Origin of the sequence: Psychrobacillus sp. BL-248-WT-3, from assembly GCF_012843435.1 — a bacterium.
Taxonomy (GTDB): domain Bacteria; phylum Bacillota; class Bacilli; order Bacillales_A; family Planococcaceae; genus Psychrobacillus.
This window is the reverse complement of sequence record NZ_JABAFC010000034.1, coordinates 1-40,403: the sequence shown is the minus strand read 5'-3', so window position 1 is coordinate 40,403 and position 40,403 is coordinate 1. Positions and strand designations below refer to the sequence as shown.

The following is a 40,403-nucleotide window of genomic DNA, read 5'->3' as shown; positions in this document are numbered from 1 at the left end:
CCCCTTAACGGATAAAGTAAGTATGTGTTTAGAATAAAGATAGTAATACATTTACACAAAATATTTTACATTCCCCACTTTTTGGTGTTTACGGGCTCTTCCACTCTTTATGGGACACTCTCATCCTTTTATGGGATACTTCTAACCTATTTACGGGCGCCTCTCGCTCATTTATGGGACACTTTTTGGAGTTTACGGGCGCTTCCACTCTTTATGGGACACTCTCATCCTTTTATAGGACACTTCTAACCTATTTACGGGCGCATTCCGCATGTTTATGGGCGGTTCAACATTCCCCCCTAGCCCATTCCCCTATGACTTGCCCAGTCTTTTATTCCAGCTGCCACCTCACCGCACAAAAAAAGCTACCAAATCAATTGGTAGCGGTTATTCGTTCTTATTTAATTACGCCTAGTTCTTTTCCTACTTTTTCATAGGTAGCGATGGCTTCGTCTAGCATTTCTTTTGTATGGGCTGCTGTTGGCATGTTGCGCACTCTGCCGGTTCCTTTTGGTACTGTTGGGAACACGATAGATTTTGCGTAGACACCTTCTTCAAACAGTCGTTTAGAGAATTGTTGCGTTAGCTTTTCGTCTCCGATGATGCATGGAGTGATTGGTGTTTCAGAATCACCGATGTTAAATCCAAGCTTCGATAGGCCAGATTTAAGGTAGTCTCCATTTTCCCATAGCTTGTCATGAAGCTCTGTAGAATCGATAATCATTTGGACTGCTGCAGTGATTGCTGCTACATCGCCAGGTGGTAAGGCTGTAGAAAATAGGAATGGACGTGAACGAACTTTTAACCAGTCGATTAAGTCCTTCTTCCCTGCAACGTATCCGCCAACTACTCCGATTGCTTTAGAAAGAGTACCGATTTGGAAATCAATTTCTTTTTCTAGTCCAAAGTGCTTCACTGTACCTTTACCCTTACCTGTCACACCAGAGCCATGTGCATCATCCACATAGGTGATTAGGTCAAACTCTTTTGCTATTTCTACTATTTCTGGAAGCTTCGCGATGTCACCATCCATAGAGAACACACCATCTGTAATGACCATTACTTTATTGTACTGGCCTGATTCTGTTGCTTCCTTTGCTTTCTTGCGAAGATCCTCCATGTCGGAATGATTAAATGGAATGATTTTAGCTTTTGAAAGTCGACAACCATCGATAATGGATGCGTGGTTTAATTGGTCAGATAGAATCGCGTCATTTTTATCCATTACGGCAGATATAGCAGCCATATTACAGTTAAAACCAGATTGATAAGAGATTGCTGCTTCTGTTCCCTTGAATTCAGCAAGCTTTTCCTCCAGCTTTACGTGTAGATCTAGCGTTCCGTTAATCGTACGTACCGCTCCTGCTCCAACACCATATTTATCTATCGTTACTTTTGCAATACGCTTCAACTCATCATTTGTAGCTAGTCCCAGGTAATTGTTTGAGGATAGATTGATTAGCTCGTTACCGCCAACTATAATTGTTGGTCCGTTCGCTCCCTCTACTGGATCGATTTCGTTATATAGACCTTGACTCTTTAGTTGCTCTAGGTTTTCTGTCAGAAAACTATTTAATACTTTAGACAAGTTCATCTTCCTTTCACACAAATATTCCACTTTATTTTACCATTGTTGTAGAAGAAAGACTAAGATATGTCCCTTTGAAAAATCCGTACTCCCCGCAAATAAAGAAAAGCGAGTAGGAAACCCTACTCACTCAACTGTTTCTAGCATTCTATCGTGAATCTCTCTCCATTTTTCCTCATCTATTGCAGAGTCGTAAAGCGATTTAATAAGCTTCGCCTCGGCAAAATAAGTACTGATGTAGTCTGTAGCAAGCTCCATTTCACTCGTATAAGCCTCTCGAATTTTCGTCAATTCCTCTTCACTCCATTTTGTTTGGTCAATATATGGGAAGAAATCAACAATGTCATCACCCTCGCGTTCTGGATCGTAGACATGAGGACTTGTTGCATCAACAATGCTCAATTGAAGCTCTGGAACCACAACCCCGTCAATACTATTTGCATCGAGTCCGCACCAAATGTATTGAACATCTAGTCCGTGCGATTTCGCTTCTTCTCCAAACTTTTTCATAAAGGAGGACTTTCCGCTCCCTGGCAGTCCCTTTATATACAAGCGGGTTTTTAAATTTTTGGAAATGGAAGCAAACGTATCTTTTGCTCCTAAAGGTGTGAGCGAACCCATTAAACGATGAGTCAGCTTAGGGTTTTTTTGAAGCTTTACGAATCCTATATGCTTCTTTTGAAGTTCCTCTAATAAAGAATTAATGCCGTTCCAATCCATCCCCGGCTGGATGAGCTGCTCCCAATCATCATGGATGAGCTTAGCTCTGGATAGTGCTTGCAAGCCCTTCGCTAGCCAAGCCTCTCCCTCAAGGTGCTTATCACGGACAACTAGTCCCACATCACGAAGTCTGTCCGGTTGATAGGCGTCATAGTAAGTTACCCATTCATGACCAGTCCCATAGAAGAAGGGATCAATAGTATTTGTTTGAAGATAAAGTGTTTTTGTATCCACAATATAAACAGCCTCTACTGCGTCCTCATCTAGCGGATCTAAAAACCATTCCATATCATTGCCTCTCCGTATCGCTGCGTATCCAATTTCCTTTAACGTATCTGAGAGTCTAGAACTTGCTGGCCCTTTAAAAAAATATACCTTTTTTGCTTCCTGAATGATCTCCTTATAGAAGTTTTTAACACCTTGTCCTGTATAAGATTTGCCCATAAAGTGCGTAATTGTTCCGTTCAAATAGTCATCCTTTCTATGGTTCATTCAATAGATAATGTATGCTCCGCTAATTTAAAATATGAAAAAGCGCTGAGAATCATATATGCTTCTCAGCGCTTTTGTTCATGAAGGGTAGTGTATAGCCACTTATCTTTAGTAAATATTTTTGTGAGGCGGGTAATGTGTAATGCACGAGCTGGCCAAGACCAAACGCAATAAGGATAGTCCCAATCCCCACCGGTCCACCAAGCAGCCAACCGGCAATAGCTACGATAACTTCAATGCCTGTCCGCACCTTCTTTAAGCTCCAATCTGTTTTGTCCATTATAAAAAGCATTAAAGAATCCCTTGGTCCAGCGCCAAGATTCGGTGATACATAAATCCCGATCCCGATGCTCATAACTATTACCCCTAATATAAATATCACTGCCTGACCCAAGAATTCTGTCGGATTAGGCAAAAGCCAATTAAACATATCGATGAATGATCCTACAAACAAGATATTAAGCCATGTACCTAATGCAGGAATTTTTTTAGTGCTGATCATTGTAATGAAAACAATTATAATGCCTGTCAAAATAGCCCATGTACCAATGGATAACCCTAAATGATTAAAAAGACCAACGTGTAAAACATCCCAAGGTCCTATACCAAACAAGTAGCCTTTAATAGTCATCGAAATTCCTAATGACATAATCGTTATGCCCACTATAAAAAAGGCCCAACGCAAACCAAGTTCCTTCATAATTCAGTCCTACTTTCCTTTAACGAAAAAACCATTCTCAACTAAACAGTTGGAATGGAATCATTTCTAACTATATCTATTATAATCGCTTGAAGGAAGAATGCTAGTCCATTTTGGAATTGGTAATTAAAGCCGTTTTGCCATTCGTCATGTGAAGTAAGTCAGCTAGTGTCACCTTCACCTGAAGCCCTATCCTGCCTCCACTAACAATGATATAGTCATTATTTTCTGCGCTACTGTCCACAATGGTTGGAAATAACTTTTTCATTCCGATGGGAGAGCAGCCTCCTCTTATGTATCCAGTCGTCGGGAGGAGATCCTTTAGATGTAGCAGCTCCACCTTTTTCTCTCCAACCTCCTTTGCCACTCTTTTGAAATGTAACTCCTGGTCCACAGGGATAATGCAGACATAATATTTGTTTGGTCCAGCTGTCAAAAGTAGTGTTTTATACACGACAAAAACGGGGTAGCCTATTTTATTTGCTACAGTTACCCCATCCACTTGATCGCCAGTCAGCTCATATTCAATTAATTCAAATGGTATTTTTTGCTGCTCCAGCATGCGGACAGCATTGGTTTTTTGTTTTTTAGCCATTCTATTACTCCTATGCTATCTGGAAAAAGCTCGGTTGTTGATCAGAAAAGCCATACATTTTTAAATGAACCTGATAAGAATATTTGGCAATTGCCTGCTCCTTTAACCGCTTCGCTTGTAGATTTTGCAAATCATCCTCCAAAACCTTTGGTGTTTGAAAATCTACCTGCATAGAGCGATTAAACACTTCAGACTCTATATCCTTTTGTCGTTGAACCTCTATCTTGATTTGTCTATTCGCCATTTCATTTAACGTAAGCTGGGCTTGCTCTTGTCTAATTTTCGAGGTTGCACTTGCAGCGACCAATAAATGCTGTGGCGTTTCAGGTGTTTCTGCAAGAGCTTGACTGCGAACTTTTTCCAATAGTTCTATTGTCTTTTCAGGTGTCGGTCCTCCTATGCTTTGTATGGGAATACCCGGCCCCTTAATATCCATTATAGATTGCTTTTCCATTTGCTGAAACTCACGAATAGCAGCAGAAAGCTCTGGTGTGTCTTTCTCTTTTTCTTTATTCCCCAGTAAAAGTTCTTCTAAATCATTTAAAGAGGGAGTTTTTGGCAGGAAATACTCTGCGTGCCTTCTATATGCCTGACCTGCATCTTTACGTTGTACTGCCTTTATACTAGCCGTAAAGTTAGACATCCCATTGCCAGTCGCTTTAACTAAGCTCATCCTAATCACCATCCCTTCCGTACCTTATTGTTCTTTATAGTTTAACTAATTTGTCAAAATAATTAAATAACCTTTAGTCATAAGTTGATATGAGGCATAATAATCAATTAAAAATTTATGTATTTTTCTATCAATTAGTATAAAATACCTAATTTTACGAATAAAAATAAGACAGCTATAAAAAGATATAGCTGTCTGGTAATTTTCCCTTTTTTTACGCGACCATTTGACGACAAATTTCAGCACATTTACGACAAGATTCTGCACATTTCTGACAGTGTTCATGATCGTGTTTGGCACACTCTTCACCACACGCATCACAAATTTGAGCACAAAGCTTACAAATTTCCTGCACAAACGGGCTATTTCTTGTCATCGCCTGGACTGCATATGCACAAATATCTGCACATTCACGATCTAAACGTATGCAACCTGCCATCATTTTTACATGATCTTCCTTGAGACAAGCGTCATAACAATGATTGCAAGCCTCTAGGCATTCTAAACACGCCTTTATACATTCTTCATACTTCGTATTCATCATTAGTCCTCCTCAAGTTTTACGTAACTTTTATTATTTTTCCCTAACAGTTAAGATTTAAACAATAGAGCTTTCGGTCACTTAGCTTCTGATAGTTCATCCTCTGTAACCCATTTATGATTCTTAACCTCAGTATCATCGGTAGTCGAAATGTAATCAATCATGTAAACTGTCGTGTCCTCAGACGATTCAATGATAGCCTCTGCTCCGTCCATTCCCTCCATGTGTTTAGCATTTAGTATCACATTAGAGCCAACTATTCCCTTGCCATCCGTAGCTTCTAATTCCTCATGTATTACCCATTTATGGTTCTCTACTTTTTTCCCATCCGTTGTAGACTCGTAAGTAACCGCATATACAGTTGTATCGAAGGCACCAACAATAGTAGCCTCTGCACCGTTCATACCTTCCATATGATCTGCTTCTATTATGGCCTTGCTTCCTACTTCAAATTTAGGGTTCTCCGCCTCAGCCAAGCCCTCCGGAATTACTCCACCGTCGTCCATATGATCCATATGAGCATGCTCCTGCTCTGTATTTGTGTCTTTTGCAGCTTCCTTACTATCATCACCACAGCCTGCCAGTAAAAATAATGAGCATAACCCTGTTATAGCTATCTTCTTCATCTATCTCGCTCCTCTTCATGCATAGTCTATATTTAATAGTATTTTTCTTATGTAAAGAAAACGACCGCCACTCAGCAGCCGTATTCCTTATTACTCTATTTATCCAATTTAACGCGTTGTAAACGTAAAGCGTTCAAAACTACCGAAACAGAACTAAATGCCATGGCTGCTCCAGCAACCCATGGTGCGAGCAATCCAACTGCTGCGATTGGGATCCCTAATACGTTATAAGCAAATGCCCAGAAAAGGTTTTGCTTTATATTTCTCATTGTTTTGCGACTCATTATAATAGCATCCGCAATACTGTTTAAATCTCCGCGAATTAATGTAATATCAGCTGCCTCCATGGCTACATCTGTTCCTGTGCCGATTGCCATTCCTATATTGGCAACTGCTAATGCAGGTGCATCATTGATGCCGTCTCCAACCATCGCTACTTTTTTCCCCAAGGATTGCAGCTTTTTAATTTCCTCAGCCTTGCCTTCAGGAAGCACCTCCGCTATAACATGGTCAATTCCAGCCTGTTTTCCTATTGCAGCAGCTGTTAGCTGATTATCCCCTGTGATCATCATGACCTCAATGTTCATATCCTTCAATCGTTGAATTGCCTGAATGGAAGATTCCTTAATGGTGTCAGCAACAGCTATCATACCAGCGTACTTCCCATCTATACTTGCGAGCATAGCTGTCTTTCCTTGTGCCTCTAGTGCCTCCATTTGATTAAGAATGGCCACTATTTGGACATTGTTTTGATTCATTAATTTTTTAGTTCCAACCAGTACTTCCTGATCATTGATCATTGCTTTTACACCGTAACCAGGAATTGCCTCGAAGGATGTGACTTGCTGCAGCGTTATTTCACGTCCTTTAATGCCATCCACAATCGCCTCTGCCAGAGGATGTTCAGACTGTTTTTCAGCAGCCCCGATATATGAAAGAAAGTCGAGTTCTTTTATACCCTCTGCCACCATTACATCTGTTAGCTTTGGCTTTCCATAAGTGACTGTGCCGGTTTTATCTACAACTACCGTGTCAATATGGTGTGTCGTTTCTAAATGTTCGCCACCCTTAAACAATATTCCAAACTCTGCAGCACGACCAGAGCCAGCCATTATCGAAGTGGGTGTTGCAAGGCCTAACGCACATGGACAGGCTATGACGAGTACCGCTATTAACGCTTCCAGTGCTGGCGTAATCTCTCCGGGATCGACGAGGAGGAACCAAATGAGAAATGTAACAATTGCAATTCCTACTACAATGGGAACGAAAATCCCCGAGATTTTATCTGCCAAACGCTGAATAGGAGCTTTTGATCCTTGAGCGTCCTCTACTACTTTAATAATTTGAGCAAGCGCGGTGTCTCTTCCAATTTTTGTTGCCTGCATTTGAATGGATCCGTTCTTATTGATAGTTGACCCAAACAATGAAGCTCCAGGTACTTTATCAACAGGTATACTCTCTCCGGTTAGCATGGATTCATCCACTGCACTATTTCCATCTATTACTATTCCATCGACCGGAATTTTCTCCCCGGGCTTCACAAGGATCGTGTCACCTACTAGCACTTCCTCAATGGGAACCATTAACTCAGAACCATCTCTTAGAACCAATGCTGTTTTCGCTTGCAGACCCATTAATTTTTTGATGGCCTCTGAAGAACGCCCCTTTGCCTTTGCTTCGAATAATTTCCCTAATAAAATAAGCGTAATAAGGACTGCACTTGTTTCAAAGTAAAGCTGAGCGGAATGGTGTTCACCGACCGTTATAATAGCTTGATAAACACTATAAAAATAAGCCGCCGATGTACCTAACACGACAAGGACATCCATATTAGCACTACCATTTTTCAATGCTTTGTAAGCACTAATATAAAACTGTCCCCCAATGATAAATTGAACAGGTGTTGCTAGTGCCATTTGCACCCACGGATTCATCAAAAATTCAGGTACATAAAGAAATGTTGTAAAAGAAAAATGACCGACCATCGTCCATAGAAGTGGCAAAGAAAATATCGCTGCAATAATAAACTTTGTCTTTTGCTTCTTGATTGCTTCCTCTCGGTAGTCAACCGTCTCTTTATCCTCAGATTTTATAATTGCCCCATACCCTAGCTTTTCTACCTTTTCGATAATGTCATTTACCGTAAGAGTGGAAGGGTTAAATTCTACAGTTGCTCGCTCCAGCGCTAGGTTCACATTGGCAGAGCTTACACCTTCTAATCTATTTAAACCTTTTTCAATACGGGCTGAGCATGCTGCACAAGTCATGCCGGTAATAGCAAATTCTTTTTTCTCTTTCACCACGCCATAACCAAGTGCCTCAATTTTTTTCTCAAAATCTTCTTCTGTTACTTTCTCCGGGTCATATTTAATGACAGATTTCTCTAGTGCCAAATTAACATTAGCTTCTTCTACACCATCCATTTTGTTAATAACCTTTTCAATTCTCGCAGAGCATGCTGCACAGGTCATACCTGTTATCTTGTAGCTGGTCTGCTTTATGTTGTTATCCATTTTCATTACCTCTCCTCACATACGGCTGGGGGGTATATTCAGATTAAATAAAGAGAGTGCTAATTAGCACCCTATCTATTATTGAACATCGTAGCCTTGCTCATCGATCGCATCTTTAATTTTAGCTAGAGTAACTTTATCTTCTTCATAGGAAACATCTACTTTACCTGATTCCAAATAGACTTTTACTTGCTCTACGCCATCAAGCTCACCTACACTAGTTTCTACTGACTTAACGCAATGTCCACATGACATACCTTTAACTTCTAATGTAACTTGATTTAACATTTCCATTCCTCCTATTTTCTCATTAGTTTTTGAATCGTCACAAGTAATTCATCTAATACTTCTTCATCGCCTTCTGCTAGCCTATCAGCTACGCAGCCTTTTAAATGCCCTTGCAAAAGAACTTTAGCGACGCTGTTTAAAGCCGACTGAGTTGCCGACAGCTGAGTTATAATATCATCACAATAGATATCCTTCTCAACCATTCCTTTAATACCCCGGATTTGACCTTCCACCCGATTCAGTCTATTGGTTAAATCTTTTTTTACATGCTCAGGATGGTGACTTTTCCTACAGGACAAATCAGTTGGTAATATTGTATTTTCCTCTATTACATTGTCCAAGTAACCAACCTCCTATTCTTATTTACAGTATATGATACCCTTTAGGGGTATGCAAATGAAATGATTTTAAATTTTCGAGAATAATAAATTCAAGTCGGATGAATAAAATGAAATAGAATAGTTCATGCTTCTAAAAAAGAAAAAGGAGAACAAAATGATAAACTTAAACGATTTTTATGTAGACATCCTTAATGACCTAGTAAAACAATTTAATGAACTCATACCTGAAAATGCACCTTATTCCTATTCCTCACAGGATGTTATTGAATTACTTATCATTCGTGAACATGTAAATAGCGAACTGAAATGACTAGACCTTGAAGAAGGTCTTTTTTGTGTTTTAATGAGCACTTTTTTTGTACAAAAAATGAGCTGGTCAAATATGATCCAACTCATCTTTTGTAGTTATTTATCGAATTTTATACCTTTTAATAAATCCGCAAATGCATTATTAATCGGTTCTTCTTCTTTGTTTTGCTTTTTCAAGTACTGCTGCACTGATTTTTTATCTACTTTACCGCCGCCTTCTTTTTTGCGACGAGCCTCAAAAGCAGATAGCTTCTCACGGTGACCACATTTACATACGAAGATTTGACCATCGCCTTCCCCGCGAAGCTCTAACTTTTTCTTACATTGTGGGCAACGAGCGTTAGTCACGCGTGCCACATTTTTACGGTGACCACATTCCCGATCTTGACACACAAGCATTTTACCTTTTTTGCCGTTCACTTCAAGCATAGGTTTTCCACAGTCAGGACAAGTTTTAGTGGATATATTGTCGTGCTTATATTTTTTATTACTGCCTTTAATATCAGAAACGATTTCTTTCGTATAGTTCTTCATTTCGGCTATGAAAACTTCTTTTTTCAATTTCCCTTTAGCGATTGCTTCCAGCTTTTGCTCCCACTCACCAGTTAATGTCGGAGATTTTAACTCTTCAGGCACTAGGTCAAGCAGCTGACGGCCTTTTGATGTAATATGAATATCCTTCCCACGCTTCTCAATTAAAAATGAGTTGAATAGCTTATCAATGATATCCGCACGAGTTGCAACTGTCCCTAGTCCACCAGTGGATTTTAACGTGTCCGCGAGCTGTTTATCCTGCGTTTCCATATATTTTGTAGGGTTTTCCATTGCAGTTAGTAACGTAGCTTCATTGAAACGTGCAGGTGGTTTTGTTTGACCAGACGTTTGAGCTATTAACTTAACATGTAAAGAATCTCCCTTTTCGATACGTGGTAAAATCTGTTCCTTTAAATCCTCCGTTGACTCATCTTCCATATGATTTTGATAAACTTCTTTCCAACCACTCACTAATATCGTTTTTCCTCTAGCTACAAAGTTCTCGTCACCAATTTTTGCACGCAACGTTAATTGTTCGTACTCAAATGCAGGGAACATCACCGCTAGGAAACGTTTTACAACTAAATCATAAATTTTACGTTCCTTATCATTGAAGGCAGAGAAGTTTACATAACCTTCCGTTGGTATAATTGCATGGTGATCCGATACCTTGCTGTCATCTACAAATGATTTAGAGGCCTTTATAGGCTTGCTTAAAATTTTATTTGCTAATGGTCGATACTCACCCACCGCGCAGGCTTTCAAACGTTCTGGGAGAGTGCTCACAATATCGGATGAGATAAAACGTGAATCTGTACGTGGATAAGTTAATACCTTGTGTTGCTCATACAGCTTTTGCATGATATTCAACGTATCTTTTGCAGAGTAGCCAAAGATTTTATTGGCATCACGTTGCAGCTCAGTTAAATCATACAGGCCAGGGGCGAATGACTTCTTCGGCTTTTTCTCAATTTCTGTTACGGTAGCGTTACCTTTACCAAGCTTTTTCACGATCACGTCTACTTTTTCTTTTTCAAAGCTACGACCATTTCCTTTTGCATCCTGCCAAGTAAGCTTTAAATTATCTACTGTTTGTGCTTCAATTCCATAGTAGGTTTGCGCTTTGAAATGCTTGATCTCATCCTCACGTTTTGCAATAATCGCCACTACTGGAGTCTGAACTCGTCCACAATTAAGCTGTGCATTAAATTTGGTAGATAGTGCACGGCTGGCATTAAGCCCAATGTACCAATCTGCCTCAGAACGGGCTACTGCAGAAGCATAAAGGTTTTCATATGCTTTACCTGGTTTTAAGTTTGCAAAGCCATCCTTGATCGCTTTATCTGTTACGGATGAAATCCAAAGACGTTTAACCGGCTTATTCACCTTTGCTTTAGCGATAATCCAGCGCGCAACTAGCTCGCCTTCTCGTCCAGCATCGGTAGCAATAATAATCTCATTAATATCACCACGTGTAAGCTGCGATTTAACAGCATTATATTGTTTACCTGATTGTTTAATCACAGTCAGTTTAAGGCTTTCTGGTAACATCGGTAAATCTTCTAAATTCCATGTTTTATATTTAACATCATAGCTTTCTGGGTCTGCTAATGTTACGAGGTGCCCTAGAGCCCAAGTCACTACATAATCTTTACCCTCTATATAGCCATTTCCTTTTTTGTCACATTTAAGTACTCTTGCAATATCTCTTGCCACAGATGGTTTTTCTGCTAATACTAAGCGTTTTGCCATTCCAAACATCCTTTCGTAAATCCCTATGAATAATATAGCATAGGTTTTCGTTAGATTCAGTTAGCAGCGCAAGATATGATCACACTTTACTCTTACGTTTCTTGGTTTTATCACCGTTCGTAGTAGTTTTATCACCGCTTAGCGAGATTTATCACCGTTCGCGCAGTTTTATCACCGCTCATCGAGATTTATCACCGTTCACAGTAGTTTTATCACCACTTAGCTTAAACTAACCCACAATAAAGGGATAATCTACCCAACACAGGTTGATTATCCCTTTTGATTAAACTAGCTTTTGTCCACAGTTCGGACAGAAGTTGGCACCTGTTGTTTTTTGTCCGCAGTTTGGACAGAAGTTTGGCATTTGACCATTGCTTGAGCTTCCATTGCTCGATTGGTTATTTTGTGATGAAGACTGACCTTGACCTTGGCTAGGGTTACTTTGGTTCATGTTTTTCATCATTTCATTTGCCATGTTCATACCCATCATCATTCCTGCCATATCTGAAGCTGCGCCTGATCCAGAAAGCTTTCCAGAGGCCATTGCATCTGTAACAGAAACCTGCTGATATTTAGAGAGATCTCCAATCATGCCATGAGAAGCATTTTTAGTAATCATATCTTGAATCTCCTTAGGATAATTAAAGCTCATAATATGGAAGCCAGTGATTTTCATCCCCATATCCATGATTTGCATGTCTAAATCGTCTTTAATACCGCTAGCTATATCTGAGGCATTAGCCTGAAGGTTGAACATATCTTTGCCTTCTTTGCTAATCCATTTCATTAATAGCTGATCTAAAACAGAGGTAATACGAATTTTAATATCCTCTACTAGATAGCTTGTGCGAACGCCAGCAATCTTGTCGATTAGGGCCATGTAGTCATTTACTTTAAAGTTGAATGTTCCGTTCGCTCGAATAGGCATTCCACCTGGCATCTGAGGCGTTGGAATATTAATTGGATTCTGTGTTCCCCATTTTACAGTAAATTCCTTCGTATTGACGAAAAGAACCTCCACGCGCATCCCACTATTAAATCCAAATCTAAACCCTTTTAATGTAGAAAGAAACGGTATGATTTGAGACTCAATATCATATTCGCCGTCGTCCTCGAAGACTCCTTCGATGCGTCCGCCATTGAAAAACACAGCGTCCTGACCAGGTCGAATGATTAGCTTACTCCCTTTCTTAATTTCTTCATTGCTCCACTTCCAAAAAATCATATCTTCTCTGAATTCTCGCCATTCCACCACATCTGAAAATTGATTTCTAAAAAAAGACATATCCTCATTCCCTTCATGATTAAGAAAGCTTTAAGCGTTAAAATTTCCCGCTGCTTCCGCTAAATGATCTACCACCACTTGTAACACCGCCACCACTGCTTCCTCCGCCATTATTATTGTTCGTAGGCTTCTTTACTTTGGAAACCGTTTGATTGACGAAGACATCACGCTTACTGTTTATTCTTGAATTATTTTCTTCAAAGTAGGTTCTACTATTTACTGTTACCTTACCTCCCGAGTTAAATGCCATCAGCCCAACAATTATACCTCCAAGAGCTAGAGAAGCTCCAAGCTGGAACCACCATTTGAAAAGGATACTTTCAGGATTTACACCAGGATTATATTCCATATATTTATCCGCGGTAAGGATAAAATTACTAAATGCATCGTAATAGCTTCCTGCAGATAACTCAGGCGTAATTTTATCTCTGAGTAGGTCCATTCTTTGATTATCAAGGTATTCCTCAGCTTTATCGAAGCCCCTCAATACAACATCTCTATTGACCATATCTATGCCTACTATGGCAGCACTGCCATTGTGCTTACCGTAGCCAATTCCTGTACGATCTGCAAAGTCTTCTACGTAAGTATCTAGTCCCTTATCATCTGCTCCATTAGTTGTAAGAAATACAAAATCTGTTTCGTTTTTCTCGCTATATTCGGATGATAGCTTCTCTAATGCGTCTATTTCGCTAGCAGTCAATAGCCCCGCCTCATCAAAAACGCGTTGCTTTGCGTCGGCTGCTTCAGTTAGTCCTATGGGAAGCAATAAAAGGAAAAATGCAATGAATAAAATAGAATACTTTTTCACCATAGAACACCACCAAGTGCAAAGGAAATGCCCTTCAGTATAATAAAGGACGCGGCAGCTATACCACTAAACCAGCCAGCAACCTTGCCCATACTAAGCGGTGGCTTTCCTACTACTTTTCCTGTCTGGCCATTCATAGCAAAAATATGCTCTTTATTGCCAAAATCATAATAAACCATCCAAACTGGCAAAAGGACATAGTGTGCCGTTTTCTTATTTGTATTAATTTGTTTATTTTTATATTGAACAGAGGAGTAACCAGCGACTGTAGAGCTAATATAATTGTCTATGTACGGCTGTACCTTCGTTTTAACTCTAGAGAATAGTTCCTGGTCTGTATAGTTGTATTTCTCCGCTATATAGCCTGCTAAATAAGGAGTTTTAAAATCCTTTAAATTGCTGTAATCATACGGCTCCAGCTTATCCATTAGCTCATCGTCCAGCTTTTCAGATGCATCAACAGGTACCTTTACATACCTAAGATCTAAATCTCGATATACATCATAGAACTTAGTTTCCGTATAAATATAGTCACCTCTTGTATAGGTTCTCACCTTTGTACCAACTGCATCGACTTTTGCCTTTGTATCTAAATCATACAGCCAAAAGGGCACATAGATCCCGGTGATTCCTTTTACTCTGTCCGCAGTCATAAATCCAGCAGGTGTTAGCCGACCGTTCTTACACCATTTACGAAATGCTTCCATCGCCTGTTCCTTATTAATGGTAAAGGGAATAACCTTAGCAGGAGCAAGATCACCGGACAATCTGTCCCCTAATACTACAGCCGCTCCACAAAAACTGCAGCTAGTGGCTGTCGTATCTGCCTCCGTGATAATAACAGCTCCACAGTTGTTGCAATTGTATTGCTTTGCTTCGTCCTCCTCAAATGTCGTCGTAATATATTCATCTGAGAAGTCCTCTATGTTATCCTTTCTACCACAGCTATTACAGGACAACATACCTGAAGTGCTGTCAAATTCCATATCAGATCCACAGTTTGGACATTTATAATGGATAACCATCTTTTCGCTCCTCGCCTTTTCGTACTATTTTTTAAATAGGCTGCAGCGTATGCCACAGCCTATTTATTGTGTCTACTCTATTCTTCTTTCGTTTGTAGCTGTTCCTTTAAAGCTGCCAGCTCATCATCTACGTTTAATTGAGCCTTCAGTGCAGAAAGTTCGTTTTCCACATTTGAATCTGTATCATACTTAGAAGCAAGATCCTCAATGTTTTCACCTGTGCCTTTGTTTAGCTCCGCCATTGCATTTGCTTCATCTAGCTCTTGGTTTATTCTAGCTTCCATTTTATCAAATGCAGACATTGAACGAGTTGCCCCTCCCACGGAAGTCGCAAATTCGTTAACCCTCTTCTGAGTTTTGGCTACAGAAGCTTTTCCTTTAAGAATGGATCTTCTAGATTCCAATTCTCCAATATCCTCTACTAGCTTATCGTGCATTTGTCTCATTTGAACCGTATTCGCGGAGGCTAATTCTTTTGCCGTATTTAAATCGGTTTCCTTCGCCGTGTATTCTGCCTTTTTATTCAGGAATTTTCTTGCATCCTCTTCATTACCAACTTCTAATGCCTTTATTGCATACTTTTGCATATTTGCGATATCTTTTTGACACTCCTCTAGCTCGCGTGTCGCACGTTTTTCAGCAGCCATAATTGTTGCTGTTTCAGATTTTACTTTACCAAGATCTCTATTTAGGTCGCGTAAGTATTGGTCAATCATTTTTTCTGGATCCTCTGCCTTATCCAATAAAGCATTGATGTTACTCGACATAATGTCACGGAATCTTCTTAAAATTTCCATTACGCACTCTCCCTTATCGTTTTATATTATAGTTTAACAATTGGATATAACTCCTACAACTGTAAGGGATTTCTGTTCTTATCACCATTTTAAATTGGAGCTACTTTAAGCTACCTTACCTATGAGTTATATCTTTTATACGAGAAAATGCAACCAAAGGTTTCATCCTATTTACAAATATAAAAAACCACTGAAGTTAAAAGTAACTTCAGTGGTTGAGAATTTTTTTACCTATTAGTAAGTAGTCCAACCGCCATCAGCTGTTACTACTACACCATTGATGAAGCTAGCATCTTCAGAGCCTAAGAAGATAGCAAGTTTTGCGATTTCTTCAGGTTGTCCAGCACGTGGGTTTAATGGCATACCTAGCTGTTGTTTTCCAGCTCCGTATGGGCTCACGTTGTTCATAGTGGAAGAGATATTTGTTATTACTGCACCTGGAGCAATTCCGTTGCAACGAATTCCTTTATCAGCAAACATGAATGCTGTGTTTTTCGTCAAACCAACAACTGCATGCTTAGAAGCTGTGTATGCTGCTCCAGCACGACCTCCATAAAGACCACCAGCAGAAATGTTGTTTACAATTACACCGCTTCCTTGTTTTAAGAAAAGGTCAGTTGCAATACGCATTGTTTTCATTGTTGCTGTAGTATTCACTGCAAATACCATATCCCAGCGTGCATCTGAAATTTCATTTACTGGCTCCATGCCATCCATAATTCCAGCGTTATTTACAAGGATATCTAGCTTGCCATACGTTTTAACCGTTTCATCAAATAAACGAGTAAGATCGTCGTCCTTAGTTACATTTGTGTCAATTGCAAAGGCAGTTCCACCATTAGCTATGATTGCTTCTGCAACCGCTTTCGCACCTTCTAAATTCATGTCCGATACGACAACTTTTGCACCTTCTGCTGCATAGCCTTCTGCGATTGCTTTACCCATACCGGATGCTGCTCCAGTTACGATAGCTACTTTGTCTTGTAATTTCATGATTTTTTCCTCCTTTAAGGATATTTTATTGTACACCTGTTCATTTAAAATTATACTTAATCTAACTACTTTTCACAAACAACACAAAATCTAAAAATGTACATTATAGGACGAAATCCAAAAATATGTTTATTATCATTTGGAGGAAAATAATGAAAACTGATTTACGGATTATAAAAACACAAGAAAGCCTGCGAAATGCACTTCTAATACTACTTAAAACTAAACCGTTAGAATCCATTAATATTGCTGAGCTTTGTCGGTGTGCCAAAATTAATAGAGGCACCTTTTACCTTCACTATCAAAATGTACATGGTGTTTTTGAAAGCTATTTCGAGGAAATCATAGACGATTTAAGAAAGTCTTACGAAGAGCCATATCATCAAACTGACTTTAATATACAAAATTTAAAATCCGATATGATTATTATCTTTCATCACGTAAAAAGGTATGAAGGGTTTTACCAAATCATTTTTGATGAAGCCAATCCCGTTAAGTACTATTACAAGTTATTTCACGCGATCCGAAAAATGATGAAGGAAATGACGATGAATTCCATCGACTACCTTCCAGATGAAAAAATGGAGTATTTTGTTAGCTACCAAACCAACGCCATTATGGGTATTTTAGTGGAATGGCATAGCAATCAATTTGCTACCTCTCCTGACGAGCTAAACGAGTATCTCTACTCTTTTTCCAATTCACTCAACTGGTTCCCGAATAAGCAAGGGGATGCAAACTAAATCATGCATGGGCTAAGAATTGGGAAAACTCGTTAAGCGGTGATAAATTCTGATCAACGGTGATAAGCCTCGCAACACTCCATACAAAAAAACGTCTGAGCGATAAACTCAGACGTTTTTTTATAAAATAATGAGTAGCCAAATATAGAGACCTACCAGCGTTATAAAAAGGGTTGGTACAGTAAGAACGATTCCTACTTTAAAGTAGGTGCCCCAGGAAACTTTTACTCCTTTTCTAGAGAGCACATGCAGCCATATCAATGTGGCAAGCGACCCAATTGGAGTAATTTTTGGTCCAAGATCAGAGCCTATAACGTTAGCATAAATAAGAGCTTCACGCATAATTCCAGTTGTGGATGTTTCCGCAATGGCTAACGCATCAATCATGACTGTCGGAAGGTTATTCATTACTGAAGAAAGTATAGCAGCTATAAAGCCCATCGATATTGTTCCAACAAAAAGACCCTGGTCTGCTGCTGACTGTATCACATCCGCTAAAATCGACGTCATCCCGACGTTTTGTAGTCCGTAGACAACAACGTACATTCCAATTGAAAAGAAAACAATATTCCAAGGTGCTCCCTTAATAATTTTACCGGTTTCAATTGAAGGGCTTCTTCTAGCCATAATTAAGAAGAAAATCGAAATAACTCCCACTACAAAGGAAACAGGTACTCCAATAAATTCGCTAGAGAAGTAGCCTATCAGTAAGATCGCTAATACATACCAGGATAGCTTGAACATTTTCACATCTTTTACTGCTTCCATCGGACTCTTCAAATCAGCGGTGTCATAATTTTTGGGAATACTTTTTCGGAAGAATAAATAAAGCACGATGATACTAGCTACCAATGAAAATAAGTTAGGCACAATCATTCTGGATGCATACTCCACAAATCCAATTCCGAAAAAGTCAGCAGATACAATGTTGACTAGATTACTTATGACAAATGGAAGTGACGTAGTATCTGCTATAAATCCACTCGCCATGATAAACGGAAAAACCATTTTTTCATTGAAGTTCAAGTTGCGTACCATCGCTAGAACAATTGGAGTTAAAATTAGTGCAGCTCCGTCATTCGCAAATAATGCGGAAACTACCGCACCTAAAATTGTTACAAAGATAAACATTCTTACTCCATTACCCTTTGCAGCCCTCGCTACATGGAGTGCGGACCACTCAAAAAATCCTATTTCATCTAAAATTAAAGAAATAATGATGATTCCTATAAACGCAAGAGTCGCATTCCATACAATACTCGTCACATCAAGTACATCGTGTACATCTACTACCCCTACTAGAAGAGCTACTAACGCTCCCCCACACGCAGACCAGCCAATGGATAAGTTTCTAGGCTGTAATATAACTAATGCGAGAGTGATAATAAAAATGATAATTGCTAATACAGTTGAAACCATAAAAACCCTCCACTACGAACGAATCAAATAATATTACTATAATCGGTTGAGTGGATATAGTAAATAGGTGCCTTCAACTTGTTGCCTATACTCTCACTTTATTCTGATGGATGCTGAGCGCTTTAAATAGTTCGGGTAAGCAACAAATGGTCATTCAATAGTTTGATTCTATTGAAGCAATAAATTAACACAAATAACTAGAGTTAACTAGAAATAAACAAAAAAAACTATAAACAACTTACAAAATTGTTTACAGTCTAATGTCTGTCTTCCCCATTACTAGAGTATAGGGAAAGCAATTAATTTATTCGAATCGTTGCCTCTTTTGTTAGGCTGTTGCTCATATCTGCATATAAAACAAATACGCGAGCAAGCTCCTTTAATCGAGCATGGACATCTTTATCAATGATTTTGTTGTTTTCATCAAAGTGACTCGTTTGCGTGTACACGTAGTTTGGAGTAACTAAGCATTTAAAATAATCTAGAATAGGCTTCAACTGGTTTTCAACCACTAGATGATGCTGAAATGTACCTCCGTTGGCTACGATTGAAACCGGCTTGTAACGCATAGATTTTGGATGCAAGAAGTCGAAGGTATTTTTTAATACGCCTGGAATAGATCCTTGAAAAATAGGCGTCGCAAAAATAAACCCGTCTGCTTGATCAAATTTACTAACCAATAGCTTCATATCATCGTTATATTGTTGAAATGGTCGCCCGTCCACAAATTGATGCTCATAATTAGAAAGCTTGATGATTTCCAATGTATAGTCTTTATTGATTTCTTCTATATATTCTTTCACTTGTTCTAATAATACACCTGTTTTTGTTCCGATAATTGTTCCGTCCACCAATAGAATTTTCACCTTAACAGAACCTCCTTTTTTCGTTCTTATTATATCAAAAAAATAGCTCCATTTTAGTAGAAAAGTTCCTGTTTGATGAAGTTCATCCTTTTGACTGAAATAGCTCCCTTCTGGGCTACACCCAGTATTATCCCTTTAAATACGGGATTACCTAGTTTAATGCAGTATATGCACTTCTTGCATGAACGACAATAGCATCTTTCTTACTTATCCTTTTTTTCCTTATCTACAAAAATACCTTCTCTTTTCTCCCAATTAAAAAGCTCTTCTCTAGAAATAGACTGCTCTTCCTTCACTTCGATTTGTTTAGCCTTTAAAATATCTATGTTTTGATAAATATTCACCTTATTCTTCTGATCATGAACGGCGTAATGATACATAGCAAAGGCGAGCTGGCGTCCTTCGACTGCCCTCATCTTTTTAAAGGGACCTGTCAGCACTGGGTTTAACACTTTAAATAAACCTTCGGATAGACGTTCGCCTAATCTAAATTCCTCTCTCCCACCTATTATTAGAGATGGTTTAAATATGGAGAGACTCGGCATGTTTAGTGCTATTAACTCTTCCTCTAGTTTGCCCTTTACCTGACTATAGAAAAAAGGAGACTTTTTGTTTGAACCAACTGCAGAAATAACATGAAAATTAGGTATACCTCTCTTTTTTGCTAGGGAAGCAATCTGTAGAGGGTACTCAAAATCCACTTTTTGAAAATTTTCTTTCGACTTAGCTTTTTTTATCGTAGTCCCTAAACAACAAAACAAGTCATCTGCAATATCTAGATCCTTTTCCTCCAGTTGCTCAAAATCCTTTACTCTTACGTCAAGCTTTGGATGATTAAAATCGGGTTTCCTTCTAGCAATAATTGAAATTGCTGTATATTCATCACTCTCACAGAGCTGCTTCACTAAAAATTGACCTGTAAAGCCCGTCGCTCCAACTACTATAGCTGTTCTTTTAGTCACTTTTATACCTCCTCTTAAATGTAGTCATCACTTTCCTAGCCAAATTGTCATATCCCCCTGCCCGTCCCCATACAATAGAAGGAATATGTCTGAAAGGAAGATGATGAAATTTGAAACTTGCTTATTTATTAAACACGCTGCCTCATCGTGGATTGTATCCTGCCGATCGTGCAAATAGCCTTCTTTCTGCAATGAAGATGAAGGAAAATAAAGTTTTTGTTCCTTCTTCTAATACAAGCCTCATTTACTACTTAGAAAAAAAGCAGATTAAACCTTTCTTGTATAAAACAAATGCTCAATTAGTAGCAGAGATGGACTCCTTCCAGCCGGATTGTATCATTCATGATAGTGGTAATTCTGAAAAAGATCTTATTAAAAGATTAAAAAAGGATAACCGATGCCTGGTTCATTTTGATGATCATGGAGATGGCGGATTACTCGCTGATATTGTCTTTCAGGCACTCTATGAAACTCCTAAAGAAGTTTCCAAGGAGAATTATGTATATGGGCCAACTGGCTACATTCCTGTACACAAGATCGTTTATAAAAATAATAACATGCCGGACTTGCCTCCGCATATAGTTGTCGCTTTTCCACATGAGGATCCCGAAAACTTAACGTACCGAACACTTCGGCATCTAGTACAGCTCCATATTCCATTGCGCATCAGTGTACTTGTGAATGATCAATATAAGCATGATGTAACGGAGCTAAAACGTTTCGCTCTCACAAGGAAATCTATCGGCATTATTAAAACGAATGAACCGGAAATTTATATTCCATTAAGCGATATCGTGATTAGCTCGGGATCCTATGTGCCTTATTTAGTTTCACAATTCCAGGTACCATGTATTGTCCTATGTGCGCATGAGGAAGAGGTTAACTACGGTTTTCCTACTGAGAAGCATGGTTTTACAAATCTGGGACTTGGAAGAAAGATAAAACAATCCTACTTGCAAAATGCAATAATGGAAATCATTCTTCACGAGAATCGCAAAAATGCCTACAAATATAAACAAAAGCAGCTAGATTTTAGCAATCACCTTACAGATGTAGTGGAACTCATAGAACAATTGATAGTCTCCAAAAAAGAGGAAGAAGAAATTGCGCATTAAGTTAATTTTTGTGCTACAATGAAGCAAAAAGCTGAAGGTGAACATTCATGACAAAACAACAGCTGCAGACACAAATTGCTGAGTTAAAAATGGACTATATTCGATTACAAGGTGACATGGAAAAGCTTGAATCAAATGGACATCCTACTCAAGTCGAGAATGCTGAGCGTAGACTAGCACAAATGGAAGAAGACCTTGCTAAACTAAACAAACAGCTCGCTGAACTGTAAAACGTATTTTTCTGTTTGCAGATAGGGGAAAGAGACGTATGGAAACCCGTCCTTTGGTAGGGTTGGAGTATGTTAACTGCCCCGTCTGTAATCTTTGCGATGCTTTTTTAAGCAAAGATACAGAGAAAATTATCGTTTTATCAGTTTTGCGAGCTTTCTTTTTGGAGGAAAAAATCATATGTTAAACGTAGTAAATTTGGGACATACATTCGGTGATCGTACATTATTTAAAGAGGTTTCATTTCGCTTAGTTGAGGGCGAACACGTAGGGCTAGTTGGGGCAAATGGTGTTGGAAAATCAACATTGATGAGCATTTTAACGGGAGAGATTATATATGACGAGGGTCGAGTAGAATGGCTTCCAGGTACGCATTATGGATATTTAGATCAGCATACACGCTTACAGCCAGGGCGTTCCATGTTTGATACACTTCGTGATGCCTTCTTACCTCTTTATAAAAAGGAAGAAGAGCTTAACGAGATTATTGGAAAAATGGGTGATGCTACACCTGAAGAGCTTGAAGTGTTACTCGAACAAATGGCAGAAATTCAAGATGCACTGGATGCTGGAGACTTCTATTCACTAGATATGAAGATCGAAGAGGTTGCTAGAGGACTTGGTCTAGATGCAATCGGACTAGACCGTCCAGTAGAGGCATTATCCGGTGGTCAGCGTACAAAGGTTTTACTTGCCAAGCTTTTATTGGAAAAGCCAAAAGTTCTTTTACTAGATGAGCCTACTAACTATTTAGATGAAGAGCATGTAAATTGGTTATCCAACTATCTTAAAAACTATCCACATGCATTCTTATTAATTTCTCATGATACAGAATTCATGAATGGAATTGTAGATGTCATTTTCCATTTAGAATTCTCGAAGCTTACACGCTACACAGCTTCCTATGAAAAATTCTTAGAGCTTGCGGAGCTAAATAAAAGACAGCATCTGGACGCTTATGAAAAACAACAGGATTTCATCAAAAAACAAGAGGAATTCATCGCTAAAAACAAAGCACGCTACTCTACAACTGGACGAGCTAAGTCTCGCCAAAAACAATTGGATCGCATTGAGCGTATTGACCGTCCTGAGACTGCAGCGAAGCCAGAGTTCGGCTTTAAGGAGTCTCGTAGCTCTGGGCGTTATGTCATTGAAGCGGAGCATTTAGAGATTGGTTACGACAAAGCACTTCTTCCCCCTTTAACGTTTACGATAGAGCGCGGAGAGAAAATTGCCCTTGTAGGGATGAATGGTATTGGTAAATCTACCTTACTAAAAACCATGCTAGGGAAAATCCCTCCAATTGGTGGAAAAGTAATCCGAGGCGACTTCCTCTTCCCTTCTTACTTTGAACAAGAAGTAAAAGCTGGTAACATTACACCAATTGAGTCTGTATGGGAAACTTATCCAAGCATGGAGCAAAGCCAGGTTCGAGCAGCATTGGCACGCACCGGACTTAAAAGTGAACACATTACTCGCCCTCTTTCCAGTTTAAGTGGTGGTGAGCAAGCGAAGGTTCGTTTATGTAAGCTAATGATGGAAGAAAGTAATTGGCTAATTTTCGATGAGCCAACTAACCATTTAGATATTCATGCAAAAGAAGAGTTGAAACGTGCAATGAAGGAATTCAAAGGCACAATTGTTCTTGTCAGCCATGAGCCTGAATTTTATGAGGGCTTAGCGACAAAGGTTTGGAACGTTGAAGAATGGTTCTCTACAGGGAAAGAAATTATTGAAGAGTAAAACTTTAACCTGATAAACATTAAAAAGCTGATCGTGAGAAGTATCGCGATCAGCTTTTTTGCATATTCTTTTGACTGGAAACGTTAGTTATTTCCCATATCGACAGTTAACTCTAAGTCTATCTCTTTTTTCATAGCATGCCATTTTGCTTGATATTTGGCTTTTGGAACCCCAAGATTTTGTTCATAACGGCACATCCAACAAGAACAATGAACCTTGCCTTTGTTAAACTTACCTCTTACGGGCAGAAATTTTTCTTCGTTGTCGTCCCAATTAAAAACGTTTCTTACGATTCCTATCTTTTTTTGAATGGCTCGCTCTCGCTGATGGCGAGTGTAAGATTTCGAACGATTTTTCATATTGTATCAGCTCCCTTGAGAAACCCGAGCTTGCAAGGTGCTTCAAGGAATGGCAATAGCGCACCCTACAAGCTCGGCATGTAGCTGAACAATTGGATTATATAATTCATAGTGTCTTACCCCTCTATTTTTTTACAATAATAGCATATCTCAAAGCAGAACACTAACAGCTATTTCTATAGCATATTGCATAGAAATTTTTTTGTTCATCGTGTATAAAGTTATAAAAGAGATTATTATTTAAGGAGATTAATACAGTGAAAACCAATGCTCTATTTTATAAAATACAAAAAAGAACTGTGACCACTAAGGACTATGTGAATTGGTCCCATAACTTATTAGCAAACGATATATCATCACCATCCGTAAATATAGTTTCTTCCATCTCATATAATGAGAGTATTTTCGAAGTGGAAGTTTATTTCAAAAGGGCTTTACAAGAGTTATCAATACAAGCACCAACCATTGAAACATGTACAAGAGATTATTTAGGTTATTTAGCAGCTAAAATACTAGAGGCTAATAGTCATTCTGCGATATTTGATTTAGCTTACATGATGTATCGGATTATTGCATCTGATTTAGATTATCCGGACGATTTGATGGAGTGGTATGAAGTAAGTGAGCTCATCGATCAGCTGCGCTATAGCGTTGAACCTACTGAGCTTAATGAAGAAGAAGTAATATCAAGGATTAAAATTGAGGCTAGCAATTATCCCGTTGAGCAAAATGTTCATACTTCCCAATCTACTAACAAAGACTAATTAAAATAGAAAAACGAACTTGGGTTTGCTATTCCAAGCTCGTTACCTTTTTATAAATATAAAGTACGTGTCTTATCGTTCTTCCCATTGAAGTCGCAGACTACTGCTACAAGCGTCACAAATTAAAAGATCATAATAATCGCCGCTTTTGTCATCGATTTCATTCAATTGAATTTATTGCCTAACTAAAAAAATACTAAAACGTGAAACCTTCATCAAGATTTCACGTCCTTATTTATACATATTTTACGCAAAAGCTAATGATTCTTTTGCTAGATCGTCATTCATAATCATTTCTTTTAGACGTTGTTTTGCTCGGAATAAGCGTGATTTTACAGTTCCTATAGACACTTTCATAACCTCTGCAATTTCATTTAGTGAAAATTGATGTACATAGAAATACATGACAGTCTTTTGATAAATAGCATCTAGTTCAGAAATCTTAGTGCGGACAATTTCACAAACGTCTTCTTTTTCTAGCTGCTCCTCTACTGATAAAACATCTGAAGCAATGAGGTCCAGCAATGAAATATCTAACTGATCAGGTTGATTTGCAACGTATTTACTGCGTCTTACTTGCTTACGGTAACGGTCGCGGAATGTATTCATACAAATAGTTGTTAACCATGCTTTTACGTGGTCTACTTCCTTCATATAAGACTCGTACCTTACAACTTTCATCCATACCTCTTGCATTAAATCTTCTGCTTCTACAGGGTTTTTAGTCAGTTTCAGACATAGGTAGTATATGTAACGGTTATATTCTTCATATATATTCTCAATTGTAATTTGCATTTTTAATATCCTCCGGTTGGCTTTTCTTATAACTATATAATGCCAAATCCTAACCTTACCCTCCATCGGATTCTCTTTCAGAAAAATTACAAACGTGTAAGAAACAAGAAAGGTATCATGTAGTAAAGTACGCATCAACCAACCTACACTATCTACTAGCGGCCAAAGCCAACCACTAACTTCCTAGGAGGAATATAATTTTGGAAAATGGAAAATTAATAACTTGGGAACCAATACAAAACAATCCATTTGACCGTTTTAAAGAACCAATGGACTTAGTATCCATGCATTATGATTTTGAAAAATTCGAATTAACATTCGCAACATGTACACTCAACAACCCTGTACAGGAATTTAAATTCACATATAAGCAAGACGAGAATTATTTTTATCCAGTTCGTCATTTTCGCATTTTGGAAGAACATATAAGATCGGATTTGGAAAACCTTTTTGGTGAAATTTACAAGGAAAGAAAAGACGCTGCTTTGCCAAATCACTTGTACGATTCTACTTTTTACAAAATAGAAAATTCAAGTTTTGAATCCTGGTATAAAAGTATTGACGGTAGTCTTCCGTTACCAGAAGATTCTACTCTTGAACATCACTTATATGTAACAGGCAATCATTTTATTGATGTATTAAGTGAAGTACAACCCACAATTACTAAAATAAAATAGATAATATAACCACTGTATACTTTTAGTTCGATCTATTGCATTGTCTTCTATAAAAAACCAATTAAAAATGGCACCTAAATAAAAAAACACAAGAGAATTTAATCCTCTTGTGTTTCGGTAGTATCTTCCTCTGAATCCTTTGTAATCGTTACTCGTACAATTCTATTGCGATCCATTTCGTTTATTTCTATATACAGGTTTTCAAAACGGAACTTTTCATTTTCTTCTGGTACATGACCGAGCTGTTCTAAAACGAGACCACCTATTGTATCATTTTCTGTTTCAATAGAAAGCTCGAACATTTCATTTAGGTCTTCAATTTCAAAACGTCCGGAGCATACCAGATGGTTTTGCGATTGTTCAAACAGAAGGATTTCTTCATCCTCATCCGTCTCATCCTCAATTTCTTGGCCAATCATTTCTTCTATTAAATCTTCATGCGTAACAATACCAAGTGTACCCCCGTATTCATCTAAAACGATGGCCATATGCTTCTTCTTGTTGAGCATCAACTTAAATACTTTTTCTACACTTAATGTTTGTACGACAAACAATGGTTCTTTATCAACAATTTCCTCTAGCGTAAGTGACGGTTCTATAGACCATTCTATTAGCATTCTCGAATAGAACATCCCAACAATCGTGTCTAAGCTCTCTTCATATATAGGATAGCGCGTATATGAGTGTTCTAAAATGATATCTCTTACTTCTTCGTAAGTAGCTTCTATTGGGATACCTACCACGTCTGTTCTATGTGTACAAAGAACATCCGAGACATCCTTATTTGGAAAGTCCAGAATTCCTCTAATTCTCTCCGACTCCTCTACCTCAAACGTACCATCACTTGAAGCAAGATCCACCATGGAAAGCAATTCTTCCTTCGTAATCATGGTTTCTTTTACTGCCCCATTAGATCCTATTCTGATGAGCATATTTGTAAATTCTGAAATCAAGATAGTAATAGGACGAAGAATTGCGACTAAGAAACGTATAAATGGTGCTACTATGTAAACAATCGTTTCAGAAAATGTTGCTGCAATGGTTTTCGGCAATACCTCACAAAATAATATTATAAATGCTGCCACAACTACAACGGACCAACCAATATGCCAATCATAGTGGTCTGCTATTAATATAGCTAATAACGTCATAGATGTATTAGCTACCGTGTTACCAATGAGAATCGTTATAATCATTCGGTCCGGCTTCATTAGCTGAGCAAGTAATTTAACTGCAGCAACCTCCCCTTGCTCTGCTTTCAGCTGGACCTTTGTCCTATTTACTGTCATTAAGGCTGTTTCACTTCCGGAAAGGAAAAAGGAAGCTACAATGGAAACAGCTAAAAGTACAAATTCTATGTACAATTTAAAATCCTCCTATTTATTCACGTTCATATATTTTAATTATAAATATAGCATACCGCGATTTAAGTTGTCGCAAAATTAACACAACTCCAAAAAACTAAGCGTAAGACTTTCCAAAGAAAAGGAATACTCTATCATTATACTCTATAATTATTTTTCCATGCCAATTAATGACCAAAAAATCACTCTCTATACTAGTAATTTAAAATTACTAGTATAGAGAGTGATTAAAGGCTAAGGAGAATCATGCATATATAGTTGCACCTAGATACACAAATGAAAGGCTTCCTATTCAAGTTACTTGTCTTTTAAATCGAAAAGTTAGATAACCCAAAATGGTTAGAATAATGCCTAAAGCCAGAGAGATATATAAACCTGTATTAAATGTAAAACCAGAATTAAATGTACGGGTAGCTATTTCTCCAGTGATAATTCTATGGATATCTGTATATACAAAAGGATTAAATTCAGAAGCAAGAATGTTCATCCCAATATAAGTGATCGCCCCTGACAAAACCATGGAAAGGCTCGCATTTTTTGTCAAAAGGGCAAATAAGAAATAGATCGAGTACATAAAGAATGAAAAAGCGATTAAGAATATGAAGACCTTCCAAAAATACTCTTGGAATTCTATAAAGTGAAATTGGTCTTCTCTAGCATTCAAGGAGTTACCAAAAATACTTGTTGATTTTGTGCCTTCATATACAAGGATTGGATTTTTCAAACTACCTAACCCTTTGGTGAAGAGGCTACAAACTAATGGTATTGCTAACATAAGGAGAGAAAAGATTAGTAGATACATGTATCCACTAATATATTTTGCGAAAAATAGTTTCATTCTAGAATAAGGCAATACTCTATAGAAATTCAGGCCCCTCTTCTTCTTGGTTGTTTCTGATGCAATGCTATTCCCAAAAATAAAGCAACCAATCAATACAACTGCAGGAATATAAAACAGCTGAATAAGTTGAACTAAGAAGGAAAAGCCTTCTTGACCATACCTTTTGGTCATAGTTTGATACTGTTCCAAAGACGTCCCAGTAAAATCATCATAGATTGTCGCAAGAAGAGGCTGAGATGTCATATTTTGAACAAAAGGCTTACTGTCAATATCCTTTAGCAGCTTTAATTCCTCGTAAGTGGCTCTTAATGTAAAATGAGAGACCAATTGTTCCTCAATGCCGTATGTTGCAGCCTCTGGATCTTCCACAAATATCTGTAAACTATCAATATCTTTTTCATGTAAGAACATCCAATCTTCTTGCTCATAGGCTTCTATCATTTTTTCATAGTTGGCAATGGACTCTAAATAGCGACTAATAAATGAATCCATCTCTTCCGCTTTTGCGGTATCTCCTGCCTCGATGGCCTTGTCTTTTTCTACTCTAGATTCATTTGCGAAATTTGTGAACATCTCAGGATAACTTTCTAGCCTGGTTATATTTCCTTCCTGAATCTCTTCAGCAACCGCATAGTTAAAGATATAAAGACCAACGGCAGCTAGAAAGGAGAGGAAAATCGAAACTAATGTCGTTTTCTTTTTAAGTACCTTTTTAGACTCAAATAAAAATCCTCTCAACTAAGTTCCTCTCCTTTTACTCATATATATAGCAACCAGGATTAAAATGACCGATACTCCTAATAAGAAACTTGCTCCAAAAAGTACCTTAGTTTTATCATTCAACACAGCGAGATCAATCATACCGTATGTAAATGGGTTTACCTGATAGACAAAACCATTCACCAATACGATGTAGTTCCCGATGTGTAAAAAGATGACAAGTAAATAACTTATGATTGTATTCCTTACTAAAAAACCCGTGAGAGTGATTAAGGCGACGGAAAAAATCATATAGACGAAACTATAGGAAATCGCTTCTTGGAGGTAATTGCCGGATGTAAGAAAATTTCCTTCGGTTGTAGTCAATGGATAAGAAAAACCATTTTCCATGTTGTCAGTAAATAGATAAGGAAGTAAAAAAGAAGTCAAAAACACGATGGACATCCAAAGTACACCTAATACAAAAAAGCTAACGAACTTATTCATTAAATAATAGGGTCTCGACAAGGGTAAAACATATACCATATGTATGTTTTTCTCCTCAAACTCTCTCGTAATGGATGTCCCAAGAATCAGTAAGAGAACCAAAAATCCAAAAGGATTTAATAGGAGAGAAACTACATTTTTCATAAAGAGGGATGTCTGAATGGAAAGGTTCAAATCCTCCTTTGGCAGTCCTTCCTTTAACAGCTCTTCATTGAGCGAAATAGTATCCAACATGTCTGCCTTACTCTGTCTGAAGTCACCATTCATATCTTGATAAGCGATCGCAGATTGATAGACTTTAATTTCTGTTGCCAATTCTACTTCCCATTTTTTGTCTTGTGCAGCTTGAATGAGTTCAGTTATTTCATCATATAAGTTTAGGGCAGCGTTTAATTTATTCTCCGCTTCTGGATCTGAGTCTGTTTCTAGTTCCTGTCTGTTTCGCTCGATTTCCTGAAACACATTGCCTCTATGTTCGGAGAATTGCTGTACCTTAGTGGCTACAACCAAATCTTGCTGAAGAACATTCCGAGTATATAATCCACAAATAAATAACACAGTTAAGAGAATGAAGATGGTAAATGCCTTTGCATGGAGTATTTTCTTGATCTCAAATAGGAATATTTTCACATTGAGCTCCTCACAGTCCAAATAATTCTTCATATAGTTTTTCTGAACCCGTTATTTCCTTTTCGATGTCGTAGATTTCTACTTGGTGTTCCTGAAGAATGCTTATTACTGTGGATAAGGACTGCTCTTTTAACTCAAATTTGAGTTTGTCGTGTTGTTCGCTGACTAAAAAGCCATTTTTACTAAGACAGGACTTCCCCTTTTGAGAATCCGACAAAGTGAGATAATAGGTAATGGATTCGTGGTCTGCCATATTGACTTGGAGTATTTTTTTGTCTTTTAAAAATAGGATTTGTTTGGTCACACGGTCTATTTCCGCAAGATTATGGGAGGAAAGAATAATAGTTGTACCCTTCTCTGCCAACTCTAGCAATATCTTTCGCATGAGAATGGCACTTGTCGGATCTAAACCATTTAATGGCTCGTCCAATAATAATAGCTTGGGCTTATTCACCAAAGCCATAGCTAGCAATAGGTGCTGCTTCATACCAAGAGAATAATTCCCCACTACCTTTTTTACATAATTGGTCATGCCCACATATTCCGCTACTTCATTTATTCGAGTTTTACTTATTTTATTTACCTCACATATGTATTTTAAGTGATCATAGCCTGTTAAATATTCGAACAGCACAGAATTGTCTTGTAGATAAGCAACCTCTTTGAACACTTTATAATCTTTATTTGATTTACCGACCAATTCTACGCTTCCTGAACTAGCGGAAAGTATGTTAGTAATAACATTTAAGAAAGTAGTTTTTCCCACTCCATTTGGTCCAACTAAGGCCCAAATTCCCGGCGAATCGATGGTTAAACTAATATCATCTAGTACTTTTTGTTTCTTATAACTTTTTGAAAGATTTTTAATCGCTAATCTAAACATTCTTTTCAATCCTCCTCCATAAATTACAGAATATTCCTTATTTTTAATCAATATAACATTATAAACTATATTTTTCAAATAAAGGTATGACATATATTTTTACGTTATAAAAAAAAGTCAAAACCCTATTAAATCAGGGTTTTGACTTTTTTCTTCTGTGGCTAAAAATGATAATCATCTTCCGAAATAACCATTTCCTTCGGGTCATACGGTTCAATGTGGACAAATGTAACGGCCTCACTGTTAAGAGATTGTATATGTTGTTCAATTTTATTAGAAATATCATGCGATCGGCGAACGTTTAAGTTTGGATTAACACTAATGGTTATATCAATTAGCATCATACCGCCATGTTGACGACCTCGAATTTCAGTAATTTCACGTACTTGTGGCATTCTTTCTATATCTGCACGGATTTTAGCTAAAAATTTACTGTCAAAGCCATCTGTTAATAAATATACAGCCTCTTTAAATATATCAATTGCAGTCTTAATAATTATAATACCGATGATAAAAGCTGTTATTGTATCAATAATCGGGAAGCCAATTATTGCTGCTACAATCCCAACAGCCGTTCCGATACTTACAAAAGCATCGGACCTATTATCAAAAGCAGCGGCCTTTACGGCTGTACTTTTAATCCTTTCAGCCAAATTGTAGTTATATTTGTAGACACCAAACATAATGACTGCGCTTATTAGGGCGACAAATATTGTTAGTATGTCGGGGGTTACTTCCACAGGATTAGTCATACTCTTTACCGCAGATATCAATACCTCGATTCCAACGTATATCATAATAAAGGAAGCAATTAGCGAGGCTATTGTTTCGGCACGAAAGTGGCCGTATCGGTGGTCATCATCTGGTGGTCGCTGTGAAATACGTAACCCGATTAACACTGCAACAGAAGCAATGATGTCTGTCGTATTATTAAGACCATCTGCCCTTAAGGCTTCTGAATTCCCTAGATATCCTGCTGTTAGTTTAAAAATACTTAGGACAATATAAGTCACTATCGATAAGTAAGCACCTTTTTCACCGGCGCGCAAGTTTGTGTAAAGCTCCAAAATGTTTCCCCTCCGCAACTTCCCTTAAAACACGAAAGAGGCTACCCATTGCCAACTGACAAATGGGTAACCTCTATACTGAGTTTTTTTATTATATCATTCATTTGATCTTAAAGAAAGATTTATACCGAACAGATTAGTAATTTAACTAGTCACTCTTCTAACTTTTATATCGCTTCTATATCAAAGTCTAATCGCTATTCCTCCACTTGTACGATGACATTAACTACCGAGGCATCATGGTCTTTGATACGTAGTGGTGCAGTGAAGGCAGAAATAAGTCTTTTGCCTATTAAAGGTTCAGGATTAATGTCTTCGTAAATAAGCATGGTCGGTTCTTTGTACCTTTCATGGTCTAAGAAAGCATGGTGGACGAAATAGCCATTCTCTTTTGCTTCTGTTAAGTTTTCAATGCTTAGCGTATCAATAGCGACTGCTTTACAGTTCGGCAATTTTGTCCGAATATATTCGGCTGCTTCTGGTGAGACAGTCGGAAAGTTATTAGCATATATTTCAAAGTCAGTCCCGCGGTGTTTCCAGTTTCCTGTATTAAAGATAAGAATATCAGCAGTCTTAAGATCTTCATATTTTTCAAGTAGCTCAATTGTTATAAAACCATTAGGGCCAACTGGACAATCAATTAATAGTGGATTTTCGTAAATGAAGTCTTCAATTGGAATAGCATCTATTCCCTTCCCATTATTTAAATGGTGATAAGGTGCATCTACATGGGTACCAGCATGAAGATACATGCTAAGAACGCTACCGTTCCAATCATCCCCTTTTTCCAAACGCTCTCTTGGCTCTAATTTAACTTCTGGTAAACCGGGATAAACAGGCATCCCTTCATAGATTGGATAACCAATTTCAACATATTTCTTCATTCCTATCCACTCCCTCTATCATTTTGATTTTTTTTGTAATAGCCTATCTTCTATTTGAGTTAATCGTAGTTAGTATTCTTTATACATAAGCTAAAAACCTTTATAATTTACATAGTGATTAATTCGTTAATCTCTATATTTAACAAACTTTTCTAATGATTTAGTTACCTTGAAATTGTGATATACTATTTTTACTAAACTATCTTTGGAAAGAAGGATAAATCTATGAGCCAAATAACTAATTTAGATAACTATTTTGCAGAAAAAAGAGAACAACATTTAGAAGAATTAAAAAAATTCCTTAGCATACCAAGTATTTCTTCCTTGTCAGAGCACAAAGCGGATATGCAAAAAGGTGCAGAATGGCTTGCAAACTCCTTTAAACAAGCGGGACTAGAAAATATTGTAATTGATGAAACGAAAGGTCATCCCGTAGTATATGCTGACTGGTTACATGCGGAAGACAAGCCAACGGTACTGATCTATGGACATTATGATGTTCAGCCTGTAGATCCATTAAACCTTTGGGAATCAGAGCCATTCAAGCCTGAGGTACGTGATAATAAGCTATATGCTCGTGGTGCCAGTGACGATAAAGGACAAGTTTTCATGCATGTCAAAGCTGTGGAAGCACTTCTCCAATTAGAAGGTTCACTACCAGTTAACGTGAAGTTTCTAATAGAAGGTGAAGAAGAGGTTGGTAGCCCTAACTTAGAGGAGTATATCGAGAATAATAAAGAAAAGCTGGCAGCAGATGTAATCGTTATTTCTGATACAGGAATGCAGGGACCTGGACAGCCTGCTGTATGCTACGGTCTACGCGGCCTATGTGGTGTACAAATTGATGTAAAAGGAGCTAAGGGTGACCTTCACTCTGGGCTTTATGGTGGAGGAGTACAAAACTCTATCCATGCATTAGTTTCTATTCTCGAATCTTTCCGCAGCGCAGAAGGTACAATCGAAGTGGAAGGCTTCTACGACAATGTTCGTCCATTAATGGATGAAGAACGTGAAGCATATGCGGCACTTGGCTTTAATGAAGAGGAATTAAAACAAGAGGTCGGTGTAGATGAGTTATTTGGAGAAAAGGGTTATACACATTTAGAACGAGTTTGGGCTCGTCCAACTCTTGAAATTAACGGGGTATTTGGTGGTTTTTCTGGGGAAGGCATTAAAACGGTTTTACCTAGCGAGGCAGGAGCTAAAATTACTTGTCGCTTAGTACCAGACCAAGATCCAGATGAAATAGTTGAAAAGCTGAAGGCTCATATTGAAAAGCATAAACCTGCAGGCGTGACCGTAACAGTAACTGAATTTGATAAAGGTAAACCTTTCATCACTCCTTTCGACCATCCGGCTATCCAGGCTGCAGGACGTAGCTATGAAAAAGTATATGCTGTCCCAACGGCTTATACACGCGGTGGTGGATCAATCCCAATCGTAGCAGCATTTGATGAAATTCTTGGACTTCCAGTAGTATTAATGGGCTTTGGATTATCCACTGAAAACTTCCATGCTCCTAATGAGCATTTCCATCTAGAAAATTTTGATAAAGGATTACGAGTTATTGGTGATTACTATAGTGAACTCGCTAGCCTATCAAAAGATGAATTAAAAAAATAAACAATAAAGCACATGAAGTCTTTTAGATTCATGTGCTTTTTATTATGTAATTACTGTATAATTCTTACAACAAGAGTTAATATTCCAATGAAAAGGTGGAGATGAATGAAAGACCAAGTGATCAAACTCATCACTAGAAAAGTTGTTACTACTCTTATCACTGTCATGCTTTTTGCTTTAAGCTTTTCTTCTTATGGCCTGATTGGCAACGATTCTCTTTCACCATATGATCGTGGAGAAGAATTTATCGGCTGGGCTATTCTAATATTTTACTACGGTGGTATCATCATTTTTATATACGGGACAGCCGTTTCTATTGTTTTAGAATTAATGCTAAGAAAAATATTACCCAAGTATAATTGGTTATATATTTTGTTACATGGCTTATTTGGTGGTATTTTCTTATTCCAGGATCTAGACATACTATTTTTAGGAATAGTTCCGGCCTTCCTATACGGCCTAGTGGATAGATGGCTATACACTCAAAATATGGATGGTCGCCATATTAAATTCGGACTTCTTATTCCGGTTGCCCTTACTCTAATACTATGGGGAAGTTTCTCCCTTTCATCTGAAACTCGGCCCCCTTTTACTAGTGAAGACGCGATTGAACGTGCAACATCTGGAGAAGATACTATTTCTAGTAACTTTCCAAAGGATAAAAAGAAATGGAATGGGGAAATTGAAGGCTTTCAGGTATCTAGAAAGTCCTCTGCAAGAAAAAGAGGTGATCATGAGTATATTGTTACCTTCACAGAAAGCTGGGAAAAGGGGTATTTGAACGGAACTTACAAAATTCATTATATAGTTGATCGAAACACAGTATCTCTTCATAGTGAAAGCGGCCTAGTTCCCCCCTACTATAAAAAATAAGGCAAGCAACATCAGGGATTCCCCTCTTTTTGCTTGCCTTTTGCATTTTATTTTTGATTTCCAAAGAATGTTACAACTTCATCAATACTCTTACGTGGTTTTGGTTGAGGTGCTTCATTGTAATAACCGACCTGGAACATGCTGATAATACGTTCTCCAGATTGAACTCCTAAAGCTTCACGGAACTTTGGATTGTCTAGGAATCCTGGTGTCTTCCAGCATGATCCAATACCTTTTTCCCAAGCTAGAAGTTGGATGTTCTGCACAAGCATACTAGCTGCTGCATAATCCTCTAAACGTTCCTTTTGACGTGCATCTTCCGGAACAATGACAAATAGGTATGCTCCAGGATTTTTAAATTTTTGCATTTGCTTCTCTAGAGCATCCTCTGAAAGCTCTTTCCATTTTGGAATGCCATATTCTTTTAGCAGCTCATGCAATTCTGTTAAACCTTCTTCGCCGCATGCTGCGATAAAACGCCATGGCTGTCTCATCTGATGATTTGGAGCCCAAAGAGCATCCTCCATAATAGATACTAATGTATCTCGATCAACTAGCTCTCCATTAAATAATTTAATAGATCTTCTTTGGATAATTGCGTCACGTACTGATAATGATTGTTCCGTCATATTAACACCCTCTTAATTGTCAGTCTTTTTTATCCTTCTAATCATACCAATTTCTATGAAACTTTAAAAGTCTTCCGTTACTACTAGAATTATGTATGCAGCAGGTATACTTAGTGTAAAATATAGTATAAATAGGAAACATTACAAATGTTATTTTGAGGTGATCTGTTGGTTCTCTACTGGATTTTCAGCTATTTTGTCGGCAACATTCTTACAGCCTGGTGGATTGGCAAATGGAAGAAAACTGATCTTCGGCACATGAGAAGTGGGAACCTCGGTGCTAGAAATGCAGGCGCTGTTCTAGGTAAGACTGCCTTCATCTTAACCTTTCTTGGAGATGCTTTAAAAGGGATTCTCGTACTTTATATTGGACATTATTTAAATTTTTCGATTTTGGTTATTTCGATTGCAGCATTCTTCGTCATCATAGGGCACCTATATCCTATTTGGTTAAAAGGAAAAGGAAGCAAAGGAATAGCTACGTTCATTGGGGTATCATTAGCACTTAATCCATTTTTATTTGGAATGCTAGCTATTATTTTTTTATTTTTCTTAGGTCTTTCCAGAAGTGCAACCTTAAGCATGATTTTCGCCTTCTGTGCATATGGTGTTTTATGCTTAGTTATACCTGAATACCGAGAGCTTGCCCCCTTGTCTCTAGCTATTGCCATTATTCTTTTCCGTCATCGGTTTGATATAGTTGATTCCTGGAATGAACGTTGGTGGAGCAAGTCAAAAGAAACTAACAACTAGTCAATATAACACTTACATTTGAATATGCTACATTATTATCGTAAATATATATAGATAGGATGTACAGAATGATTCCACATAAAATTGCATGGGTTATTGATAGCAGCGCATATATAAATAATTATTTACAAGAACATCCCGATGTCTTTACAGTTCCGATTAATATACATTTCGGTACGGAGCAGTTTGTAGATGGTGTAGACTTAACGTCTGATCAGTTATACGAACGAATTCGTAATGGTGCGGATTCTATAAAAACCTCCCAGCCATCAGCAGGTGAGTTTGCTCAGCTTTACTCGAAGTTAAGTAAAGAGTACGAATCCATCATCGCCATACATGTATCAAATAGTTTAAGCGGGACCCTTTCATCGTCTGTTGCCGGAGCACAAATTGCTCAAGTGCAAGTAGATTGTATAGACTCCCTATCACTTTCTGCTGGAATTACTGGTTTAGTTGAAAAGGGTATTAAACTACAACATGAGGGACTGCCCTATACCGAAATAGTGGAACACCTAAAATCAGAGGCTACTAAGTTTAAAAACTACATCTTAATCGGTAATCTTACTCAGCTATATAAAGGTGGACGTTTAAGTAGCGCCCAATTTTACTTAGGCAGTCTCTTAAAAATAAAACCAGTTATCCAAATAAATAATATGGGACAGCTACAGGAGCTAGATAAGGTACGCTCCCATAAAAGAGCAATTCAATATTTAGTGGATAAAGTTGTAGACTCTGTTGAAAATGATGGTATCGAGACTGTTTATATTATGCATGCCAACGCTCTTGGGCAAGCGGAAAGCTTAAAAGAAACTATTTTGCTTTCTTGTCCAATTTTAGATGTAACCATAGGTGAGATAAGCACCTCTCTTGCAGTACATGCAGGTGAGGATACAATAGCAGTCCTATGGTATTTGCCTTAAGTAAGAAAGACATTTTAAACATCAATGCTCCCGAGTAGGTTCGGGAGCTTTTATTGTTCTGGTATGCGTAATTTACTTAAAAATCATCCTTTACATGAAAGAATACATACTTCGTATTAGGGGTGTACGCATAGGAATCCTGATATTCCCAATATCTATTTCTACTGTTGTTTGTATGAGCATTCACGTACGGCACCCCGTCTTCAACCCTTGTAACAATTGTAGAATGATCCCACCTTCCATCCCCTTGGAAATCATAAAAGATTAAATCTCCTATTGTTAGCTGGCTTGCGGAATTAACCTGTGTTGCCTGCAATCCAATTGTAGATCCAGCTAAGTACCACCGTAACGAATGGGGTGTCGTCCAGCTTAAGCTCCATGAATTGTTACTTAACCACCACCCTTTTTCCCTATTTGCCTGCCCTCTCATAGGGGCCCCGCCTGCCAATAAACATTGTGAAATATAATTTGTACAATCCACATCAAATATAGGGAAATTAGGATTATAGCTGTTCCACCATTGATCCGCATAATGAATGGCAGCGTTTCTATTATATTTTGCCATTTTTACCACCTCCTCCTATCTTGTTTATATGTATTTAAGAAGAATATATGCTAGTATGAAGTTAACTGAACAATCTTTTATCTTTTATTCTATATTTTTGGGAAAGGAAGTTGGCTGATGCGACAACATGCAGAAAAGGAAATCTTAGTGCCGACTTTGCTCTGCGATGATAAGGGAAATTTAAATCCGAAGGCAATTGGATTCGCTAGAAGACCTATAATTGAAAGTAATCTTAAAGGTCACTATATGCGAAAGAAAAAATGGAATTATTGGTGCATCTTTGGAGATGAAGTCTTATTTTCAGTAACTATTAGTCATTTAGATTATGCTGCTGTCTGTTTTGTTTATTTCCTAAATTATGAGACGCAACGCTTTGTCGAAAGAACGGTAACTATTCCTTTAGGTACAAAGGTGAAAATGCCAACTAATGTACTGGAAAGCGTTCGATTACAGTCTGAGGAAATGTCCATTCAGCTCCTATATCTTCAAAACGAAACTCATATGACAGTTACAGTTCCAGATTTTGATGGAGAAGTTTTGCATGCTGATTTGGTTATTTCTCATCCACCAGATGAGGATTCTTTAAATGTGGTTATTCCATGGAACCGAACTCAATTCCAATTTACTGCGAAGCATCACCTCCTTCCTGCTAAAGGCTTTGTGAAGATGGGTAGTTCCTCTTATTCCTTTCAAGGCGAAGATAACTTTGCAGTACTCGACTATGGAAGAGGCGTTTGGCCTCGCGAGGCAATTTGGAACTGGGGCTTTGCATCTCAACGTGTAGGGGCAAGAAAAATTGGGCTTAACTTTGGAGGTAAATGGACAGATGGCACTGGGATGACAGAAAATGCTGTTATTGTAGACGGTCATTTGTCAAAGATTCATGAGGATTTAGTGTTTCAGTATCAAAATACTGATTTCATGGTCCCTTGGAAAATTAAGACTAAGTTTTCTAAAGACGTTGATCTCACCTTCACTCCTTTCTTCCATCGAGTAGCGAAGACAGATGTTAAGTTGGTTTCCTCGGAAGTAAATCAGATGATGGGGTATTATAATGGCAAGATTCATTTAGAAGACGGAACTATTCTAACGATCCAGCAGATGTTAGGATGTATTGAAGAGCACAAGGCTAAATGGTAAAAAACTTTTCTTTCAGATCAAAAAAGTAGACCATTTTATTTTAAGTAGTTCAGCTAATGGAGAAAACTCGAGCTATCCATAGTAATAACATTTAAATAATAACAAATAAAAACGCTTGGACATATCCAAGCGTTTTTATAGTGATTTATTGAACTTCGTTTGCTAGTTTAATTAATTCATCAATTTCTAATTTGTATTCTCCTAATTCAGTTGTATTACCATTAATAAAGTAAATATATCGAGCAAGAAACCCATCTTCTGTTTCCCACCATAAAGATTGGGAAGTTTCCCCCTCTTCATAAAATGCGAGTACACCATTTTCAAGTTTGTATTCTGTCATGTTATCATTAGATACTTTTTCGGGTTTTTCTAATACTTTACTGAGGATATAGTTGATTTGTTGAGTAGTTTCAATGTTACGATAATGAAAAATAAATTGATGAAGGAAGTCTGGAGCTTCTAAATCAATATTCGTAGAAACATCATTTACTTCAAAAGGAAATTGTGTAGGTTCTTTAAATTCATACCTAATTGTGTCAACCTTCAGCTCGGGATTCTGGTTGCAAGCATTTAAGAAAACAAAAGCAGAACATAGTAAAATTAATAATTTTATTTTCATTTTTTCTCCTTTTCATTAAGATGGAAGTATCTACGATTTTATCATATAATTCACTTTTTATTATTAAGAAAAAATAGAGACTGGGACAAAACCATCCTCTTAAATGAAAAAGCCGATGAAATTTTACAATAAGTAAAATTTCACCGGCTTTA

42 protein-coding genes are annotated in these 40,403 nt (G+C 37.8%); 12 read left to right on the top strand and 30 right to left on the bottom strand.

Going from position 1 to position 40,403, the window contains the following annotated elements; genetic code table 11:
- Positions 1-397: 397 nt before the first annotated feature.
- The 10 genes from HF876_RS15045 to HF876_RS15000 form a co-directional block, all read right to left on the bottom strand.
- The gene (locus tag HF876_RS15045; protein WP_169360870.1) at positions 398-1,588 is read right to left on the bottom strand and encodes a glycine C-acetyltransferase; all 1,191 of its coding nucleotides are present in this window, start codon (positions 1,586-1,588) and stop codon (positions 398-400) included.
- Between the two features lie 126 nt (positions 1,589-1,714).
- A complete protein-coding gene (locus tag HF876_RS15040) occupies positions 1,715-2,776 on the bottom strand; it encodes a hypothetical protein (protein ID WP_169360869.1) in 1,062 nt (353 codons plus the stop codon).
- Positions 2,777-2,852: 76 nt separating this feature from the next.
- A complete protein-coding gene (locus tag HF876_RS15035) occupies positions 2,853-3,500 on the bottom strand; it encodes a YczE/YyaS/YitT family protein (RefSeq protein WP_205964124.1) in 648 nt (215 codons plus the stop codon).
- Positions 3,501-3,603: 103 nt separating this feature from the next.
- Entirely contained in the window at positions 3,604-4,095 is a 492-nt protein-coding gene (gene ybaK, locus HF876_RS15030) for a Cys-tRNA(Pro) deacylase (RefSeq protein ID WP_169360868.1), read from the bottom strand.
- 10 nt (positions 4,096-4,105) lie between these two features.
- On the bottom strand, positions 4,106-4,768 hold the full coding sequence (locus tag HF876_RS15025) for a hypothetical protein (protein WP_169360867.1): 663 nt from the start codon (positions 4,766-4,768) through the stop codon (positions 4,106-4,108).
- A 214-nt stretch (positions 4,769-4,982) separates the two neighbouring features.
- A complete protein-coding gene (locus HF876_RS15020) occupies positions 4,983-5,309 on the bottom strand; it encodes a four-helix bundle copper-binding protein (RefSeq protein ID WP_169360873.1) in 327 nt (108 codons plus the stop codon).
- 77 nt (positions 5,310-5,386) lie between these two features.
- Positions 5,387-5,935, bottom strand: a complete 549-nt coding sequence (locus tag HF876_RS15015; protein ID WP_169360866.1) for a YdhK family protein — start codon at positions 5,933-5,935, stop codon at positions 5,387-5,389.
- Positions 5,936-6,030: 95 nt separating this feature from the next.
- Positions 6,031-8,448 carry a heavy metal translocating P-type ATPase gene (locus HF876_RS15010; protein WP_169360865.1) on the bottom strand — a complete coding sequence of 806 codons (2,418 nt, stop codon included), beginning with the start codon at positions 8,446-8,448 and terminating at the stop codon, positions 6,031-6,033.
- Between the two features lie 78 nt (positions 8,449-8,526).
- Positions 8,527-8,736 (bottom strand): copper chaperone CopZ, encoded by a 210-nt coding sequence (copZ, locus tag HF876_RS15005; RefSeq protein WP_169360864.1) that lies wholly within the window; start codon positions 8,734-8,736, stop codon positions 8,527-8,529.
- An 11-nt stretch (positions 8,737-8,747) separates the two neighbouring features.
- Positions 8,748-9,077, bottom strand: coding sequence for a metal-sensing transcriptional repressor (locus HF876_RS15000; protein WP_205964123.1), 330 nt, complete (start codon positions 9,075-9,077; stop codon positions 8,748-8,750).
- A gap of 154 nt (positions 9,078-9,231) precedes the next feature.
- Here HF876_RS15000 and HF876_RS14995 point away from each other — a divergent pair, with 154 nt between their 5' ends.
- On the top strand, positions 9,232-9,387 hold the full coding sequence (locus HF876_RS14995; protein ID WP_169360863.1) for a hypothetical protein: 156 nt from the start codon (positions 9,232-9,234) through the stop codon (positions 9,385-9,387).
- 95 nt (positions 9,388-9,482) lie between these two features.
- Here HF876_RS14995 and HF876_RS14990 read toward each other — a convergent pair whose 3' ends face one another.
- From HF876_RS14990 to HF876_RS14965, 6 genes are all read right to left on the bottom strand, one after another.
- The gene (locus HF876_RS14990) at positions 9,483-11,672 is read right to left on the bottom strand and encodes a DNA topoisomerase III (protein WP_169360862.1); all 2,190 of its coding nucleotides are present in this window, start codon (positions 11,670-11,672) and stop codon (positions 9,483-9,485) included.
- Positions 11,673-11,955: 283 nt separating this feature from the next.
- Positions 11,956-12,957 carry an SPFH domain-containing protein gene (locus HF876_RS14985; protein ID WP_169360861.1) on the bottom strand — a complete coding sequence of 334 codons (1,002 nt, stop codon included), beginning with the start codon at positions 12,955-12,957 and terminating at the stop codon, positions 11,956-11,958.
- Positions 12,958-12,994: 37 nt separating this feature from the next.
- Entirely contained in the window at positions 12,995-13,771 is a 777-nt protein-coding gene (locus HF876_RS14980) for a TPM domain-containing protein (protein ID WP_169360860.1), read from the bottom strand.
- Positions 13,765-14,793: a TFIIB-type zinc ribbon-containing protein gene (locus tag HF876_RS14975; RefSeq protein ID WP_169360859.1), complete on the bottom strand. Its 1,029-nt coding sequence runs from the start codon at positions 14,791-14,793 to the stop codon at positions 13,765-13,767. The genes HF876_RS14980 and HF876_RS14975 overlap by 7 nt, the downstream gene beginning before the upstream one ends.
- 77 nt (positions 14,794-14,870) lie before the next feature.
- Positions 14,871-15,590 carry a PspA/IM30 family protein gene (locus tag HF876_RS14970; protein ID WP_169360858.1) on the bottom strand — a complete coding sequence of 240 codons (720 nt, stop codon included), beginning with the start codon at positions 15,588-15,590 and terminating at the stop codon, positions 14,871-14,873.
- A gap of 234 nt (positions 15,591-15,824) precedes the next feature.
- A complete protein-coding gene (locus HF876_RS14965) occupies positions 15,825-16,583 on the bottom strand; it encodes a glucose 1-dehydrogenase (RefSeq protein WP_169360857.1) in 759 nt (252 codons plus the stop codon).
- A gap of 152 nt (positions 16,584-16,735) precedes the next feature.
- Between HF876_RS14965 and HF876_RS14960 the strand changes: the two genes are divergently transcribed.
- Complete coding sequence (locus tag HF876_RS14960) at positions 16,736-17,326, top strand: TetR/AcrR family transcriptional regulator (protein ID WP_169360856.1); 591 nt, start codon at positions 16,736-16,738, stop codon at positions 17,324-17,326.
- A 120-nt stretch (positions 17,327-17,446) separates the two neighbouring features.
- Here the strand turns inward: HF876_RS14960 and HF876_RS14955 are convergent, their stop codons facing one another.
- The 3 genes from HF876_RS14955 to HF876_RS14945 all read right to left on the bottom strand — a co-directional run bounded on the left by HF876_RS14955 (position 17,447) and on the right by HF876_RS14945 (position 20,573).
- Positions 17,447-18,745, bottom strand: a complete 1,299-nt coding sequence (locus HF876_RS14955; RefSeq protein ID WP_169360855.1) for an arsenic transporter — start codon at positions 18,743-18,745, stop codon at positions 17,447-17,449.
- A gap of 299 nt (positions 18,746-19,044) precedes the next feature.
- Positions 19,045-19,611, bottom strand: coding sequence for an NADPH-dependent FMN reductase (locus HF876_RS14950; protein ID WP_169360854.1), 567 nt, complete (start codon positions 19,609-19,611; stop codon positions 19,045-19,047).
- A gap of 203 nt (positions 19,612-19,814) precedes the next feature.
- Entirely contained in the window at positions 19,815-20,573 is a 759-nt protein-coding gene (locus HF876_RS14945) for an NAD-dependent epimerase/dehydratase family protein (RefSeq protein WP_169360853.1), read from the bottom strand.
- A gap of 110 nt (positions 20,574-20,683) precedes the next feature.
- Between HF876_RS14945 and HF876_RS14940 the strand changes: the two genes are divergently transcribed.
- The 3 genes from HF876_RS14940 to HF876_RS14930 all read left to right on the top strand — a co-directional run bounded on the left by HF876_RS14940 (position 20,684) and on the right by HF876_RS14930 (position 23,659).
- The gene (locus HF876_RS14940) at positions 20,684-21,688 is read left to right on the top strand and encodes a hypothetical protein (RefSeq protein WP_169360852.1); all 1,005 of its coding nucleotides are present in this window, start codon (positions 20,684-20,686) and stop codon (positions 21,686-21,688) included.
- A 47-nt stretch (positions 21,689-21,735) separates the two neighbouring features.
- Positions 21,736-21,918, top strand: a complete 183-nt coding sequence (locus HF876_RS14935) for an SE1832 family protein (RefSeq protein WP_169360851.1) — start codon at positions 21,736-21,738, stop codon at positions 21,916-21,918.
- A gap of 178 nt (positions 21,919-22,096) precedes the next feature.
- Complete coding sequence (locus HF876_RS14930; protein ID WP_169360850.1) at positions 22,097-23,659, top strand: ABC-F family ATP-binding cassette domain-containing protein; 1,563 nt, start codon at positions 22,097-22,099, stop codon at positions 23,657-23,659.
- Positions 23,660-23,742: 83 nt separating this feature from the next.
- Here the strand turns inward: HF876_RS14930 and HF876_RS14925 are convergent, their stop codons facing one another.
- Complete coding sequence (locus tag HF876_RS14925) at positions 23,743-24,018, bottom strand: hypothetical protein (RefSeq protein ID WP_169360849.1); 276 nt, start codon at positions 24,016-24,018, stop codon at positions 23,743-23,745.
- Between the two features lie 257 nt (positions 24,019-24,275).
- Between HF876_RS14925 and HF876_RS14920 the strand changes: the two genes are divergently transcribed.
- On the top strand, positions 24,276-24,782 hold the full coding sequence (locus HF876_RS14920; RefSeq protein WP_169360848.1) for a hypothetical protein: 507 nt from the start codon (positions 24,276-24,278) through the stop codon (positions 24,780-24,782).
- A gap of 246 nt (positions 24,783-25,028) precedes the next feature.
- On the opposite strand, the gene HF876_RS14915 is transcribed toward HF876_RS14920, so the two are convergent.
- Positions 25,029-25,577 carry an RNA polymerase sigma factor gene (locus tag HF876_RS14915; protein WP_169360847.1) on the bottom strand — a complete coding sequence of 183 codons (549 nt, stop codon included), beginning with the start codon at positions 25,575-25,577 and terminating at the stop codon, positions 25,029-25,031.
- Positions 25,578-25,777: 200 nt separating this feature from the next.
- Here HF876_RS14915 and HF876_RS14910 point away from each other — a divergent pair, with 200 nt between their 5' ends.
- Positions 25,778-26,254: a hypothetical protein gene (locus tag HF876_RS14910; RefSeq protein ID WP_169360846.1), complete on the top strand. Its 477-nt coding sequence runs from the start codon at positions 25,778-25,780 to the stop codon at positions 26,252-26,254.
- Positions 26,255-26,352: 98 nt separating this feature from the next.
- Here the strand turns inward: HF876_RS14910 and HF876_RS14905 are convergent, their stop codons facing one another.
- From HF876_RS14905 to HF876_RS14880, 6 genes are all read right to left on the bottom strand, one after another.
- The gene (locus HF876_RS14905) at positions 26,353-27,618 is read right to left on the bottom strand and encodes a hemolysin family protein (protein WP_240949787.1); all 1,266 of its coding nucleotides are present in this window, start codon (positions 27,616-27,618) and stop codon (positions 26,353-26,355) included.
- 292 nt (positions 27,619-27,910) lie between these two features.
- Positions 27,911-29,197, bottom strand: coding sequence for an ABC-2 family transporter permease (locus HF876_RS14900; RefSeq protein ID WP_169360845.1), 1,287 nt, complete (start codon positions 29,195-29,197; stop codon positions 27,911-27,913).
- Entirely contained in the window at positions 29,198-30,295 is a 1,098-nt protein-coding gene (locus tag HF876_RS14895; protein ID WP_169360844.1) for an ABC transporter permease subunit, read from the bottom strand.
- A 10-nt stretch (positions 30,296-30,305) separates the two neighbouring features.
- Positions 30,306-31,178: an ABC transporter ATP-binding protein gene (locus HF876_RS14890; RefSeq protein WP_169360843.1), complete on the bottom strand. Its 873-nt coding sequence runs from the start codon at positions 31,176-31,178 to the stop codon at positions 30,306-30,308.
- A 161-nt stretch (positions 31,179-31,339) separates the two neighbouring features.
- A complete protein-coding gene (locus tag HF876_RS14885) occupies positions 31,340-32,245 on the bottom strand; it encodes a cation diffusion facilitator family transporter (protein WP_169360842.1) in 906 nt (301 codons plus the stop codon).
- A gap of 197 nt (positions 32,246-32,442) precedes the next feature.
- Positions 32,443-33,129: a cyclase family protein gene (locus HF876_RS14880; protein WP_169360841.1), complete on the bottom strand. Its 687-nt coding sequence runs from the start codon at positions 33,127-33,129 to the stop codon at positions 32,443-32,445.
- 225 nt (positions 33,130-33,354) lie between these two features.
- Between HF876_RS14880 and HF876_RS14875 the strand changes: the two genes are divergently transcribed.
- The gene (locus HF876_RS14875; protein ID WP_169360840.1) at positions 33,355-34,752 is read left to right on the top strand and encodes a dipeptidase; all 1,398 of its coding nucleotides are present in this window, start codon (positions 33,355-33,357) and stop codon (positions 34,750-34,752) included.
- Positions 34,753-34,857: 105 nt separating this feature from the next.
- Positions 34,858-35,625 (top strand): hypothetical protein, encoded by a 768-nt coding sequence (locus HF876_RS14870; protein WP_169360839.1) that lies wholly within the window; start codon positions 34,858-34,860, stop codon positions 35,623-35,625.
- A 47-nt stretch (positions 35,626-35,672) separates the two neighbouring features.
- Here the strand turns inward: HF876_RS14870 and HF876_RS14865 are convergent, their stop codons facing one another.
- Complete coding sequence (locus tag HF876_RS14865; protein WP_169360838.1) at positions 35,673-36,254, bottom strand: nitroreductase family protein; 582 nt, start codon at positions 36,252-36,254, stop codon at positions 35,673-35,675.
- Positions 36,255-36,422: 168 nt separating this feature from the next.
- On the opposite strand from HF876_RS14865, the gene HF876_RS14860 reads away from it, so the two are divergent.
- Both HF876_RS14860 and HF876_RS14855 read left to right on the top strand, forming a co-directional pair.
- Positions 36,423-37,007, top strand: a complete 585-nt coding sequence (locus tag HF876_RS14860) for a glycerol-3-phosphate acyltransferase (RefSeq protein WP_169360837.1) — start codon at positions 36,423-36,425, stop codon at positions 37,005-37,007.
- Between the two features lie 68 nt (positions 37,008-37,075).
- On the top strand, positions 37,076-37,927 hold the full coding sequence (locus HF876_RS14855) for a DegV family protein (RefSeq protein WP_169360836.1): 852 nt from the start codon (positions 37,076-37,078) through the stop codon (positions 37,925-37,927).
- A gap of 76 nt (positions 37,928-38,003) precedes the next feature.
- On the opposite strand, the gene HF876_RS14850 is transcribed toward HF876_RS14855, so the two are convergent.
- Positions 38,004-38,492: an amidase domain-containing protein gene (locus HF876_RS14850; RefSeq protein ID WP_169360835.1), complete on the bottom strand. Its 489-nt coding sequence runs from the start codon at positions 38,490-38,492 to the stop codon at positions 38,004-38,006.
- A 117-nt stretch (positions 38,493-38,609) separates the two neighbouring features.
- Between HF876_RS14850 and HF876_RS14845 the strand changes: the two genes are divergently transcribed.
- Positions 38,610-39,632, top strand: a complete 1,023-nt coding sequence (locus HF876_RS14845; protein ID WP_169360834.1) for a DUF2804 domain-containing protein — start codon at positions 38,610-38,612, stop codon at positions 39,630-39,632.
- Positions 39,633-39,777: 145 nt separating this feature from the next.
- Here HF876_RS14845 and HF876_RS14840 read toward each other — a convergent pair whose 3' ends face one another.
- Positions 39,778-40,251 (bottom strand): hypothetical protein, encoded by a 474-nt coding sequence (locus HF876_RS14840; protein ID WP_169360833.1) that lies wholly within the window; start codon positions 40,249-40,251, stop codon positions 39,778-39,780.
- Positions 40,252-40,403 lie beyond the last annotated feature (152 nt).

Bases quoted from the DNA above. Each gene is read 5' to 3' on its own strand.
- HF876_RS14965 (WP_169360857.1), bottom strand. From the start codon at position 16,583: ATGAAATTACAAGACAAAGTAGCTATCGTAACTGGAGCAGCATCCGGT.
- HF876_RS15010 (WP_169360865.1), bottom strand. From the start codon at position 8,448: ATGGATAACAACATAAAGCAGACCAGCTACAAGATAACAGGTATGACC.
- HF876_RS14935 (WP_169360851.1), top strand. From the start codon at position 21,736: ATGACAAAACAACAGCTGCAGACACAAATTGCTGAGTTAAAAATGGAC.
- HF876_RS14985 (WP_169360861.1), bottom strand. From the start codon at position 12,957: ATGTCTTTTTTTAGAAATCAATTTTCAGATGTGGTGGAATGGCGAGAA.
- HF876_RS14875 (WP_169360840.1), top strand. From the start codon at position 33,355: ATGAGCCAAATAACTAATTTAGATAACTATTTTGCAGAAAAAAGAGAA.
- HF876_RS14850 (WP_169360835.1), bottom strand. From the start codon at position 38,492: ATGGCAAAATATAATAGAAACGCTGCCATTCATTATGCGGATCAATGG.
- HF876_RS14915 (WP_169360847.1), bottom strand. From the start codon at position 25,577: ATGCAAATTACAATTGAGAATATATATGAAGAATATAACCGTTACATA.
- HF876_RS14995 (WP_169360863.1), top strand. From the start codon at position 9,232: ATGATAAACTTAAACGATTTTTATGTAGACATCCTTAATGACCTAGTA.
- HF876_RS14960 (WP_169360856.1), top strand. From the start codon at position 16,736: ATGAAAACTGATTTACGGATTATAAAAACACAAGAAAGCCTGCGAAAT.
- HF876_RS14880 (WP_169360841.1), bottom strand. From the start codon at position 33,129: ATGAAGAAATATGTTGAAATTGGTTATCCAATCTATGAAGGGATGCCT.
- HF876_RS15020 (WP_169360873.1), bottom strand. From the start codon at position 5,309: ATGAATACGAAGTATGAAGAATGTATAAAGGCGTGTTTAGAATGCCTA.
- copZ (WP_169360864.1), bottom strand. From the start codon at position 8,736: ATGTTAAATCAAGTTACATTAGAAGTTAAAGGTATGTCATGTGGACAT.
- HF876_RS15035 (WP_205964124.1), bottom strand. From the start codon at position 3,500: ATGAAGGAACTTGGTTTGCGTTGGGCCTTTTTTATAGTGGGCATAACG.
- HF876_RS14890 (WP_169360843.1), bottom strand. From the start codon at position 31,178: ATGTTTAGATTAGCGATTAAAAATCTTTCAAAAAGTTATAAGAAACAA.
- HF876_RS14870 (WP_169360839.1), top strand. From the start codon at position 34,858: ATGAAAGACCAAGTGATCAAACTCATCACTAGAAAAGTTGTTACTACT.
- HF876_RS14980 (WP_169360860.1), bottom strand. From the start codon at position 13,771: ATGGTGAAAAAGTATTCTATTTTATTCATTGCATTTTTCCTTTTATTG.
- HF876_RS15025 (WP_169360867.1), bottom strand. From the start codon at position 4,768: ATGAGCTTAGTTAAAGCGACTGGCAATGGGATGTCTAACTTTACGGCT.
- HF876_RS14970 (WP_169360858.1), bottom strand. From the start codon at position 15,590: ATGGAAATTTTAAGAAGATTCCGTGACATTATGTCGAGTAACATCAAT.
- HF876_RS14930 (WP_169360850.1), top strand. From the start codon at position 22,097: ATGTTAAACGTAGTAAATTTGGGACATACATTCGGTGATCGTACATTA.
- HF876_RS14845 (WP_169360834.1), top strand. From the start codon at position 38,610: ATGCGACAACATGCAGAAAAGGAAATCTTAGTGCCGACTTTGCTCTGC.
- ybaK (WP_169360868.1), bottom strand. From the start codon at position 4,095: ATGGCTAAAAAACAAAAAACCAATGCTGTCCGCATGCTGGAGCAGCAA.
- HF876_RS15015 (WP_169360866.1), bottom strand. From the start codon at position 5,935: ATGAAGAAGATAGCTATAACAGGGTTATGCTCATTATTTTTACTGGCA.
- HF876_RS14840 (WP_169360833.1), bottom strand. From the start codon at position 40,251: ATGAAAATAAAATTATTAATTTTACTATGTTCTGCTTTTGTTTTCTTA.
- HF876_RS14990 (WP_169360862.1), bottom strand. From the start codon at position 11,672: ATGGCAAAACGCTTAGTATTAGCAGAAAAACCATCTGTGGCAAGAGAT.
- HF876_RS14855 (WP_169360836.1), top strand. From the start codon at position 37,076: ATGATTCCACATAAAATTGCATGGGTTATTGATAGCAGCGCATATATA.
- HF876_RS14975 (WP_169360859.1), bottom strand. From the start codon at position 14,793: ATGGTTATCCATTATAAATGTCCAAACTGTGGATCTGATATGGAATTT.
- HF876_RS14865 (WP_169360838.1), bottom strand. From the start codon at position 36,254: ATGACGGAACAATCATTATCAGTACGTGACGCAATTATCCAAAGAAGA.
- HF876_RS14925 (WP_169360849.1), bottom strand. From the start codon at position 24,018: ATGAAAAATCGTTCGAAATCTTACACTCGCCATCAGCGAGAGCGAGCC.
- HF876_RS14955 (WP_169360855.1), bottom strand. From the start codon at position 18,745: ATGGTTTCAACTGTATTAGCAATTATCATTTTTATTATCACTCTCGCA.